The 57,671-nt window shown below is 48.6% G+C and carries 45 protein-coding genes (2 of these 45 cut by a window edge); 27 read left to right on the top strand and 18 right to left on the bottom strand.

The window, feature by feature from the left end:
• The 3 genes from ACO08I_RS03860 to ACO08I_RS03850 form a co-directional block, all read left to right on the top strand.
• On the top strand, positions 1–1,413 hold the end of the coding sequence (locus tag ACO08I_RS03860) for a translocation/assembly module TamB domain-containing protein (RefSeq protein WP_282784022.1). It extends 3,474 nt beyond the left edge of the window; 1,413 of the gene's 4,887 nt are visible here — the last part of the coding sequence; its start codon lies beyond the left edge, outside the window; the stop codon is at positions 1,411–1,413.
• A gap of 71 nt (positions 1,414–1,484) precedes the next feature.
• Positions 1,485–1,724, top strand: a complete 240-nt coding sequence (locus ACO08I_RS03855; RefSeq protein WP_282784024.1) for a DUF7218 family protein — start codon at positions 1,485–1,487, stop codon at positions 1,722–1,724.
• Between the two features lie 6 nt (positions 1,725–1,730).
• The gene (locus tag ACO08I_RS03850; protein WP_282784026.1) at positions 1,731–3,092 is read left to right on the top strand and encodes a deoxyribodipyrimidine photo-lyase; all 1,362 of its coding nucleotides are present in this window, start codon (positions 1,731–1,733) and stop codon (positions 3,090–3,092) included.
• Position 3,093: 1 nt separating this feature from the next.
• Here ACO08I_RS03850 and ACO08I_RS03845 read toward each other — a convergent pair whose 3' ends face one another.
• Complete coding sequence (locus ACO08I_RS03845) at positions 3,094–3,846, bottom strand: GNAT family N-acetyltransferase (RefSeq protein WP_421948544.1); 753 nt, start codon at positions 3,844–3,846, stop codon at positions 3,094–3,096.
• Positions 3,847–4,000: 154 nt separating this feature from the next.
• The gene (locus ACO08I_RS03840) at positions 4,001–5,176 is read right to left on the bottom strand and encodes a hypothetical protein (RefSeq protein ID WP_421948543.1); all 1,176 of its coding nucleotides are present in this window, start codon (positions 5,174–5,176) and stop codon (positions 4,001–4,003) included.
• A 160-nt stretch (positions 5,177–5,336) separates the two neighbouring features.
• On the opposite strand from ACO08I_RS03840, the gene ACO08I_RS03835 reads away from it, so the two are divergent.
• The 3 genes from ACO08I_RS03835 (at position 5,337) to ACO08I_RS03825 (ending at position 10,086) form a co-directional block, all read left to right on the top strand.
• A complete protein-coding gene (locus ACO08I_RS03835) occupies positions 5,337–6,815 on the top strand; it encodes a magnesium chelatase (RefSeq protein ID WP_044227591.1) in 1,479 nt (492 codons plus the stop codon).
• 163 nt (positions 6,816–6,978) lie between these two features.
• The gene (locus ACO08I_RS03830) at positions 6,979–7,593 is read left to right on the top strand and encodes an L-threonylcarbamoyladenylate synthase (protein ID WP_421948542.1); all 615 of its coding nucleotides are present in this window, start codon (positions 6,979–6,981) and stop codon (positions 7,591–7,593) included.
• Positions 7,594–7,752: 159 nt separating this feature from the next.
• A complete protein-coding gene (locus tag ACO08I_RS03825; protein WP_282784032.1) occupies positions 7,753–10,086 on the top strand; it encodes a TonB-dependent receptor in 2,334 nt (777 codons plus the stop codon).
• A 64-nt stretch (positions 10,087–10,150) separates the two neighbouring features.
• On the opposite strand, the gene ACO08I_RS03820 is transcribed toward ACO08I_RS03825, so the two are convergent.
• Complete coding sequence (locus ACO08I_RS03820; RefSeq protein ID WP_282784034.1) at positions 10,151–12,088, bottom strand: hypothetical protein; 1,938 nt, start codon at positions 12,086–12,088, stop codon at positions 10,151–10,153.
• A gap of 157 nt (positions 12,089–12,245) precedes the next feature.
• Here ACO08I_RS03820 and ACO08I_RS03815 point away from each other — a divergent pair, with 157 nt between their 5' ends.
• The gene (locus ACO08I_RS03815) at positions 12,246–12,746 is read left to right on the top strand and encodes a hypothetical protein (RefSeq protein WP_044227581.1); all 501 of its coding nucleotides are present in this window, start codon (positions 12,246–12,248) and stop codon (positions 12,744–12,746) included.
• Between the two features lie 23 nt (positions 12,747–12,769).
• Here the strand turns inward: ACO08I_RS03815 and msrB are convergent, their stop codons facing one another.
• From msrB to ACO08I_RS03775, 8 genes are all read right to left on the bottom strand, one after another.
• A complete protein-coding gene (msrB, locus tag ACO08I_RS03810; RefSeq protein ID WP_421948541.1) occupies positions 12,770–13,327 on the bottom strand; it encodes a peptide-methionine (R)-S-oxide reductase MsrB in 558 nt (185 codons plus the stop codon).
• A 164-nt stretch (positions 13,328–13,491) separates the two neighbouring features.
• Entirely contained in the window at positions 13,492–13,746 is a 255-nt protein-coding gene (locus ACO08I_RS03805) for a DUF4235 domain-containing protein (protein ID WP_282784036.1), read from the bottom strand.
• A 12-nt stretch (positions 13,747–13,758) separates the two neighbouring features.
• A complete protein-coding gene (locus ACO08I_RS03800; RefSeq protein WP_421948540.1) occupies positions 13,759–14,562 on the bottom strand; it encodes a DUF1206 domain-containing protein in 804 nt (267 codons plus the stop codon).
• A 105-nt stretch (positions 14,563–14,667) separates the two neighbouring features.
• Positions 14,668–15,291, bottom strand: coding sequence for a hypothetical protein (locus ACO08I_RS03795; RefSeq protein WP_421948539.1), 624 nt, complete (start codon positions 15,289–15,291; stop codon positions 14,668–14,670).
• An 85-nt stretch (positions 15,292–15,376) separates the two neighbouring features.
• Complete coding sequence (locus tag ACO08I_RS03790) at positions 15,377–16,474, bottom strand: hypothetical protein (protein WP_421948538.1); 1,098 nt, start codon at positions 16,472–16,474, stop codon at positions 15,377–15,379.
• A complete protein-coding gene (locus ACO08I_RS03785) occupies positions 16,474–18,054 on the bottom strand; it encodes an ATP-binding protein (protein ID WP_421948537.1) in 1,581 nt (526 codons plus the stop codon). The genes ACO08I_RS03790 and ACO08I_RS03785 overlap by 1 nt, the downstream gene beginning before the upstream one ends.
• Positions 18,055–18,065: 11 nt before the next feature.
• On the bottom strand, positions 18,066–19,292 hold the full coding sequence (locus ACO08I_RS03780; RefSeq protein ID WP_282784043.1) for a sensor histidine kinase: 1,227 nt from the start codon (positions 19,290–19,292) through the stop codon (positions 18,066–18,068).
• A gap of 5 nt (positions 19,293–19,297) precedes the next feature.
• Entirely contained in the window at positions 19,298–19,654 is a 357-nt protein-coding gene (locus ACO08I_RS03775) for a PAS domain-containing protein (protein ID WP_282784045.1), read from the bottom strand.
• Positions 19,655–19,799: 145 nt separating this feature from the next.
• Between ACO08I_RS03775 and ACO08I_RS03770 the strand changes: the two genes are divergently transcribed.
• A complete protein-coding gene (locus ACO08I_RS03770) occupies positions 19,800–20,648 on the top strand; it encodes a sulfurtransferase (protein ID WP_282784047.1) in 849 nt (282 codons plus the stop codon).
• Here the strand turns inward: ACO08I_RS03770 and ACO08I_RS03765 are convergent.
• Positions 20,645–21,343 (bottom strand): hypothetical protein, encoded by a 699-nt coding sequence (locus ACO08I_RS03765; protein ID WP_044227564.1) that lies wholly within the window; start codon positions 21,341–21,343, stop codon positions 20,645–20,647. The two genes, ACO08I_RS03770 and ACO08I_RS03765, sit on opposite strands and share 4 nt — an antisense overlap.
• A 282-nt stretch (positions 21,344–21,625) precedes the next feature.
• Here ACO08I_RS03765 and ACO08I_RS03760 point away from each other — a divergent pair, with 282 nt between their 5' ends.
• On the top strand, positions 21,626–23,971 hold the full coding sequence (locus tag ACO08I_RS03760) for a TonB-dependent receptor (RefSeq protein WP_421948536.1): 2,346 nt from the start codon (positions 21,626–21,628) through the stop codon (positions 23,969–23,971).
• A gap of 435 nt (positions 23,972–24,406) precedes the next feature.
• Here ACO08I_RS03760 and ACO08I_RS03755 read toward each other — a convergent pair whose 3' ends face one another.
• Positions 24,407–25,003, bottom strand: a complete 597-nt coding sequence (locus ACO08I_RS03755; RefSeq protein WP_421948535.1) for a porin family protein — start codon at positions 25,001–25,003, stop codon at positions 24,407–24,409.
• A 186-nt stretch (positions 25,004–25,189) separates the two neighbouring features.
• On the opposite strand from ACO08I_RS03755, the gene ACO08I_RS03750 reads away from it, so the two are divergent.
• From ACO08I_RS03750 to smc, 15 genes are all read left to right on the top strand, one after another.
• Positions 25,190–25,372, top strand: a complete 183-nt coding sequence (locus tag ACO08I_RS03750; protein ID WP_421948534.1) for a hypothetical protein — start codon at positions 25,190–25,192, stop codon at positions 25,370–25,372.
• Between the two features lie 260 nt (positions 25,373–25,632).
• A complete protein-coding gene (locus ACO08I_RS03745; protein WP_421948533.1) occupies positions 25,633–27,387 on the top strand; it encodes a PKD domain-containing protein in 1,755 nt (584 codons plus the stop codon).
• Between the two features lie 33 nt (positions 27,388–27,420).
• The gene (locus ACO08I_RS03740; protein ID WP_421948532.1) at positions 27,421–28,422 is read left to right on the top strand and encodes a T9SS type A sorting domain-containing protein; all 1,002 of its coding nucleotides are present in this window, start codon (positions 27,421–27,423) and stop codon (positions 28,420–28,422) included.
• 171 nt (positions 28,423–28,593) lie between these two features.
• Complete coding sequence (locus tag ACO08I_RS03735) at positions 28,594–28,851, top strand: hypothetical protein (RefSeq protein ID WP_421948531.1); 258 nt, start codon at positions 28,594–28,596, stop codon at positions 28,849–28,851.
• A complete protein-coding gene (locus tag ACO08I_RS03730; RefSeq protein WP_421948530.1) occupies positions 28,845–29,174 on the top strand; it encodes a type II toxin-antitoxin system RelE/ParE family toxin in 330 nt (109 codons plus the stop codon). Before ACO08I_RS03735 ends, ACO08I_RS03730 begins: the two co-directional genes overlap by 7 nt.
• A gap of 398 nt (positions 29,175–29,572) precedes the next feature.
• A complete protein-coding gene (locus ACO08I_RS03725; protein ID WP_421948529.1) occupies positions 29,573–31,378 on the top strand; it encodes an RHS repeat-associated core domain-containing protein in 1,806 nt (601 codons plus the stop codon).
• A gap of 93 nt (positions 31,379–31,471) precedes the next feature.
• Positions 31,472–32,308, top strand: coding sequence for a hypothetical protein (locus ACO08I_RS03720; protein ID WP_282773997.1), 837 nt, complete (start codon positions 31,472–31,474; stop codon positions 32,306–32,308).
• A 669-nt stretch (positions 32,309–32,977) separates the two neighbouring features.
• Entirely contained in the window at positions 32,978–33,133 is a 156-nt protein-coding gene (locus ACO08I_RS03715) for a hypothetical protein (protein WP_282773995.1), read from the top strand.
• A gap of 397 nt (positions 33,134–33,530) precedes the next feature.
• Positions 33,531–38,528, top strand: a complete 4,998-nt coding sequence (locus ACO08I_RS03710) for a PKD domain-containing protein (protein ID WP_421948528.1) — start codon at positions 33,531–33,533, stop codon at positions 38,526–38,528.
• Positions 38,529–38,684: 156 nt separating this feature from the next.
• Positions 38,685–39,824 (top strand): transposase, encoded by a 1,140-nt coding sequence (locus ACO08I_RS03705; RefSeq protein WP_421947288.1) that lies wholly within the window; start codon positions 38,685–38,687, stop codon positions 39,822–39,824.
• Between the two features lie 14 nt (positions 39,825–39,838).
• Entirely contained in the window at positions 39,839–40,336 is a 498-nt protein-coding gene (locus ACO08I_RS03700) for a T9SS type A sorting domain-containing protein (RefSeq protein ID WP_421948527.1), read from the top strand.
• A 60-nt stretch (positions 40,337–40,396) separates the two neighbouring features.
• The gene (locus ACO08I_RS03695; protein WP_421948526.1) at positions 40,397–42,163 is read left to right on the top strand and encodes a PKD domain-containing protein; all 1,767 of its coding nucleotides are present in this window, start codon (positions 40,397–40,399) and stop codon (positions 42,161–42,163) included.
• A gap of 33 nt (positions 42,164–42,196) precedes the next feature.
• Positions 42,197–43,198, top strand: a complete 1,002-nt coding sequence (locus ACO08I_RS03690) for a T9SS type A sorting domain-containing protein (RefSeq protein WP_421948525.1) — start codon at positions 42,197–42,199, stop codon at positions 43,196–43,198.
• A 169-nt stretch (positions 43,199–43,367) separates the two neighbouring features.
• Positions 43,368–43,658, top strand: a complete 291-nt coding sequence (locus tag ACO08I_RS03685; RefSeq protein ID WP_421948524.1) for a hypothetical protein — start codon at positions 43,368–43,370, stop codon at positions 43,656–43,658.
• Positions 43,659–44,061: 403 nt separating this feature from the next.
• Complete coding sequence (gene smc / locus ACO08I_RS03680) at positions 44,062–47,625, top strand: chromosome segregation protein SMC (protein WP_421948523.1); 3,564 nt, start codon at positions 44,062–44,064, stop codon at positions 47,623–47,625.
• Positions 47,626–49,127: 1,502 nt separating this feature from the next.
• Here the strand turns inward: smc and ACO08I_RS03675 are convergent.
• The 3 genes from ACO08I_RS03675 to ACO08I_RS03665 are packed head-to-tail and all read right to left on the bottom strand — an operon-like array spanning position 49,128 to position 51,933.
• Positions 49,128–49,895 carry a hypothetical protein gene (locus ACO08I_RS03675; RefSeq protein ID WP_421948522.1) on the bottom strand — a complete coding sequence of 256 codons (768 nt, stop codon included), beginning with the start codon at positions 49,893–49,895 and terminating at the stop codon, positions 49,128–49,130.
• 56 nt (positions 49,896–49,951) lie between these two features.
• Entirely contained in the window at positions 49,952–50,533 is a 582-nt protein-coding gene (locus tag ACO08I_RS03670; protein ID WP_282777866.1) for a hypothetical protein, read from the bottom strand.
• A 2-nt stretch (positions 50,534–50,535) separates the two neighbouring features.
• A complete protein-coding gene (locus ACO08I_RS03665) occupies positions 50,536–51,933 on the bottom strand; it encodes a hypothetical protein (RefSeq protein ID WP_421948521.1) in 1,398 nt (465 codons plus the stop codon).
• Between the two features lie 306 nt (positions 51,934–52,239).
• Here ACO08I_RS03665 and folP point away from each other — a divergent pair, with 306 nt between their 5' ends.
• The 3 genes from folP to ACO08I_RS03650 are packed head-to-tail and all read left to right on the top strand — an operon-like array spanning position 52,240 to position 55,415.
• On the top strand, positions 52,240–53,016 hold the full coding sequence (gene folP / locus ACO08I_RS03660; protein ID WP_282777870.1) for a dihydropteroate synthase: 777 nt from the start codon (positions 52,240–52,242) through the stop codon (positions 53,014–53,016).
• Positions 53,017–53,020: 4 nt separating this feature from the next.
• Entirely contained in the window at positions 53,021–54,433 is a 1,413-nt protein-coding gene (locus ACO08I_RS03655; RefSeq protein WP_421948520.1) for a hypothetical protein, read from the top strand.
• 13 nt (positions 54,434–54,446) lie between these two features.
• Positions 54,447–55,415, top strand: a complete 969-nt coding sequence (locus ACO08I_RS03650; RefSeq protein WP_282777874.1) for a YheT family hydrolase — start codon at positions 54,447–54,449, stop codon at positions 55,413–55,415.
• 47 nt (positions 55,416–55,462) lie between these two features.
• Here the strand turns inward: ACO08I_RS03650 and ACO08I_RS03645 are convergent, their stop codons facing one another.
• Together ACO08I_RS03645 and ACO08I_RS03640 are read right to left on the bottom strand one after the other, a co-directional pair.
• The gene (locus ACO08I_RS03645; RefSeq protein ID WP_421948519.1) at positions 55,463–56,797 is read right to left on the bottom strand and encodes a Gfo/Idh/MocA family protein; all 1,335 of its coding nucleotides are present in this window, start codon (positions 56,795–56,797) and stop codon (positions 55,463–55,465) included.
• Between the two features lie 3 nt (positions 56,798–56,800).
• Positions 56,801–57,671, bottom strand: the 3' portion of a protein-coding gene (locus ACO08I_RS03640) for an arylsulfatase (RefSeq protein WP_282777878.1). It continues 755 nt past the right edge of the window; 871 of the gene's 1,626 nt are visible here — the last part of the coding sequence; its start codon lies off the right edge, out of view; its stop codon occupies positions 56,801–56,803.

Genomic DNA, 57,671 nt, shown 5'->3' with positions numbered 1-57,671 from the left:
AACACGGCTACCATTACCGGAGGCATTACCCATAGTTATCTAAAGGACCTGGGCATTAACGCTGAAATCAATACTGATCGTTTTCTGGCGCTCGATACAGACAAAGAGGACAATGACTTATTCTACGGGCATGCCCTGGGAGATGGAGAAGTCACCTTCAATGGACCGCTACGGAAAATAGACATTTACGTCAACGCCACGGTAGGAAAAGATACCCGCCTTGTGATCCCGGTGAGCTACGGTAGCAACGCTTCCGAGCTAAACTTTATCAACTTTAAGAAGCAGGAAGCAGAGGTGCCTTTGGACCAGCAAAGCAACACTGAGCTGAATGGCGTAAGCCTGGAGATGGATCTTAATATAACAGAAGAAGCGCAGGGCGAAATCATTTTTGATGAACAGGCCGGCGACATCATCAAGGGGACAGGGAGGGGCAATATCCGTATTTTGGTACCCCGAAACGGGGAGTTTGAAATGTTTGGAGATTACAATATCGAACAAGGAGAGTACCTCTTTACCCTGTACAACGTTGTTAACAAAGACTTTGACATCAATCGGGGCGGGGTGATCTCCTGGTCCGGTGATCCCTTCGAAGCCCAAATTCGGCTGGAGGCAGAATACGCTGGTTTGTCTACGCCGGTTGCCAATTTTATACAGGAATACCTTATTGATGCGCCCGATGACTTAAAGCAGGGCGCCAGTCAGCCCACAGAGGTGGAACTGACCATGGAGCTCCGGGGAGATTTGCTGCGCCCGATTATCAATTTCGATATTGATTTTCCAGAGCTGATCGGCGGGCTTAAGACGCTTACCGACAGTAAGCTCCGGATACTGAGGCAAGATCCCAATGAGTTGAACCGTCAGGTGTTCGGGCTGATTGTGGTGGGGCAGTTTTTACCTTCGGATATTGCTATACAGGGGGCTGATATCTTCTACAATACGGTGAGCGAATTCGTGTCCAATCAGTTGTCGCTCTTGCTTACAGAGTTGTTTTCTGAGTTTTTTGGAGAGCAAAGTGCGCTGTCCGGCATTGATTTCGACATCGCCTACAATCAGTATCAGGCCAACTTTGGCGAGAGCCAGGATTTCCGGCGGGGCGATGAGTTTCAGCTGAGGATGCGGCAGGAGTTTTTCAATGACCGGCTCTCTGTTCTGGTCGGTGGCAATGTTGATATTGGCAACAGTGCCCGTGTGCCGGATGCAAGTGGTACCTTTGTAGGCAATGACCTGGTCATTGAGTACGTCCTCAACCGGGACCGCACACTTAAGCTCCGCATTTATCAGCGCCTGGAACCCGATATTGGGGGGGGGAGCCGGCTAGAGGTAGGCACGGGACTGAGCTATCGGAAAGAATTTGACTCCTTTGGGGAATTCCTGCGCAGCTTCAAGCGGGCTGCCGGGAAAATCCGGGATTGATCCATTCAGGAGACCTTAGGCTGACTTTCTTTCGAACATGGGGTTCGGTTTTGCGCTTACAAAGAAAAAAGATGCCGAATCCTTCCATTAAGAATGAAGAACAGTATCAGGCCCTGAGAGACAAAGGCTACAGCAAGGAAAAAGCTGCTCGTATTGCCAACGCCAGCAACACGGGTAAAAAAGGCGGGCAGGCACCTCCCTACGAAGAACGGACGAAAGAAGAACTTTACCAAAAAGCTAAGGAGATCGGCATTGATGGCCGGTCTGATATGAATAAATCAGAGCTGATCAAAGCCCTGAGAAACCATTAGTAAGCTATGAAAAATATTCACCCCGACCGGGTTCACCTGCTGGGTGAGTCCTCCTGCCGTGATCAGGGGCAATACGTCCTCTACTGGATGAGCCTGAGTTTTCGCGCGCACTGGAATTATGCATTGGAATATGCTGTAGGCTTAGCTGAAGCAAGGGACAGCAAATTGATCGTCCTGATCAGCCTGGAGCCCCGGCAGGAACACTTCAATGCCCGCCACCTTACTTTCCTTCTGGAAAGCTTACCGGAAACAAAACAAGCCCTGGCTGACCGGGGAATAAAGTGCATCACGCAGGTAGCACCAATCGGGAAAAGCATAAAAGACCTGACTGCAGAGGCTTTCGCTATGGTGACAGACTGCCCTTATCTCAATGAGGACCGTGACCGGTTAGAGCGCGCTTTGAATGTCGCCCAGTGCCCGGTTACGCAAATTGAGGGGAACCTTATTGTACCGGTTGAAGCAGCTTCTGGCCACAGGGAGTACGCCGCCAGAACGCTTCGGCCTAAAGTGACGGATATCTACAACAACTACCTGGACAAACCTACCTCCAGCAAGCTACCCAAGTCGAGCCTGAATATGTCCCTCAAGGGAGAAAACATAAGCGAGCCTGAAAAACTGCTGCACCAAATAGAATTCGAGCAATCGGTCGCCCCGGTTGCTAAATATCATACAGGAGGGTTTTCGGCTGCAAAATCCCGGCTTGACCGTTTCCTGCACAATGACCTGGAAGCCTACGAGGATCAGCGGCAGTCCCCAACCCAGCCAGCAGTGACCCAGCTCAGTATGTACCTTTCGATGGGAATGATTGCACCAGCCTATGTTTTAAAGCGTATTGAAGCCTATCTTCCTTCAGAAAATGCGGAAGCCCTCAGAGAAGAACTGTTGGTCCGGCGGGAGCTGGCCCATAACTTTGTGCACTACACCGCCCGGTATGACCAGCTGAGTGCGCTGCCCGAATGGGCGCAGCAAACCCTGGATGAGCACGAAAGAGATCAGCGCCCTCATCGCTACACCCGCAGTGAGATGGAAGCCGGAGCCACCCATGACGACGCCTGGAATGCCTGTATGAACCGGATGAAAAAGTACGGCTACCTGCACAACCATATGCGCATGTACTGGGGCAAGCAGATTCTGGCTTGGTGCAATACTCCTGATTATGCCCATCAAACGCTTTTGTACTTCAACAACAAGTATTTTCTGGACGGGAACGACCCTAATAGTTATGCCAACGTGCTGTGGGTGTTTGGGCTGCACGACCGGGCATGGAAAGAACGCAAAGTATTTGGTAAGGTCCGGCCGATGAACCACAATGGCCTGCAGCGCAAAATAGATTTGAAAAGCTGGTTGAAGATGGACCCGGCCCGATAATTTACCGGGCAATTGGGCCCCAGAGCGTTTTACCGCAAATTTTCATTCCTGCCTTTAGCAAAGTTTCCCGGGATGCCGAATTGTCCGTTTGACACCGGGCAACGGGTAAATACCCCAAAAGATAGCAGGCTCTTTTTAATTCCTGGACAAAGTAGGTGCCAATGCCCCGGCCCTGATAGGAAGGAGCCACACTCATGTGGATATCTGCATAGGGGGGATTGTAGTGCATCAACAAGCCTCCTTCTGCTACTATTTTTTCATCCATCAATAGCAGGTAATCGCCTGGCGACTCCTTTAGCCAGGGGACGCGTTCAGTAGCCCGCCGCTTGCGGAAGAGGGCACCGGGCAGAAGGTGGTGCGTAACATGGTCATCGGACAAGAGCCAGAGTTCTCCTTCCAGCGTTTCAGCAAAAGCATGGGCTACTGCTGTCAGCAACGGTTCATTTGTCTGGCACTCTACAAACCGCGCATTGGTCTTTTCCATTAGTTTCCTGAAAAAATGAGCCGCGTGCTGCCGGTAGCCGGGGAGAAGGTAATACTCAAAGATAGTGTCCCGGTGCCCCAGCTCTTCCATGCCTTTCACTGCGGCGTAGCCTACCGGTTGATTTTCAATAATGAGGTGATAATAATCTGCCCAGCCCTGGTCATGACAAGCCTCATAGCATACCTGTGCATGCAGGCTTTCCAGAAATAGCCGTCGAAGGGGCAGAATAGCCTGGTATCGGGCAGCTTCAGCTTTAATGGTGAATGGCATATAGGGCGCTTCGGGTTATTGGGGCCAAATTAGTCGATTTTTTCGGATTTCAAAGGTATCACGCACTGAGCAAATAGTATCTGGCCATTGGAGATGATGAGCAAGAGGTAGCTAAAGAAGCGGGAATATGCTCAGATCATCCGTATTGACCGGGCTATAGATTTAAGATGGAGGCGAAATAAAACAGAGTCGCTGTGCCTGCACTTACAACAATTGTAAACCAGGAAACACCTTGCTTTTGCTGTATCAGAAGCAGCATAGCGGCATATTGTAGCGGTAGCATGTTCCGGGCAAAAGAGAAGGGGTCTTCATATATGGCTTTGGATAACAGCAATACAAATACCAGGTTGAAGAGAAAAATGAGCGTAACAGGCTGAAACAAGCTGCGTAGCCGGGTTTTCCAAAGCTCCAGGAGCCCTTCCAGCGAGATCAGCGCAATGGGCACAAATGTCCCCAACCAGAATAAGGGAAGCGGCAGAGCTTTGATATACCCTTGGGCTATTCCGGCAAAGGGCCAGTCAAAGTGTTTGAGCAGCGTGCCATCAGAAGGGGTGTGCCAGCCCAGAAAGGTGCTCCATCCTAAATAAGCCAAGAAGGGAAAGCTTAGAAGCATGATCCTCTCGTATTGTTTTTGCCGAAGGGCGCTCAACCCTATAGAAAAAGCACCCCCCAGTAAAATGAAAATAACCGTTTCCTTCGTGAGCATAGCGGCAGTGCCCATCAAGGCAAAAGCCCAAAATCTTTTTTTTACTACAAAGTAGAGGCTCAGTAACCCAAAGGCAACACCAAGGTGGTCGGAGAGGTCTCTGAAAAGGCATATCCATGTCCCAATAAAAGCAAGGGGCATCAGGCAATAGTAGGAGGGAGCCTTGAATAGCATGGTGAGCAGAAAACAGATGCCGATGGCTAGGCCAATACCAAGAATGTTGATGAGCACCAGCGCAAATGGCAGATACCCCCCCTGCCCAAATCCGTTTGCTGCCCAGGCAAGTAAGGGGTAGCCAATGCGCTTGGTACGCAGGACCGGATTATCTATTCTAATCCCGGAAGCAAAAGGCCGGTCCAATGAGTTTTCAGAAGGCGGATTGAAAGTAGCTGTAATCCTTTCAAAAGGGTGGAGTGCCAATGCATAGAAAAACTGGCCGTCGTAGCCGTCATGCGGATAGACCTTTACCTCTTCATTGAAGGCCACCTGCTCGATATTGTTATCGCTCAGAAGGATAAACGCGCTGAAGTCCCGGCCCGCAAAGTGCCAGTACACGGCAGTAAGCAGAATGGTGACCCATAAGCCGGCAAAAACCCAGCAGGAGCTTTTTTCCCGGTTGTGCATATTTTGGGTAAAAATAGGTTCAGTGGGTAAGATATTAAGAAATGTACATAAATAGCATCAGTTCCTATTGCTTTTGCAGGCCGTTGAAAAAATTGCTAAACCATACTTTCACTCAGGCGTTACACTCACTCATACACTTCTCACGTGAAATCCGGAATACATGAACCAAATCAAAACGCTGGGCGAACTTAAGCAAAGCGGTTACGAGTCCCGCTCCATCAAGGAGGAGCTGCGGCAAAATCTGATTCAAAAACTTCAGGCTAAGGAAAAAGTATTCGAAGGTATCCTGGGGTTCGATGATACCGTACTTCCCGATATTGAACGGGCTATTTTGTCCCGCCATAATATCCTGTTGCTTGGGTTGCGCGGACAAGCGAAAACGCGGATCGCCCGCCTGCTGGTCAATCTGCTGGATGAGTGGATGCCTGTCGTGGGCGGAAGCGATCTGCACGACGACCCCTTAAATCCGATCTCCCGGCAGGCCAAAGCGATTATTGCTGAGCACGGCGACGATACGCCTGTTGAATGGGTGCACCGTGAGGAGCGCTATGTGGAAAAACTGGCGACTCCGGATGTGAGTGTAGCAGATCTTATTGGTGATGTAGATCCCATCAAAGCGGCTAGTTTGAAATTGTCTTACTCTGATGAGCGGGTCATCCACTTCGGGTTGGTGCCCCGTTCTCACCGCAGCATTTTCGTGATTAATGAGCTGCCTGACCTGCAGCCCCGTATTCAGGTTTCGCTTTTCAACATTCTGCAGGAAGGCGATATACAAATCCGGGGTTTCAAATTGCGCCTCCCGCTTGACATTCAGTTTGTATTTACGGCAAACCCTGAGGACTATACCAATCGGGGCAGTATCATCACACCGCTCAAAGACCGTATTGAAAGCCAAATTCTGACCCACTATCCCAAGACAATCGAGATCGCCCGGCAGATTACCAGGCAGGAGGCCGAGCTTACGGATGCACAGCGGGAAGCTACAGAAGTGCCGGATTTACTTGAAATCCTTCTGGAGCAAGTAGCCTTCGAAGCCCGTGACAGCGAATATATAGATGAGAAAAGCGGCGTTTCTGCCCGCCTTACGATCTCAGGCTACGAAAACCTCGTTTCCACAGTGGAACGCCGGATGCTGATAAACGGAGAAAGCACAGCCAAAGCCCGGATTACCGACTTTTGGGGCGTGGTCCCTGCCATTACCGGAAAGGTGGAACTGGTCTACGAGGGCGAGCAGGAAGGCCCCTATGGCGTGGCGGTCAACCTGATCGGCAAAGCCATAAAGAAATCCTTCCTTGCCCATTTTCCGAACCCTGATAAGCTCAAGAAAGGTCGTGAAAGCGATCCCTATGGCACTATCCGGGCCTGGTTTTCGGGTGGTAATGAAGTCGAGCTGCTCAATGATTGCAGTGAGAAGGATTTCCGGAAAGCACTGGATGGCGTAGCCGGGCTGCGGAAGCTCGTGGAAAGCCACCTGAAAGTATCCGGGGAAGACGCCTACCCATTCATGGAGCTGGTGCTGCACGGGCTGGCAGAGTTCAATATCGTCAATAAGGATGTAATGGAATCGGCGTTTTCCTTCCGGGATATTCTGGCAAACATGCTGGATGACGATCTTTTTGATGATGAATACGATAATTAATTTGACCTTTTGTTAACCCTGTGTTAACTTAACGGGAGGTTGGAGCTGGCAAGCTGCAGCCTCCCGTTTTTACTTGAGCGGGTTGCAGCAGGAGGCGGTATTTATTTTACCGGTTCCACTCCAAAAGCTCTGCCCGGATTAAGCAACCAAAAAATTAAACCATATGCTATTAAAAATCAATCCTGACAACCCGGAAGGCCGCAAAATCGATCAGGCGGTTGACGTGCTCCGGGAAGGTGGTGTCATTATTTACCCTACAGACACGGTCTACGGGCTGGGCTGCGATATTTTCAATTCAAAGGCCGTAGACCGGATTTGTAAACTCAGGGGGCTAGACCCGGTCAAAGCCCGCCTCTCCTTTATATGTAAAGACATCAGTCAGGTAGCCGATTATGCACAGCAAATTGACAATACCGTCTTCCGGTTGATGAAGAAGCATCTGCCGGGCGCTTTTACCTTCGTTTTGAACTCGAATAATAAAGTGCCCAAGATGTTCAAAAACCGCAAACGGACAATTGGAGTGCGTATACCCGACAGCAATATCTGTCAGGCCCTGGTGGAAGGGCTGGACCGGCCTATTCTGACAGCTTCCCTCAAAAGTGATGACGAAATACTGGAGTATTTTACTGATCCGATCGACATTTACGAAGACTTTGGGAAGCAGGTCGACCTGGTTGTTGACGGAGGTATTGGCAAAAATCAGCCTTCCACCGTTGTGGATTGCACGGGTGCTGAGCCCGTTGTGCTGCGCTTAGGCACCGGGGTACTGGAGCTCTAGCAGCCTTATCTGTTATAATTTAAGCCGGCACAGTCACAGGTACGTGGCTGTGCCGGTTTGCGTTTGCAATAAGACTTTGTGTTTAAAACGACAAAATAAAGGCTTGTTTGAGTGGTTGAGGTCTTTATCTTTGTGCTTGTTTTAAAACAAACCTGCTGCATGAAATTTAAGCAATTACTGATCCTGCCCTTTGTACTCCTTGGTTTTATCCTCTCTGCTCAACAGAATGGGGGTATCGTCCGTGGGAATATCTATGATGAAGAATCCGGAGAACCGATTATTTACGCCAATGTGTTGCTTCAAGGCACTGACCTGGGTGCGAATACCGACCTTGATGGTTTCTTTGCCATTTCCAATGTGCCGGCCGGTGAATACAAGCTGGTCGTTACCTATCTTGGCTATGACAGTCTTGCCGTTGAGGTGAAAGTCAAGGCAGGCGGAATCGTTTACGAAAGCCTGGTTATGTCACCAAGTGGGGTGGAGCTGGAAACGGTGAATGTATCCAGCAGCCGGGAGCAGGCCCGCTCTGATGTCAAGGTTTCAGAATTGCGCGTCACGGCTAAGCAGATTCAGTCTCTGCCATCTACCGGTGGTGAAGCGGATATTGCGCAGTACCTGCCTGTACTCCCGGGCATCATCGTTTCCGGTGATCAGGGGGGGCAACTGTATATTCGCGGAGGGTCACCCGTACAGAATAAGATCCTGCTCGATGGCATGACTATTTATAACCCTTTCCACTCGATAGGCCTGTTCTCCGTTTTTGAAACAGAAGCTGTGCGGAGCGTCGATGTCCTTACCGGAGGCTTTAATGCCGAACACGGTGGGCGAATTTCGGCGGTTGTAGACATTAAGACCAGAGAAGGGAACAAAAAACGCATGAGCGGACTGGTGTCCGGCAGTCCTTTTTTAACTAAAGCCCTTATTGAGGGGCCCATAAAAAAGTTGAAAGATGATGGCGGGGGCAGTACTTCCTTTATTCTGACCGGTAAGCACTCTTATCTGGACCAGTCCTCAAAGATATTCTATAACTATGCAGTAGATACCACCTTCTTCTCTTTTGCATCTCAGGACACTTCACTGGCGGATGTCGGGGAAATTGGCCTGCCCTATACCTTTACAGACCTGTATGGGAAATTATCATTTGTGGGGGACAACGGAAGCAAGCTCAATGTTTTTGGCTTTAACTTCACCGACCGGTTCGACTTTGTAGGGCTGGCAAAACTTGACTGGACCAACGTTGGCGGCGGTGCTAACTTTACGCTTATTCCGCCCAATTCTAATGTTATCCTGAATGGCACAGTCGCTGTTACTGACTATGACATTTCACTGGAGGAGGCCGATGGCAATCCGCGGCAGAGCGGTGTTAGCAGCTTTAATGCCCTGTTAAACTTCACCTACTTTGGTAATAAAAGCCGCTTTGATTACGGCTTTGACTTCACCGGATTTAATACAGACTTTACCTTCCGTAACTTTATTGGGTCTACCATTCAGCAAAAAAGCTTTACTACGGAAGTTGCGGGCTACTTCAAATACAAGCAACGCCTGGGTAATTTGATCATCGAGCCGGGCATGCGCCTGCACTACTACGCTTCCCAGTCTGAGATGTCTATAGAGCCCCGCTTCGGGCTGAAGTATAACATTACGGACTTCCTGCGGATCAAGTTTGGAGCAGGGGTGTACTCTCAAAACGTGATCAGTACGGTTAACGACCTGGATGTGGTCAACTTCTTTATCGGCTTCCTTGCTGGTCCGGAAGAAACGCTTTTCAAGCCAGCCTCTAACGAGCCGGTGGACCAGCCCCTTCAAAAGGCTATTCATGCTATTGGTGGTGTGGAGGTGGATGTGGGCGATCAGCTTACGATCAATATTGAGCCCTACCTCAAGCGTTTTACCCAGCTTATTAATATTAACCGGAACAAATTGTCCGACTTCGATCCGGACTTTATTACGGAAACTGGCGAAGCCTATGGTATTGACCTGTCCGCCCGCTACCAGGCACAAAATGGGTATCTATGGGCGACGTACTCACTAGGCCGTGTAACCCGGGATGATGGCAATCAGGTGTACCCAACAATTTTTGACCGCCGCCACAATATCAACCTGCTGGGCGTTTACACCTTCGGTAAAAATAAACTCTGGGAGGCAAGCCTGCGCTGGAATATGGGCTCCGGGTTCCCTTTCACTCAGACACAGGGCTTCTACGAGCAGAACGACTTCACCAACCTGCTCTTCACAAATATCCTGACCGGTAACTTTGGCTTGGGCACTATTCTTACGGATGAGATCAACGGTGGCCGCCTGCCTTTCTACCATCGCCTTGACGCTTCTGTGAAGCGCACCATTGAGTTCGGTAAGCATACCTCCATGGATATCAACCTGAGTATCACCAATGTTTACAACCGGGAAAATATTTTCTATGTAGACCGGGTGACCAACAGCCGCGTCAATCAACTACCTATTTTGCCGGCTCTTGGAGTGCAGTTTAATTTCTAGACTACGCCACAGAGCGGAGCCAAAACAGGGCTGCAACCTTCAGTGGTCGCAGCCCTGTTTTTAATTACTCAGTTATCACTTGCTGAAACGTCTTTATTCCTCTTTGGCTTTGTACTTTTAAAAGGTACAGGCCAAAGGGCAGATCAGGCCAGGTGCCTTGATATTGGTTGTCTTCAGGCTGCCAGTTGGCAATCAGCTGGCCGGTTAGGTTAAACAGGCTAATGTCTTCCAGGATAGTACCGCTTTTAATCAGAAAAGGGGCGCCGGGATGTGCCGGATTAGCAGTCAGGATCCGGATATCTGTTTGGCGTGTGGCCGTCTGGGAGGCAATGGGGAACTCTGATTCCAGGAAAAGGACCAGCCCATCGTGGTCAGATGCGCTGAGCGGATTGGCTAAAGAAAGCTCATAGGCTTCCGGAAAGTCCGCATTTCCACGGGCGTACTGCATGCCATTGACGGTGAGGCCATTGAAGCTGCTGGTCAGGCAATGATCAAGGGCCTGTGCATTGCCATCAAAAACATAGGAATACCGTTCGGGCGGAGGAATGCTTTGGAGCTGGTCGGAGAGTGGTGGGTCCACTATGTTCAGCAAAGGGAACTGGGCGCCCAGGCCAGGCAGGCCGGCGATTTGATTGAAGACATCCACATAACCATCGGTAAACTGGAAGGCGTTGAAGTCTCCGAGCACCACAAGATTCCCGGCAGTTTGCAAATCCTGAATCATATTGGCAATGGAGATAGCTTGCTGATGGCGCTTGTTTCGTACAAAACCCGCAGTACTGCCCTCTATCCCGATGAGCGAGCGCAGATGGAGGTTTAATACCTGTAAAGTCACTGGCGGGCCCGTTGGCAGCTCCACCTGCAGGAGCAATGGAGGCCGATCGTGCAGGAGGCCACCACTAAAAGTAAAGGTTTCTTCAGTCCCCAACTGGCTAATCTGAAGATTCGTGAAATGCTCCTTAACCAGGTACCCCAGCTTCAGATCGAGATTGGTGGGCAGCAGGTAGGCATCGTACTGTGCCTGCGGGTTTTGCTGTTCCAGATAGAAAGCCAGGTTGTTGAGCTCGGTGAAAGACCCGACTTCCTGCATAGCCAGGATATCCGGTAGCCCCATTTGTTCGTCTATATAACGGGCAATCTTTTGGTACTTCACTTCAATGTTCTCCTCTTCTTCCAATAGGAAAAGCGCATTGAGAGAGCCTACCGTAAACTCGTTGGCAGCTTTGGGCCGTACCGGCGCTGCATCTGGTCCTGGAGTAAAAGTGTAGGTTTCTGCCAGGACCTTCCAGAACCGGGGCGCTGCTTCAATCATGATACCGGTTGCGCTAACCAGGCTGCCCGTATTGAAAAAACGCTGATTTGGAGCATTAAGCCCATTGGGGTCCATCCAAAAGATTTCAGGATTGCCATCCCACTCCGGTAGTCCCACTATTCCGGGGGCTTCAATCCCTGGTTCACGGAAGACCCGGTTAGGCCCAATTCGAAGGGGGACGTCTTCAAATGAGCTGCTGGGGCCATTGGCAATCGCTTCAAAGCTTACGCGCATACCCTCCAGGCGTTCAAGGCTGTGTACTGGGGTATAATTTGCAGACGGAAGGTTCTCCGTAAGTACGATTGGAGAAGGAAGGGGAAGGTCTGCGCCGGTATTGGTGATGCTTAGGCCCGGGCTTGCGATTATCGTAAGCCCGTCTTCTTCGCGGACAGTGCCTGTGACCTCCACCACATCGCCCGGACTGCCGAAGTAAGACCCGGCGATAACGACCGCCTCCGACGTAAGAGCATTGTTGTCATAATCGCTTTCCGGCGCCTGGATGACAAAAAAATTATCACCCCGGGCAGTGACGATATTGCCCTGCAGGGTTATCAGCTGTCCCTGCAGGGGGCTTTCGTTTTCCGTACTCTGCACTTCGTGGATGGCAAAAGCCGGCTGGGCGCGCAGTTTATCTGGAATCATTCCAAATAAGCAAAGCGCCACTAAAAAGGGCGGAAGAAATCTTACCATTTAGACTTAGCTTTGTTCTTACATTTTTACATAGTGCAGCAAGATGCGGGAATGCCATTAGATATTGAATTCAGAGGCTTCCGGTTTACTTCTTGCCAATTCAAAACAGTTGGTTGGTATAGTATTCCGCTGCACCTGCACCTCCAAGTGACTTTTGATGAATACCACCGACCAGAAGACATCTGTATTTGACCGGGCCTATGACCCCGTGATCCAAGCCGCTATAACCTTTGGGGCAGTCATAATTTTTGTGCTGTCTGCAAAGTTAATCAATTTAACAGGGCTGATGGATATTCCTCAGCGTTTCCCCTGGATGACTGCAGCCTCGTTTATGCTGTTATTCGCTATGGGCAACAGTGTGTTTTCTCTGGCTTCTGAAAATATGCTCAAATACTGGGGGCGCAGTATTTACAGCTATCTGGGGCTGGCTGTGCTTTCCGGTGTGGTAGCCTACTTCTCTTCCTCCATGTCTATAGATGAGGCGGGGTCTTACCGATGGATTTATCTGGTCCTTACGGTAGGCTACCTGGTTTTTCTGGGAATGATGGCTTTTATGCGGCAAATTGTGGAATTTGCTCAAAAGGAGGAATGGAACCATCCCCGCATCCGGCGCAACCAGAAGAAACGGGGGCGGGGCAAAGATAATGGGAAGCGCTGATCTGCTACTTCCCGGCCTTTAATCTATGGTTTAGCTTTGAATTTCGCTCCTGGCTTAAATTCCAGTGATACGGAATTGATACAGTAACGCAGCCCCGTAGGTTTGGGGCCGTCTTCAAATACATGGCCCTGATGCCCGCCGCACCGGGCACACTCCACTTCTATTCGGGTCATACCCAACTTGCGGTCTTCTACGAGGTTGACGTTGGATTCCAGTACAAGTTCCCAGAAACTCGGCCAACCTGTGCCGGACTTGAATTTCGTTTCGGAAGAAAACAAGGGTAGCCCGCAACCGGCGCAGAGGTAAACGCCTTTTTCCTTATTATCCCAGTATTTTCCCGTGAAGGCATACTCTGTCCCTTCTTCCCGCAGCACATGAAAGGCTTCTTTGCTAAGGGCAGACTGCCATTCTGATTCGGTTTTTTGCACCGCGTCGAGGGTGTCGCCGTTTAGTCCGATAAGGGGGCCTGCAGCTTCAGTTGAAGTTGTGGAAGCAGTCCGATTTTCTGTGGATTGCGCCTGCCCGCATGCTGTGAGTAGGAGCATTGCAGCCATTATAGTGTAGCAGGATAGTCGTGTCATGGTTTATATGTTATCATTTTTCGTAGAATGGAAACGCAAAATCCGCCCGTGTGTTGAGAAATGGATGTCGCCGGGAGGATATTTGGTACAGTTTTGGGCAAAAAAGTTGGGTGGCCGGGCACTTTGCCGACCACCCAAATAGTGGTGTATCGTCTTGTTACGCTTTACAGGTGGTGCTGTTCGGTTTTGATCCCTTTTCTGCGTATCGCATTTTTGACGGCCGAGGTGACAATACCCGTCACTATCGTCCACGAGATCAATTCCAGCCATGCGGGTTCCTCCGCTTCAATTTTATCAGGTGGATCTTTTCGGTAGACTTTCTGGTAGCCTTTTTCCATCGTTTTCTTGACTATAAACCCGGCAGCAAGTGCTGCGGCTGAAATGCCAAGATGCCTGATATCTTCTTTGGTGATATTCATAAGTTTGTTTTTTTATCCTAATGTTGCGTATTTGGTGTAACGGGCAACCATCATATTAAAGATGCCATAGCCAATCAGCCCGATGGCCACTGCTGCCAGCAGAATGTGGCCGTATTCGAATTTCAACAGGTATTGCATCGCTCCTTTCGTACCTTCGAATGCCTCGGCAGAATGCATGTTGATTACTTTGTACAGGAAAAAGGCAATAAGCGCAAAAACGATGCCCCGGGAGGTGTACCCGATTTTGCCTGCTCTTTTAATATTCTTGTAATGTTGCCCGGGATGCTCATCCAGTTTTTTCATAAATTTCCCGCTGTAGGCCCGGTAGAATTGATAGATCGCCTGGCCGATAACCAGGAGCGCAATTACCCCGATCACGTAAACGCCCCATGACTGTTGAAGCAGCATGCCCAGCGCATCCTGTTTGGAGTCCCCGCCTGATCCGGAACTGCCGCCGAAAAGGGGTTTGGCAAAGGTGTAAGCCAGCAGGCCGTATACGACTGCGGAATAGAAGTACCGAAGGCGTTTGCCGGTCTTCTTTTCATCTTCCTGAAAGATTGCGTCTGAATTAGAGAAGGTTTCATAAAGCCTCCAAAGGGCATAGGCGGCCAGGCCAAGCGCTGTCAGGCCCAGCAAGACAAACCCACCGGGTTGTTTGCGGAAGAACTCGGCAATGCCGGAAACACCCTTAATGTCCCCACCCATGCCAATGGCGAACATAGCGGTAAGAATACCTACCAGTCCATATACCACACCTTTGGTGAATAATCCGGCAGCTCGCAGCCGTTCAATAGTAGAATTTTGGGAGTTTTCCATTTTCATTTGGTTTACCTATAAAAGGGAAACCAACGGCATATGTTTGCTCCCAGCCGGGCCTGACTTGCCCGGACCAGTGAATTTCAGCATGGAGGGAGCGGGTTATTACTCGCCCAAGTATACTGGGTGGCGGAAGTTGTACTCCTTGATAAAGGCTTTGATTTTCTCTTTGCGTTTCCCCTTAGCCGACTTGTAGTTTTGGTACAGCTCTGCGTCTTGTTTGAAGATTTTTTCCACCTTGCCGGGACGGCAGCGGAAAAATTCACCGCTTTCAAAATCCAGTACATAGAGCTTGCCGGTCCCTTCCTTTCGGGCGGCCTTATACTCGTCACCGGGATTGATAAATGAGGAATAGCGGTCTACCTGGTCAACTTCCTGTAGGAGGCAGATGGCGCCAATGATGTCGAAGCGGTAATTGGTGCTGTAGTACATGGACTGCCCATCGGGGCTGTAGCCAAAAATATCCTCCGGTTTCAGGTAAATGATTTCATTATTCCGGGGGTAGCGGAACTGGTCCTTAGCAAAGAGATACTGGAAGAACTTTCGGTTTTGCGGGTCGATGTCCACGATGATTTCTTCCGGTTTTACCGGGATTTGGGCTTTCCAGTCGGCAAGGGTAGGGTAGATGCCCCGCTCAAAGATAAAGTCAGCCGTATATCGTTCTCCCTTCTGGGCGGTAGCAGTAAAAACAAAGCAGCACATACTGAAAAGAATCGCGGTCCGTAGCATAGGTATTTCAATTTTTTCGGTCATCTGCAAAAGTAACGGTTTAGGCAGGACCAAATTGAGCAAAGGGTGGTGGATTAAGGAAAAATTAAGAACAAAAGTGAATTTCAGCCGGGCGTTCAGCGGGTAAAAGTTGTGCCCGCAAAGCTCTTCGGAATTGGGCCCTGCCCTCTGTGCTGTCCTGCGTCAATTCCACCTCTGCAGCCAGTAGGAGACGGTCAGACTGCCGCTTGGCAGAAAGCCTGCACTGCTTTATATTATCCAGTTGCAGGATTTTGTTCCGGAGTTGCTCCAAATCCAGCAGCTTTCCGGCAATTTTCAATTTTTGGTCTTTGCGGTGCAGTATGGTGAAGTGGCGGTCGTCAACGGTTGAGATCTTGTCCATAAGAGAAAAGGCATGGCCGGTATCGGAATCGATAAGGGTAGCTGCGTCCTGAAAGGTCCAGTAAGGGAAGAGTTCAAACGCGGTATTTGGAGCTTTCCTCAACCCAACGCCTCCGGTTTCGGTAGCGCCGTAGACCTCCGTGAGGGAAAGCCCCCGGCTAAGCAGGGATGCGTACAGCGGGTTCGGTAGTGGAGCGGTGGAACAGACGCCTTTGGACCGGATATTCAGGCCGGGCATAGAGCGCATCAGGTGTGACCAGGTAAAGGGCGTGCCAACGATCAGTGCATTTTCGGAAAGCTGATTCCATTGGACTTCTGAGGGGAAGCAGACCGGGGCTCCCGCAGCCTGTGGAAGTGCTATGGTGTAGAGGTACCCGTAGATACTGGCAGCAGGCACGAGAGGGATGATGCAGGAAAGATTGCCAAAGTGTTCGCGCAGAAAGTTGACCTCCCGGTCTGCAAAAGCCTGCTGATGCGTCACCGTTCGGGCTTCGTCAGTGGTGCCAGAGGTAAAGAAGGTGATCTGGCCTGATTGCTGGCTGCGTGCTTTAACGCATTTCTGTGCCCAGTCATCTACCGCATCAGAAGAAAGCAGGTAGTTCTCAGGGCTGGTCTCCATGATGTGAAAATAAGCATTGACCCTTGCCGCTAAATCCATCACCTGCACGGACTCCAACTGAAGGTCATTTTTCAGGCATTGCCCGGCACGGTAGTCCTGACTGTTTCCGGTGTAAGATAGGCCGGTTATTGGCCTGGCCAGGTCCAGAATAACACGGCGGGCCTGCTCAACGGTCCATTGCATTAGCAGCGTGGGATTTGCAGTGTGAAAACAGCTCCCTCGTCGTTATGCACAGTGACTGATCCGTTATGCCCTTCAATAAATTGCCGAACGATGGCCAGCCCAAGCCCGGTACCGGTGGATTTGTTTTTAGTCACAAAAGGTTCGAAGAGGGTGGCGCGTATTTCATCAGGTATACCGGGGCCATTATCAGAAACAACGATCTGAACGAACTTTGCTGATTCCGACAGGCGCACTTTTATGACAGGCGAATCCACCTTATTGCTATTAAGGGCATCAATGCTATTCCCGATCAGGTTGCTTAAACTTCGCTTTAATTTACTGCCATCTCCCATTATTTCCACGCTTTCAGGAGACTGAACATCAATGGTGACACCATGGCCGGGGGTACGGTCCTCGCAGAGTTTGATGGCCTGTTGCACGGCAAGGTTGAGGTCTACAGGTTGCTTTTCCAGCGGTGTTTCCCGAAGGTAATCCAGGAAGTCATCAAAAATTTCGGAAGCCTGCCTGCCGGCTTCTCTCAACAGGCTGGTCGTCTCCTGGTCTGCGCCCTGCATGTCCAGCATATCGGCAATCAGAGCTATACTTTTGATGGGGGTTCGAAGATCGTGCATAAGCATACCCACCGCATTTCCGGCAGCAGTGAGCTTTTCTTTGCGCATCAATGCTTCCTGCAATTCCGCATTTAGTATAGCCTGAGCTGCATTGTTCAAAAAGAGCTGGAGCAGATATAATTTCTCTGTTCTTAGTTTTGACTCATCAGGCAAGATAGCGAAGACGTCGTAGGGTTCCATATGAGCGGTGAGCAGGTTGCCAATTTGCACAAACGGGCGGTCCTGATTCTTCATAGACAATATTTGCTGCTGGATCAGGTCAATGCCCAGAAGTTCTTCTGTTTTGCCAACTGAAGCCAGAGGCATATATTCGCCCTCTTCGTTGAATTTGCCCAGTAATACTGATTCCGCGTTAATGTAGGCGGCGAGTTGGTCGACAATATTCTGCAATAGCCGGTCCAGCTGCTTTTGCGACAGTTGAATATTGCCAATGACCGAAATGAGAGACTCCAGATTGATTATGCGGTTATACTCGTACACTGCTTTGGTGGCCAGCTGCAATATTTCTTCCGAAGCGTAGGGTTTGACATGGTAGCCTACGTTGTGCCCTGCTTTTGAAATAATGTCTTCGATGGAATGATCGGAGTAGGCTGTGACAATAATGATTTCTGCTTTCTGGTCAATTTTCCGGATATGGATAGCTGTTTCCAGCCCATCCCAACCGGGCATCCTCATGTCCAGAAAAATAACGGCGTAGGGATTGCCGGCTTCCAAGGCCGCTTTGATCATTTCATACCCCTGCTTCCCGTTTACAGCCAGGTCAACGGTAAAATCAGGGAAAACACTTAGCGCGCTATGACTAGTGAGGGCCGGCTCCGTTACCGGCTCGTCGAAAAGCAGGTCGGCAGCAGCGGCGATCGCTTCCGATTCCGGCGCTGTTTCCGGTTGCAGGATTTGTTTGATGCTGTCCCGGACCATCTCTTCATCATCAATCACGAGGACTCGGGTATTTAGTTCTTGTGCAGGCATAGGTCTTTTATTTATTGTTCTGACAGGGGATAGGTTATGGTGACGGTGGCTCCTTTTCCAGGGCCGGGGCTGTCTATATCAATAGTGGCATTATGGGTTTGCAGGATGGATTGGCTACCGTTTAGGCCCAGCCCGGAACCCATGGGCTTGGTGGTGAAGCCGCGTTGGAACAGCTGCAGTTTTTGCAGCTCGTCAAAGCCTGTGCCGGTATCGGATACGCTGGCGATCAGGTGGTCTTGTTTTCTTGAAAGTTTAAGGGTCAGGATATGTCCGTCACCGCCTTTCTGATCCATGGCTTCCACGCTGTTTTTGATCAGGTTGAGGAAAACCTGCATGAGCTTCGTATGGTCGCCTTTTACAGGAGGCAGCTGATCGGACATAAAGGTCTGGACTTCGATATTTCGCTTTTCCAGGGTAGCCAGTTGCATGGCCAGGGCATCGTTGATGATACCCCTGAGGCTGACGAGGGAGCGTTCTCCGGATTCTGAACCGATGTACTGCCGCTGAATATTGAGCACATCTTTTACGTGGGTGACAATATTCATTTGATCCGTAATGGCCTTTTCCATCTTGACCATATGGTCTTCCTGTTTGGCCTTGAGCCCATCGATCAGCTGTACCATAGCCTGTGCCTTAGGTACCCCAATAGCCTGACCGATTGCAGCCTCGTTGGCTTTTAAGAACTGGGCAAGCTTGCTCAGCATAGTAGCGTCATTGCCCTTGGACAGTTGTTTGACTTTGGTCAGGTAGGAACCAAATCCTACGACTGCATTCCCAATATCGTGCAGCACACCAGAGATGACTTCAAACTTGCCACGTTCCACGGCCTGCTCTTGTTGAATGGCAAATAACTCCTGCTCTTTTTTGTAGAGCTCCGTCAGGTCATCGAGGATGAACAGGAAGGATTTTTCGGCTAAGCGGTTGATGGTTAGGATGAGATGCTGTTCTGTGGCGGGATTTTGGCTGCCTTGAGTGACACTGAAACGTTCCTGCTGCAGGATATTACCAGAGGACTTAGGGTAATTGCTCAATGCTTCAAGTGCATGGGGGAAGACGATTGCTAGCAGGTCAAACAAGTTCTCTCCGGTCAGTTGGTTGGCGATAAAGTGAGGCATGAGGTACTGTATGGCCATCGCGTTCATTTCCTGCACGGTGCCTTGGTCATCCGTTTGCACTATACCTACCGGAATCTGGTAGATGATGGAAAGCATTTGCTGGGTTTGGGCCTGGATATCCATGATGACTAACGTTTTTGAACCACGAGGTACATGTTTGGGCTTTCTCCTTTAAGCATTCTGAGCCTTACGGGCGTGGGCTTTAGAACGTATGTGAAAATGTAGTCGATGATTTCATCAAGTGCCGCCTCATTATACTTTCCTGCAACCAGAAAATTATTGGTACAGGGGGCGATTTCTGTAAAGAAATGTTTGCCAATCGCTTGCTGAGGGTCGACACCAGTATAGGAAGATTCGGTGGCGTTATAGGCCAGGACGGTACCGGAATGATCCATTTGGACGACACCGTAGGGGAGGTGATCAAAATTAGCAGTACGCTGCCCGTCCAGCCATTGATGAAGGTCTGGGGCTTCGAAATTGTGCATATTCCAGGAATTGTTTTTTCAGGGATTCAATATAGGAACATATACAGAAAAAAGCTACAGGTGCCAACAGAACTTTAAAATAATTCAATTGGGTTCACAAACCGGGTTCTAAGGATTATATTCGCCATCAGAAAACCTGAAAATCATGTTCCGCACCATCATTAGTCCACAAGAATTACACGAAAAGCTGGGCCGCCAAACCTGGGTAATTATTGACTGCCGTTACAGCCTTGGCCATCCGGATGCCGGGGAGGAAGCGTATAAAAAGAGCCACATCCCCGGTGCGAGTTATGCACATCTCGACAGGGACTTGTCTGGCAAGGTTGTACCTGGAAAAACGGGGCGTCACCCCCTGCCTTCAATCGTAAAAATGACACAGCGCTTTTCCAGCTGGGGCATCAGCGATGGCATTCAGGTCGTATTGTACGATGACCGGTCCGGGGCTATTGCCGCAAGGCTGTGGTGGATGCTCCGGTACCTGGGGCACGATCGCGTGGCCGTGCTCGATGGCGGATGGCGGGCATGGGAAGCAGAAGGCTATCCGGTAGAAACGGCTATCGTGGGTGCTGGACCACGGGTGTTTAAGCCCCGCGTGAGAGAGAGCTGGGTGGTGGATGCTGACCACGTACAGCGGAGACTGGGCGCTGAGAACTTCCTACTGGTGGACTCCAGAATGCCTGAGCGCTACCGGGGCGAAGATGAGCCGATTGACCCTGTGGCCGGGCACATTCCGGGCGCTACCAACTTCCCTCATACGGATTTAGTGGATTCAGAGGGGATGTGGCTCACGCCTGATGAACTGGAGGAACGGTTCCAGACCCTCGTAGGCAACGATGTGGCCGATGAGATGGTGTTTTACTGTGGCTCGGGCGTAACGGCCTGCCGCAATCTGCTGGCCCACCATCATGCGGGCTTCGGAGATGCCAAGCTGTATCCGGGGTCCTGGAGCGACTGGATTACCGATCCTGAACGGCCGATTGAGCGGAGTGTCTAAGCATTTTCCTGTTTCGCCTTACGGGCTTTTTTCTGCTCGTTGTTGCTTTCGTAAATGCAGTAGTTCTCGTACCGCACCGGGTCCTTTTCTGCCCAGATGTCCTTGCCGATGTTGCAAAGGGTAATCAGCTCTTCGTACAGCTTGTTGCCCTTTTCCACCCGGCGCTCCACGGAAATGTCCCGGTCGGCTACCTTGTCCTGCTGAATATTGACAGACTTCTCAAACTGCCGGGTCGCCTCTGCCACGCGGCGGATGACGTTCTCATTCACACCGGTCTCTGCCAGGAAGTCCAGCTGTTGCCGGGCTACGCGTACCACACGCCGGCCGCAGAAGATCAGCTGCGCATCGGTCATGTCTCCCATTTTGGCTGTACCAAATTTGCGGTAACGCCCGCTCCGGTTGTTGTACTTGATCGCTACCCGCGTCATTAGGCTGCGAATGGCAGACTTGAGATTTTCCGCAGCAGCGTACTTCTTCTCGGTAGTGACCATCTGATCGCCCAGTAATTCCTCATCATCGGGCAAATCCCCGAATTTATCGCACATGGCTTTGAATTGCTTTAGCCGCTGCAGCGTGTAGCCATACTGCTCGAACTGCTCCCGGTCCCGGTTGGCATATTTGATGCGCTCCAGGCACTGCAGGTACAGGTCTGCATCCGGAAAGTTGTACTGACGGTTGGTGGATTGCTTCTTCATTTGTCCATCATTTGATGCTAAAGCAAATTTATGTCCTCTTTTTGATAAAAACAAGTTTTTGTTCAAATGAAATGTCTTGGTTTTATTCGAAATTAGCCTTTACTCATCTAGAATTTTCCTGGAATTTAAAATCAAAAAATAAATTTTTTAAATGCTACCTTAGTGAGGATGAATCCCAGACAATGGTATTGGTGTCCTCTCCGTGGTGCCTGAGTTCTGAGAATTGTCATCGAATAAATGAAAAAACACTATCACCTTACCCTTAAATCAAAACGAAGCACCATGAAACGAATCCTTTACCTTGGGTTTTTTCTAGCGCTAATCGGTTCTCTTTCTGCCCAAACGACTACACAAACCATCCGCGGGACAATTGTCGACAAAGACACCCGGCAGCCATTGATTGGCGCTGCGGTACAGGTTACAGATGTTGAGCCTGCTATGGGCACCGTTACGGATATTGATGGTAATTTTCTGTTGGCCAAGGTACCTACCGGCCGGCACCGCATTGAAGCCACTTACCTGGGGTACGAGCCCTACATCGCTGAGGATGCGATTCTCAATTCTGCCCGCGAACTGGTGCTGGAGATTGCCCTGTCAGAGTCGGCGGTCATGGCAGAAGAAGTGGTTGTGACCGCCCGCAGCCATGGCAACGAACCCCTCAATGAGCTTTCCATCGTCAGCACCCGCTCCTTCTCCGTGGAAGAGACACAGCGGTATGCCGCAAGTGCCAACGACCCCATGCGCATGGCCCTGGGCTTCTCCGGCGTGCAGGGCAGCCGCGATGCCCGCAACGACCTTATTATCCGTGGTAATCCGGGCTTCGGCTTGCTTTGGCGGGTGGAAGGCATCGACGTGCCCAACCCAAACCACTTTGCGCGGCGGGGTGCCTCCGGTGGCGGGATTTCAATATTTAGCGTAAGCGTGCTGAGCAATTCGGATTTCTCCACCGGCGCTTTCCCGGCCATGTATGGCAATGCCTTTTCCGGGGTGTTCGACATTCAATTCCGGTCGGGCAACAAGGAACAGCAGGAATATTCCATCCGTGCCGGTATGCTGGGGCTTGAATTCTCGACAGAAGGGCCCATTAAGAAGGGGAGGAGTTCCTACTTGTTCAACTACCGGTACTCCACCCTTGGCATCCTCAATGCGCTGGGCATTCGGCTGGTGAGCCTGCGGGACAGCAATACCTTTCAGGATTTCTCCTTCAAAACCGACCACAGAAGCAAAAATGGCAAGCATATGTTTTCCTTCTGGGGCATGGGCGGGCTGAGCGATGAGCGCCGCGACCCGGCAGAGGGTGGACCGCAGGAATGGCAAATTTACACCGACTACCTCACCCGCGACTTTGATACGGATATGGGGATTGTCGGTTTTTCCCACAGCTATCTGATTGATGACAAATCCTATCTGAAGACCAGCCTGGCGGTACAGGGGCAGCGTATCCTTTACCAGAATGACACCCTCGATCAGAATGAGGTGCCCAGTCTGATCAACGACGAACTGTACTACAACAATCGCCTGACCCTGACCTCCTATTACAACCGGAAGCTTTCTTCCAGCGCCACCATGCGGCTCGGCGCCATTGCGACCCGGATGGGCTACGATTACGATTTCCGTTATCTGGTTGAGGATGCTTTCACCACTTATGTAGATGAGGAAGGCAGTACCCTGCTGCTACAGCCATATGGGTATGTGCGCTGGCAGTTGCATCCCCGGTGGACGGTCAATGCCGGGCTTCACGCTATGTTTTTCACCCTGAATGACACCTGGAGTGCTGAGCCACGGTTAGGGTTGCAGTATCAGGCCGGGCCGGGCGCTACCCTCAGCCTGGCTTACGGGCTGCACAGCCGGATTGTCCCCATGGCGTCCTACTTTACGCAAGTGAACGGAGAACAGCCCAATCTGGACCTGGACCTGGTGAAATCGCACCATTTTGTACTGGGGTACGATCAATTGGTCGGGACCAATAAACGGCTGCGGGTGGAAGCCTACTACCAACGCCTGTTTGATGTGCCGGTGGCGGCAGATGTCAACAGCACCTTCTCCCTGCTTAACCACATTGACGGTTTTGCCACCCGCAATCTTGTCAGCGAAGGCACGGGCACTAACTACGGGCTAGATGTGACCTTTGAGCAGTTTTTCAGCAACCGCACCTTTTATATATTGTCGGGTTCGCTTTTCAGTTCCACCTATGAGGCGCTCAACGGAGAAACCTACAGTACCCGCTTCGACAACACCTTTGCCACCAGCTTTATGGGCGGTAGAGAATGGCCTACCGGGCAGCGGGGCACCATACAGGGCAGTGTGCGGCTCATGTACAACGGCGGTCAGCGCATATCACCGGTGCTGAGCCCGGTGCGCGATCCCAACGACCCTCTGAACCCAATACTGGACGAAGCCAACCCCTACAGCATAAGGGTAGACAACTTCTTCCGCCCCGACCTGCGTTTTGCTTACCGCCACGATAATGAGAAGAATGCCTGGTACATTTCGCTTGATGTGCAGAATTTCATCTCCCGTCAAAACCAGGATGTGCTCAACTACAACTTTGACCCCATACTCGGGGACTGGGTATTTGGCACGCTGGGGAGCATTGTGCCTGTCCTGACCTTTCAGCTCGACTGGTAGCCTGACCGCTTCCTAAGACGTGGGGTACTGTGACGAATTAAAGCGGCCCGGAATCTAGATTGGGGCCGGGCGCGGGCACCATTTTTCTTTTCTTTGTAGTGGCAGAAGTGCCATTTGAGCGACAACTTTGCAATAAAGGGAATACAGGTTGTCCACCCACTATAAAACGTTGCCGGAAATTATTACCTTTAGTACGTATTAATCCCATTTTACAAATTTTTTAAAGGTAAAATTCCATGAACATGAAACAAAAAAACGGCAACAGCGCGTGGACGGAAACGACGGTTTTAACCGCCCAACCCGAGCCACCGTAAGGGTACACCACCTGCAAATGGTGCGATGTACGGTATCCGCCAAAGGCTGAGCAACTTCCGGGTTGTTCAGCCTTTCGTCTTTGGGCTTGCGCCTGACCTGCCCTTTTTTGCCCCCCTCTGCCTAAAAGATCCGGTAAGCAATACCGACGTAGAAAACGCTTCCCTTGATATCCAGGCCTTCGATAAGGTTCGTTACAGCCTGTGAATACCGAAGGCCGATCGTCCAGTCTTCAAAAACCTCGTATCCTATCCCCGCATTGACTGCCAATTCAAAGGTCTCGAAATTATCCAGGGCCAGCGATTCCGGCACAGATTCCGTTGAAGATATGGTTATGATGCCCAGCTGCGGGCCCAGTTCACTGTAAAAGTTGCCTTCCACCCATTTCAGCATCACCGGAATGTTGATATACGACAATTTAAAACGGCCATTGCTTTTGGAGTCCTCCCCCTGCAATGACCAAATGACTTCCGGCTGCAATTTCAAAGATTTGGACAGCTTGAAATTCATATACCCCCCGATGGAGTACCCTTCTTTCCGGTCGCTTTCGGGGATCGCATCATCGCCAATGAGTTCGGCAAAGTTGATGCCGGCTTTGATGCCATACTGAGTCTTGTCCGAGTCCTGAGCGAAGCCCTGGAAAGTGAGGCTTAAGAACAGCACAGCGGTGAGGAGCGGTCGTGTTTGCCGCTGGAAAGAGGCGGGGGTGTGTTTTTGCATGTGTTGGCGTTTTTTGTGAGTAAATATACGGCACCTTCGGTTTTCTTTGCCAGACTTTTTGATGCCAACTGAACGATACGCCCTACTTTAGCGACCAGGAGAAGCTTTGCATAGGCTGGAAACGGTACGAGATATCCAACCACTCTCCGCTCGCCATAGCCTCTGCGAAGGCGGGTGGGCAACGTCATGGCCGTGCTCAATGACCGCAAGTACTACAAAGACACGGATGCTGATGATGCGTACTTCGACTCCGTATTTATGGCCGCTACTGATTATTACCCCTTTGGTTATGAAATGTTGAGCGCCATAGCAAGAGCAATCAATGCCGCGAAATCCCGTCTATTTGGCGGGGCCGTGCAGAAAGTATAACTTTGGAGACTACCGCTACGGTTTCTCCATTCCAGTTTGGGGTGAAGGGGCCCTAAACTGGAATCCGGAGAATGATTCCGACGGCGAGTTGCTCCGTCCGCCATAGCAAGGCGCAGGCGGAAGTTCTTTTTTAAGCGTTTGTCCTCAATTCATTGTCCCTTTTCGCTGTGTGACAAAGTCATTGTATATGCTTTTCAGGAATCTAAGGCAAAATAAAAAGGAAGAACAAATTTATGGCTAATATGAAATAAATTTCCAGAATGAAGATTATCACTCTTCTGCTATTTACGATAAGTTGTGTATGCTCACAGTTATATGCCCAGGAAACCTTTGCCCGTGAGCCGCGTGACCATATCTGGCTTTTCGGTTATGATGGTATTGGAGGGCCGCCCTTTGCAAGCACCGTAATGGATTTTAATACAAATCCTGTTTCTGTTTTTACAGATACCAGGCAGATGAATTTTGAGATGACGAATGCTAGTATTTGTGATGCTTTAGGGGAACTTGAAGTCTATACCAATGGGCTTTATATTGCTGATGCTGCACATGATACCATTGAAAACGGTAGCGGATTAAACCCTGGGCCATTCACAGATTTTTGGATTGCAAGAGGAGCTTATTCACTTCAACAATCTACCATATTCTTTGACTCCTCAAAAGGGTTTCATCTTTTGCATACTGAATTAAGAGAAGTAATTGATACAAATTTACATATGGGTACGAACCTGTACCTAACTTCAATAGAAGTCAATAATGAAGATTTTTTTGTGACAAATAAAAATCAACTGATTATCGAAGATACTCTTACATATGGGCAGCTAACTGCATGTCGGCATGCTAATGGGCAAGACTGGTGGATGGTAGGACCAGAGTATTTTGGGGAAGGGTATTATTCCGTTCTAGTTACTCCTGATACGGTAGAACTAGTGGGCAAATATGATTCAGATACCCTTTTCGTTGCGGGAGTTGGACAGGCTCAGTTCACTCCTGATGGAACTAAATATGTACGTATAAACTCTCATAATATTAATACCGGGCAGTTTATTGAAATTTACGACTTTGACCGGTGTGATGGCTATTTGTACAATCCAAGGGTAATAAACTACAACGACACCGCCTACTTTGCCGGGGCAGCGATCTCAGAGAACAGCCGCTTTCTTTACATTTCTTCTTATCGCTATATTTATCAGTATGACTTAGAAGCGGAAGATATAGAAGGGTCAAAAGTTTTTGTTGCAGAATACGATGGGTTTGAATCTCCTGCTAATTTTGGCACCCGTTTTTTTTTAGCACAGCTTGCACCAGATGGCAAAATTTACATTTCGACGCCGGGTGCTACGGACCGGCTCCATGTCATTCATCAGCCTAATAATAAAGGTGCCGGGTGCCAAATAGAACAGCATGGCATCCAACTGCCTGGCTTGAACTTCAGGACCATGCCCAACCACCCATATTATGGCCTTGGCCCTGAGGATGGCGGTGCTTGTGATACATTGGGCATAGACCTTCCGCTTCCGGAAGCCGAATTCAGCTATGTCGTTACGGACAGCAGCTTGCAGGCTATCGACTTTTATGATGGCTCTAAATTTCAGCCCTATGCCTGGCATTGGGACTTTGGTGACGGAGCGGTCAGTAATAGCCGCCATCCACAGCACAGCTATATTTTTCCAGCTTTATATGAAGCCTGCTTAACGGCTACAAACGCTCAAGGAAGCCATACGTCTTGCCAGGAAATTGACCTTAGGGCAACGAGCACTACTACCCTGAACAACGACGGTATTTATTGCCGGGCATTCCCTAACCCTGCCAGTACAATCTTGCGAGTTGAATGTCAAATACAACATACCGGGTTACTTCAGGTATTCAATATGCGGGGGCAGGAAGTTTATCGGAAATCTATAGCACATAACCCAGAGCCGCTTCAGTTGGATGTCCGGCAATGGCCCGCAGGGGTTTACAGTATTAGATTGTCTGATGGGTATAACAGCCAGCTTTTGCAGGTGATGGTAGAGTAGTTTTTAGAACAAGCAATTTCAAAGAGGCCCATTATGAACCGGCTATTTCTATTGATCTTTTTGGCTGCGCCATTGCATGCAGGTGCTCAAGGTATTTTAGGCGGAGACCTCGATGTCATTGCGCAATTTTCGCCTGCTTTTGCACATGCCTATGTTGTGATATATAAAGAGGGGAATGGCAACCCAGAAGGGCGTATTATTGATTGGGGCGATGGGACCCTCGATACCTTGAGTGGTATACTAGCTTCAACTCCCTTTGAAGGTGTGGTCACAGAAATTTACCATGCCTTTCATTATTATCCTTTAGTGGAAAAAACATATACGGTCACTGTCCGTGATAGCTTCCTCGTAGAGGGCATAAAAAATATAGATAATTCAGGAAATGAGGAGTTTGTAATTACGAATACGATAAAGATTAATCCATCGAGTATGGCTATCCCAATGCAGTACATGGGCCTAGCTCTCGATTTAGAATATACTGGAGATGGTGCAGTAACGCATCATGCAAACGGAGGGTTCGTTGCCGCTACGGCATTTGATAGTGTAAGGACTTACCTTCTGCCCTTCACAGAGGAAGGGTATACCTTCCCGGAAGCAACAGACACCATCACATGCTGCCCACCATTTGTTTGGGACGGTCCGGTTGAGCCTGGGCGTTATGCCTTTGCTATTGGTGCAGAGACGTGGTACAATGGGGAGGTCCTTGGAGAAGATGTCAGAAAAATGGTAATCGAAGTAGACTCTTCCTTTTTTCTGACAAGCACTAATTTTATTAGCGGTTTAAATGCCAGTTTCCAGCTTTTCCCTAACCCAGTCCGCTCAACACTTCACCTTAAGCTACCACAGCTTCATACTACAGAGGGGAAGCTAATTATTGAAAACCTATCCGGTCAAATGCTTTACACAGAAGACCTGAACTTGAGCCTGGCACTCCGTAGCTGGCAATTAGATGTGGGAGGCTGGCCGAGGGGAGTATATGTGGTTCGCTTGCAAGTAGGAGCGGAGCAAATGGTGCGGAAGTTTGTAAAGGAATGAATCATCAAAACAAAATCAACCAGGTAATAACCAGAAAACCTGCCCTATGTAGAGGATAAGTGGTAGACAGAAAAGGAGGTGGAAACGAAGTTAACCTGCAAACTCCCGCTGCTCCAAGAACGGATTCACCGGTAAAACCGTTATCTTTAGGAATCTACAAAATCAATACTTATGAGCGCTGTAGAAATCAAAGCCGAAATCCAGTCTTACCTGGAGCAAGTGAAAGACGAGAGCTTTTTGAAAGTAGTCCATTCCATGTTGGATACCTATGTTAAAGAGCAAGAAGACCCGATTATTGGTTACGAAATCGATGGCACACCAGTCAGGGCAAGTACAGCGCGGGAAGAGCTGCTGGCAGATGTGGAAGCTGCAAAAAACGGGGAATATATTACTTTGGAAGACTTCCTAAAAGAAGCAGACACATGGTAAAGAAGTATAAGGTCCGGATCACCCCAAAAGCCCGCCAGGATCTTAGCCAAATTGTTCAGTACCTAAGAAGGTCGGAGTCTAACACAGTAGCCACAAATGTAAAGCGAGGCATTATGGAGGCTATTGGCCGGCTTGAAACTTACCCTGAATCACACGAAGCGTTCAAGGAAATCAGTACGGAACAAGTCGTGTTCCGCAGAATGCTGAAGTGGGAATACAAAATAGTATACACAGTAGATAAAGAGGAGTTGGTGGTATTGGTGGTCAAAATATATCACAGCCACCAAAGGCAGGAAGAAATTATTGACGAGCTGAAATCCTAAACGCTTTACCGCTAAACCCACCACGTATACAGTAAAGCGGTGTTCGTTGCAGCTCCTTCGTGAATCTACTATACAAGCCTTTATTTATGGCCGCTACTGATTATTACCCTTTGGTTATGAAATGTTGAGCGCCGTGGTAACCGGAAAACGATTTACGAAATCCCGGTCTGTTGCCGGGGCCGGGTTAAGCGTTCTTCCGTCAAGCGCAATTATTTTCATAGGATTCGCTGTTTTGTTGTGTCAGGGTGGAAGTTACAAAAAAGCAAAACAGCAATTGTCCTGTGCTATCTTTTCAATTGTACCTCCAGCCAGGGGGCTTCAAAGGCGTGTCCTTCCGCCAATTGGGAGAACCGTGGGGGTAAGCCTACCGCTATGACCAGTTACACCGGATCAAGAGGATGGAAAGCTGGGATAATATTACTATAGGCACCTATGCATGGCAAAGTGGGGGCAGCCCGATGGGTACTTACCGAGTAGACACCATCAACTACGATGCCAACGGGAACATACTCCGGCTTTACAGGAAGTCTACGTTCAGCACATTGATGGACAACTTGGAGTATAATTATGTTGCGGACAAAAACCTTCTCGATTACGTTTATGACAATATAGGGAGCGGTGCTTTTTCAGGGGATTTTGACAGTCAATCATCTGGAAATTACGCTTATGATGATTCAGGGAACCTGGTCAATGATGCTCAGGCCGGTTCCAAAGTCTTTTGGAACGCTTATGGCAAAGTCAGGGGGCTGAACTTCCAAAGTGAAGACAGAAGAGTGTATTTTGATTATGGACCTGACCAGAACAGGGTCAAAAAGGAGAATTATGATACAAATACAGGCTTATCGACATACACTTGGTACGTAAGAGATGCACAGGGCAATGTCCTGGCAGTATACCACCAAGACAGCGATACGGTGACCTGGTCGGAGCAGTATCTATACGGCAGTAGCCGCTTGGGGTCAGTAGAGCCCGATGTGACTTGGCATAACGGCAACGACCTCAACGACACGCCCTACTTCAGCGACCAGGAAAAGCTCTGTATAGGCTGGAAACGGTACGAGATATCCAACCACCTGGGCAACGTCATGGCTGTGCTCAATGACCGCAAATACTACAAAGACACGGATGCCGATGACGAAGCAGAGTACTTCGACCCCGTATTCATGGCCGCCACTGATTATTACCCATTTGGTTATGAAATGCCGGGCCGAAAGTATAACTTTGGAGATTACCGCTACGGTTTCAACGGCAAAGAGAATGATTCCGACGGCGAGTTCAGTTCTTTGACGCACTACGATTATGGTTTCCGGATTTATAACCCGGCGATAGGGCGGTTTTTGAGTGTCGACCCGCTGACTAGAAGCTATCCTTGGTATACGCCTTACCAGTTTGCTGGGAATAGTCCTATTCTTTTTCTTGATTTAGACGGTAGGGAACCAGTGTCTGCTTTTAAAGAATATTGGCAACCACAAATAAGAGGGCATGTTATTATAGTAACTGAAACAGCAGATGATGTGATATTAAATACTCTATTGGAACAGAGAGGAATTTCCAGAAATGGTCAATATGTAGTCAATGAAGTTCCACCAAATAGTGATTTAGTCAAGATCGAGTATCAATCTTTTGCGCTTCAGAGCAACGGTGGTTTGAGAGAAAAAGCTTGGTTGGGATCAATTGAAAAAAAGAAATCCTATATGGACACTCCTATTGCTATAAACACTTTAACCCCAAAACTACTTGATATTCCTGGAAGGGAGGAGCCTGAACTACCTGATCTTATTTTTCCACCACCTCCACCTCCACCTGGTCCGCTACCTGGTTTAGCAATAGGTGCTCCTAACCCTTTTAACGGACAAATTTCATTTTCGCCGAGTGGAGGTTTACCGTCGCATCATGCAGTATTTGATCCAACTAGTCCTCTGAATAGCGGACGTTTAAATATTAATGATATTGCAACCCAAATGATTATAACGGAGAGAGTAGCAACAGTTACCAGTTTCAATATCAACATTGTTTTTGAAACTAAATCAACCCAACCAGCGGCTGCTAGGGCAGATTTATTAAGAGACATTAGAGATGTAGTAATACCTGGGTTAAGAGGTTTTTTAACTGGTTCAGGAGTTACTAGCCCCATCAATATCAATGTGTTAGAGAGTCTAAATGGCGTTAATGGAAATAGTAGGATTGACATAACTCCAAGATAATCAATTACAAAACTTAAGATTCCATGACACTTTACCAGTCCCTAATTTGAGTGACTGTTTATCATTATTTTTTAAAGGCAAAATCATTGTGTAATGCTGATTGATATGAATATAAGACAAGATTACCTTAGATTTAGCTCTTGGCAAGAAAGTATGTTTTTAGCGTTGTTCTTTTTTGTTAAGATAGGGTGGTTTGGAAGTATTCTGGTTTGGAGCTATGAATCAATAAGAGATTCGAGTGGATTTGGGAAAACATATGTATTTAACAGTCAGAAAAATCATTTAACCCAGAACAAAGAAGTTTTTTCTAAGGATACCTGTAGGGCTTTTATTGTTAAAAAGAGCGTGTATTTCAATGGAGCTTTTTATAATTTTAACCTACTGATCGACAGTGTTGCCATCAAAAAGCAAAACAAGGAAGTTGCATCTATTCTGACAAAAGATACTCTTTCCTATTTTGGCGTTTCCCAGAGCTTAGAAAAAAGCCTAATTGGGTTAGACTCGATATTAAAAGATTTTGATTTATTGGATAAAGTAAATTTTCTTCTTAGCATGTGCCAACAAGAAAAATATATTGATGATCGAGATGCTTATGGGGAGGAGGTATGGCTTTCACCTGAAGCTACACTTGCTGCTAAGGGGAGTGACTGCGATGACAAGTCGATTTTATTTGCGTTTTTAGTAAAGAGAATGCTTAATTTGGATGTGTATGCAATAGTTTATCCAAAAAGTGAACATATGAATATCGCTATATACTTTCCTGAAGAACTAAAGGACGGTGAAATGATAATAATTGATGAGCAAAAATATTTAATAGCAGATCCTAGTTATCTTTGGGCGGAACTAGGTGAGCAAATGGAAGGAGTAGATATACAAGAGGAAGGTGTTAGGGTTATAAAAATTAATCATCCTAATGTGAGTAAACACTAAACTGAGTCTAGCAAATTCACAAAATTAATTCAGTGTGTTTGTCGACATGAGCAGCTACGGTACGCTTCCCCTAATGGGTACGTACAGGTAAGCAAGACATTCATCCCCCTACAACACGTAGCTTAAACCAAGTGCCGCTGAGCAGAGGATAACAGTCCAAGCCTGTACGCAGTGTAAAGACCAACGCTGCAATACGACCGTGCCGTCCAGCCATCCCTTCGTTATGTAGCAGGTTGAGTTCGCAGTTAAAGCACCTGAGGTAGGTTAAAAGAAAGAGCCCTGCCGTGTAGTGGGGAAAATATTGTAGCATCCACTTGGCCGTAGTTCAGTTTCTATGAATACTGCCCTACATACGAATCAGGCCAGCCATTAGCATGACCGTTAGGCAACGGGAAGAAGCCTGCGCGCATACATGAGAACTAGCCCAAATATTTAACACCGGTAAACCAAACTATTCAATGGAACCTGTTATACTGACGATTAAGTGGTCTCCGATAAAGATCGGAGCAGCAAACCTACTGAATGCCTGCCTGCGTGTCGGTACTTCGGCAGGCAGGTCAGCATTTACGCTGAGAATTGGCTTGCGCCTGCCCTGACAAGCTACGCTTCGTCAGTGGCCGATGTCGCAAACCAATTCGTATTGCGTATAAATAACCAAATGCTTTAATTATGAACACCCTGAGATCAATACTAAGAGACTATGTAGATGGTGCCTGCGACGAAGAAGAAGCCGTCATCGAAATCGAAAAATACGGAAGGGCAAAGCGATTCATCTATTTTATTGTGGGATTAGCTGTTGCAGTAGTCGTTTTGGTGTTAACCTAAATGGTAACGGTTGACGCAATGTATAGCCTGTAAGGTTTCGGTGGTTTATAAACCCAAAACAAAATATATGGGCTTGAGCCCCCCATTACTTTATCCTTTTTCGTTTGTGTGGTAAAGTCGTTGCATGCGCTTTTCAGGAATTGATGTTGATCATGGCTGTAGCATTGTGCCTATTGGGTATTTAGGCTCTTTTTGTTTGTAATAAGGAAGATTTAGTAATGTTGGTTGGCTCAGACGTTTCTGGTTTTGATTGGTGTTTCGCTATTTTAAATGTATTTTTCGGAAAAATGTGATTCTCGTTGAAGCTATTTCAATTGCGCTCAAAGAACTGGGTTTCTAGTTAGCTCATCTTGCATCATGTTCTTACAGTAATTTTTTTAACTAAGACAAAATAAAAATGAGAACACATTTCAACTTCGTGCTGGTATGCACTAGTCGCACCAATTTACAATTCAAAACTGTCTTAAGAAGCATAAGGCTACTAAAGCGACTCTTATTAAGGGCAGGCCTTCTCCTTTTGGTATGGGCATTTACCCTCCCATTTGTAAGCAGTGAAATATATGCACAAGAAATACCATATTGTGGATGGTACGAAAAACATGGTTCAGGTATTTTTAATTTTGAAGGTAATTCAGATGGTTTTTATGACCGATTTGGGAATCATTATTCTACTTGGGAGCTACAGGTACCAAGTACTGGTTTATGGCAGGGTCTTCTCCCTCAGTCTAACCACTGTGACTGCCAAACTGAATTTAACCTTAATATTTCGCCTTTTGCGCTCCGGTTTGAGGATTTATTGAACGGTGGCACAGGCGTAGGGTTTGACGATGGAGCTAACGGTGTAATAGCAAGAAGAACCATGTGCGAGGTATTTGTTGAGCTGTCAGGATTAATTGAACCTACTAGCAATCCTTGCGGAGAGGAAGATCCTGTGGTAAGGATAAAAATAGGAAGGTCTGATGAAGATTTAAGTGAAGGGGGAGGTGCTTTAGGGCTCAGTTCGCCGTTTATTTACAGCAGGTATTTTGAAGGAGAAATGGCAGATGGAATGCCTTGGTTATTGATTAATGGAGGTAATGACGCCACTTCTGCAATTGGATCAGGCCTTTTTCATGGGCAAATTTGGATCAACTTTTTTGGAAATGCACCTGGTTTTGATGGTTGGAATTTTAGCCATCAATCCCTTCCCAATGGAAATAAGCATGACCTATTCACCGTCTGTCGGCATGAAGCTCTTCATGTTTTAGGGTTTGCCTCTTTCATAAATACCTTAAATCCCGTAACTGGAGCTCCTGTATTCAATAATTACCATCGATATGATACTCATTTAGAATTGACTACGGGCAATAGTTTGATTCAAAATGGACCATATGATTTAGACTTTAACCAAAACATAAGTAGCGCAGCTTTTGATCAAGACTGTCAAGCAGCAGGTGCAAGTGTTCAGTTTGTGACTGCAAATAATTCTTTAGATATTTTCACCGTGCCTTCATCAAATATTAACAGGGCTAGTATGTTTAGCCATTTTTGCGGCGGCGGGGCAACAAACCTTTTAATGTCTCCAACTCTAGAAGCGAACGAACGTCGTTCAATAAACAGCTCCTATGAAGAGGCGGTGCTTAGGGCTTTAGGTTATAAAATAAACATAGGTGATTGTAATGTAGCCGGTGTTGATGATATTGGTCCAGCTTGCACTAATAATGTATTTTCAGGAGATTTATGTTTAAGTGACAACGACCCTTCAAATGACCAAGTTGATATTACATTTAGTGTTGAGGATTTAATCGGTAATGATGGTGAAGGCGTAGATGGGATTGCATTCTTAGAATTAAATGTGGGGTCAGGTCAACTGACTAATAATGGTGATGGTACTTATACTTTTTCCTCTGCCCTGCCAGGGATAAGTGTATTAAGATATATACCTACATCTAGCTCTTGCAATAAGGCAGGAAATGTGACTAGAGTCACTATTTCAATAGATGTATGTGAGGGGGAATGTGCATTTGTAGAAAACGGAGGTTTGACAACTATTGATGATGGTTTCAACAGAAATCCATGCAACCTGATTTGCAACCCTGAGTTTTCATACATGTTTAATAACCCTAATACTAATAATGATGAAAAGTTACCAATAGGATGCGGTGGCTTGCCAGGTGCTCAGGCTCCTGGAGTCGAAAAAGCAACAGAATCACCCGATGTGTATTTTAATTCATTTATCCCATATGTTGATTTAGTAAATGGAGCAAGGAAGCATGTAGCTTATATGCAAATTGATTTTGATAATGGTGAAGTTGTTGTTGAGGAATCTATTCATATCCCGGTTACAATTGAGCCCGAATCAAACTATCTAATATCCGGTTTCCATTCCTGTTTTGGCAACACTGCTGAAATGGAGATGCACTTTGCATCCATAAATGATTTGATTTCAGATCAATTCTGCCCTTTTGAAAAAACATTAGTCTCAGATGTAGAAGCCTATCCATCTGGATATAAAGAGGTATTCAAATCTGATTATGAAAACATTGCAAACAACCCAAATGATATAAATTGGACTAAGTTTGCAACCTGTTTTGAATTCAATGGCGAATTTGAAGGAACTTCTCTTTGGATTTACCCGCAATTTGTACCAGGAAGTTCTACAACACAAGAAGGGGGCGTTATCTCTTTTTTAGACCAGTTAGAATTAATCGAAGACAATTTTGATGCAGGGCAACCAATTTCAATCTCTTGCAATCAAACAATTACTATAGGTGGAGATGAGTTTTGTATGCTATCGGATATGGCGGTCGAATATAGCTGGTACGAAGCTTCAGATGTAACCTTTTCCAATCCTCTGCTTTCCTATACTTTAGAACGGGAATACGACGGGACTTTACTTATTGATGGCCAACCTGGCTCTACAATACCTACAGTACAAGTCAGCCCTACTGTTAACACGTCTTATATTTTAAGAAGAATATATATACCTGACCCAAACACAGAATATCCAACACCAGATTTTGTTTTCTGTAAAGATACTGATGATTTACATGTTGAAGTTATAGGTAGCTATGACCCTGGTTTTGTCATCTATGCATGCGATTATGATATTATTGCTACTGCTGTAGAAACTGACCAGTCTCTTGACTATAATTGGACTATCAGCGATGGTACAACGTTAACCGGGCAATCAATTTCTCATACCGTATCAGGGGATGGAAGTTATTCAATAACATTGAGTGTAGGGATCGAGGGTGTTTGTCAAAGTACATCGTTTTTTCCCAGTATTACATTGCCTGCAAATTGTACATCATTTTGCTGCCCAGTTGGAGCAACCAGTATTAGTGATACCTATGTGTCTTTCGGAGGACTTTCTTCCAATATAGATTATTGTTTATCAGGCACTTTAATAGTAGACGATGATTTTGTATACTCTGGATCTATGTCTATAGAACCTAATGCCAAAATAATTGTAAAAAGTGGGAATACCTTGGAACTAACAGGTGCTAAATTAGATGGGTGTACTGCTCTTTGGGAGGGTATATCGGTAGAAGGAGGAGCCAGGCTGATTATGTCAAATTCAGAAATAAGAGATGCTAAAACAGCAATATTTGCCATGAGGCATTCTTACTTAGATATTACTAAATCAAATTTCCTCCAAAACCATATTGGAATTCAACTACAGCCTCGTGTTGAGGTTGCCCCATTTTTCGATAATCTTTTTGATGGCAGCACTCCTTTGCTACCTGCGTTAGGAAATGACCCGGAAATTGGTCAATCCGCTTACTCAGGGATTATTTCTGAAACAGAAAAGTTATTTATTGGTGTCGAAGGTGAAGGGGTTAACGAATTCTCTTTCCTTAGGAACGGTATACTATCTAGTTCACAGATACTTTCTGTGGTAAACTCTAATTTTTCTGATATCCGATTTGATTCTAGTGAACCTTACTCCATAATGGGATATGGTATATTCGACCGTCATAACCTTTATTGCGGATCCAACACTTCCAATGTGACGTTTGATGATTGTGATTTTGGAATTTATTCTTATGGTTCTCCGGGAGATGAGATAAGGGTTACGAATAATACAATGTCAAATGTTAGTACAGGTGTAAGTGTCAATAAATTCAGATATGGAAATATTTACCTTATACAAAATGAGATTAGGGCAACGCATACAGGCATTGCCTTATTAGATAACAACCAATTAAACCAATTAGCTGTTAATTCTAATTTAATCCACCTCACTTCTACCGGAATCTTTGGTATCGAAGTGGAAGAACTTGGCATAGGACAACAGAATGCTAAAATAATTGGCAATGAAGTAAACCTGAGTGGGATTAGTAACGGGATTTTTATAAGGGGCGCACAAGGTTATGAATTATGGAATAATCACGTGAAATTTATAAACGGTGACCCAGGACTAGGTATTGCTTTGAGGGCTGCTCATCATACTCTACTAAATGATAATTTAGTAGAGGGCACTTCTAGTAATACTGATGCTATTGGTATTGATGTTTATAGTAGCGCCTCTGTTATGTTTGATTGTAATACAATCAGAAATATGGGCGTTGGAGTTAGCTTCAAGGGGGCTTGTGCTGGCATATTTGAGCCTACGCTTTTGAGTACTACCAACTTTGTTGCACCTATTGTTACCGGACTTAGGTATCGTGACAACCTTGATGTTGACCAGCAAATACACCGGGGGAACAAATGGGACACCAACAATGGTTTGTTTGGTTTTGCTGCTATGAACGAGGTTTCTGAGCCCGATTTTCAGATTTCTTTGACTAGTCAACTTTTTGAAGTGCATCAAACAGCTTTGCCTTTTTACCCTTCAAGCATTGCTTTTCCAAATGCTACTGGAATTGTTGGTACGGATTGGTTTCAACCTGCATTAGGTATTCCTGCACAATGCGCAGGTTTTATAAATGACCAATTGGGTACGGTCAAGGCTGAAATGGTAGCTAGAGGAGACGGGTACGCTAGCCAATATGGTACAACTTTACTTTGGGAAGCTCGAAGAAAGTTATTTAATACCATTTATTCTACCCCTGACTCTACGTACAGCACTCCCGTGGATAGCTTTTATAATGCCAGTTATACGGGTCTAATCAAAGCATTTCAAGATTATGAAGATTCGAGATTAGATTTTTTGCAATACGAGAGAGAACGTTTTTCAGGAATAGTAGGCAAGCTCAATGGCTTTAGGGATAGTGTGCTTTTATTTAATCAATCATTAGCAAAAGGTGACACTTTAGTAACTGCCATTAGAGGTGCTTATTTAGCTTCCATTGATAATTTGTTATCCGACCTTGCCCGTGAAGAAAGTATTTATAATTACCGTGCAATGAATCACTTTAGCAGCTTAGAAGGTGCCATTCACGAATTGCACACTAGTACTTCTTATCAATAGTCCGTGGGGAAAATGACGCATAGGCATAAAAAAGGGAAAGTTGTAATTTGGGAGTTCCTACACACTCAAACCAACTTTGCCCCTATGAGCGTCAAAGCACTCACGGAACAAATATTACGAAAAATTTCTACAAATAACCGTTGGCAATACCGATTTATGCTGCACTTGTTTCCATTATGGCTAGCTGTGCGAGGCCGGTACAACTTCACCAACCTTTCGCGCTGGGGCGAATACGGGGAAGATACCTACCGTCAGAACTTCGCCCGCCCCTTCGGTTGGCTGGAGTTCAATGCTGAGCTGGCTTCGCAGCAGCTTGGGCAGCACTTGGCTATTGCTTTTGACCCTTGCTTTGTACCAAAGAGCGGCAAGCATACAGCGGGTATAGGCTACTTCTACTCTGGCTGCGCCGGCCGCGAGCTGCGCGGCCTGGAGTTTTCGGGTATAGCTGCTGTGGACCTGGCGGACAAAGCAGCCCTCCATCTCGAAGCCGTCCAGACAGTAGGCCTGAAAGAGGGGGAATCGCAGCTTGCTTTCTATGCCCGTATCCTTTGTGAGCGCAAAGAAGCCCTGTTGAGGCTTTCCAAGTATGTCACTGCGGATGCCTATTTCGCCAGGGAGCCTTTCGTGGATACGCTGCTTGGCGAAGGTTTCCAACTGATCACCCGCCTGCGCAAGGATGCAAGGCTGCGCTACCTTTATAATGGGCCAAGGCTGAAAAGAAGAAGGGGGCGCCCTAAAACATATGACGGCCGGATCAATCCTTATGCCCTTCGCGAAGACCATTTCACGCCATGCGCACAAGCAGAAGACGGTTCGTGGGTTGCTTACCAGGCCACTGTAAATGTACAGTCTTGGAAGCGCAACGCTAAAGTTGTCATCGTACATCACTTGGACGATCAGGGGCAAGTAAAATCCGCGAAGATTTATGCCTGCACCGATACGGGCATGGATGGCGCAGAGGTACTGCACGCTTATCAGTGCCGCTTTCAGATTGAGTTCCTGTACAGGGATGGCAAGCAACATGCAGGGCTGGCCCACTGCCAGGCACGCAGTCCGCAAAAGCTGCACTTCCATCTCAACACGGCCCTCACAGCCGTATCGCTTGCTAAAGCAGCATACTACCTCAGCGCCCCGCCGCAGGAACGCAAAGCGTTTTCTATGGCAGACGTTAAAACCCAGTATGCCAACGATTTATTGCTGGACCGATTTATTGCCACGTTCGGCATCGGCGCACAGCTTTCAAAAATTAATTCCATCCGCGAGCGCTTCAGGGCTATAGGCAAAATTGCAGCCTGATTTGCCACGGACTATTGTCTTATGAAACTGCTTTAAAGCAAATATGGCGTGGGCATGCGAGGCTTCAACAGACTGGCCGTGACAGCTTTCCTACTAATTGGTTAAGTACATTAGAAAATCTTGCAGAATCCTGTCCATTGGAAGGTGGTAATGCTATTTTTCTGGCAAGGAGCCTTTATAAGATTTTGGAAGGGGGGCATATTACAGGAGGTTGCTTGGGCAATAATGCGTTTGCAATCCCTGATCCAGGAACTGGTGTAATTGCAAATACGATAAGCATAAAGGCATTCCCCAATCCTGCTAAGAGTAGTTTGACTATAGAGTTTGAAATACCCGAGCAAGGGCTGCTTAGACTATTTGATGTCAATGGGAAGTTGGTCCGGTCGGAATCCTTATTACGAGGACAAGGGCAGCGATTTTGGGATATAAGTGCTCTTCCTTCTGGCGTTCTCTGGCTCCAAATACAGAGTCAGCGTAAATCAGAGATAATCAAAGTCGTGGTTCTTAAATAATTAATTAAGTACTCGTTCGTAGCTGCCTATTTGACGGCAGCTACGAATTAAATTTTCAGTATGAAAGCTATATTTTTTTTGCTTTTTGTCTTGGGGGGAGTATTCTCGCAGTTATATGCCCAGGAAACCTTTGCCCGTGAGCCGCGTGACCATATCTGGCTTTTCGGTTATGATGGTATTGGAGGGCCGCCCTTTGCAAGCACCGTAATGGATTTTAATACAAATCCTGTTTCTGTTTTTACAGATACCAGGCAGATGAATTTTGAGATGACGAATGCTAGTATTTGTGATACTTTAGGGGAGCTTGAAGTCTATACCAATGGGCTTTATATTGCTGATGCTGCACATGATACCATTACAAATGGCAGCGGTCTTAACCCAGACCCTTATACTGATTTTTGGATAGAAATCGGGGCTTATTCACTTCAGCAATCAGCTCTGTTTTTTAAAGCTGTAGATGGCTTCCATCTCCTGCATACAGAAATGACAAAATATGAAGAAGAAGATGAATTTGGAAGCCCATATGCAGGTAATAACTTATACTTAACTGAGGTAAAAAGTGGAGAGACAGGCTATGAAGTTGGTAATAAGAACCAAGTATTGGTTAATGACACTCTAGTCTTTGGGCAGCTTACGGGTTGTCGGCACGCTAATGGACAAGATTGGTGGCTTATAGTCCCTGAGTATATGGATAATCAGTATTACTCTGTGCTTATCACTCCTGATTCAGTAGCTTTTGTAAATAAATATGATTCAGATACTATTTTTATTGCTGGTGTTGGTCAAGCAAATTTCACTCCTGATGGATCAAAATACGTACGTTTTAGCTCCTACGGGATAGAGGAAGGGCAGTTTATTGAAATTTACGACTTTGACCGGTGTGATGGCTATTTGTACAATCCAAGGGTAATAAACTATAACGACACCGCCTACTTTGCCGGGGCAGCGATCTCAGAGAACAGCCGTTTTCTTTACATTTCTTCCCATCGATATATTTATCAGTATGACTTAGAAGCGGAAGATATAGAAGCGTCAAAAGTTCTCGCTGCAGAATATGATGGGTTTGAATCTCCTGCTAATTTTGGTACCCGATTTTTTTTAGCACAGCTTGCACCAGATGGCAAAATTTACATTTCGACGCCGGGTGCTACGGACCGGCTCCATGTCATTCATCAGCCTAATAATAAAGGTGCCGGGTGCCAAATAGAACAGCATGGCATCCAACTGCCTGGCTTGAACTTCAGGACCATGCCCAACCACCCATATTATGGCCTTGGCCCTGAGGATGGCGGTGCTTGTGATACATTGGGCATAGACCTTCCGCTTCCGGAAGCCGAATTCAGCTATGTCGTTACGGACAGCAGCTTGCAGGCTATCGACTTTTATGATGGCTCTAAATTTCAGCCCTATGCCTGGCATTGGGACTTTGGTGACGGAGCGGTCAGTAATAGCCGCCATCCACAGCACAGCTATATTTTTCCAGCTTTATATGAAGCCTGCTTAACGGCTACAAACGCTCAAGGAAGCCATACGTCTTGCCAGGAAATTGACCTTAGGGCAACGAGCACTACTACCCTGAACAACGACGGTATTTATTGCCGGGCATTCCCTAACCCTGCCAGTACAATCTTGCGAGTTGAATGTCAAATACAACATACCGGGTTACTTCAGGTATTCAATATGCGGGGGCAGGAAGTTTATCGGAAATCTATAGCACATAACCCAGAGCCGCTTCAGTTGGATGTCCGGCAATGGCCCGCAGGGGTTTACAGTATTAGATTGTCTGATGGGTATAACAGCCAGCTTTTGCAGGTGATGGTAGAGTAGTTTTTAGAACAAGTAATTTCAAAAAGGCCCATTATGAACCGGCTATTTCTATTGATCTTTTTGGCTGCGCCATTGCATGCAGGTGCGCAAGGTATTTTAGGCGGTGACCTTGATGTCATTGCGCAATTCTCACCTGCTTTAGCACATGCATATTTTTTAATTTATAAAGAAGGGAATGGAAGTCCTGAAGGGCGTATCATTGATTGGGGCGATGGGACCTTGGATACCCTGAGTGGTACATTATCCTCTACTCCAATTGAAGGAGTGGTTGCAGAAGTTTATCACTCCTTTCATAATTATCCTATGATAGAGAAAACCTACACAATTACTGTTTGTGATAGTTTCTTAGTAGAAGGCATTAAAAATATTGAAGATTCAGGAAGTAAGAATTTTATGATTACGAATAGGATAAAGATTAGCCCGTCAGGTATGTCTATCCCGGGACAATATATTGGGTACGCCATTGACTTAGAATACCCGGGAGATGGTACTATAACCCATCATGCAAATGGAGGCTTTGCAGCATTTACGGCATACGATAGTGTCCGGACTTACCTTCTGCCCTTTACAGAGGGAGGGTATACCTTCCCGGAAGCAACAGACACCATCACATGCTGCCCACCATTTGTTTGGGACGGTCCGGTTGAGCCTGGGCGTTATGCCTTTGCTATTGGTGCAGAGACGTGGTACAATGGGGAGGTCCTTGGAGAAGATGTCAGAAAAATGGTAATCGAAGTAGACTCTTCCTTTTTTCTGACAAGCACTAATTTTATTAGCGGTTTAAATGCCAGTTTCCAGCTTTTCCCTAACCCAGTCCGCTCAACACTTCACCTTCAGCTACCACAGCTTCATACTACAGAGGGGAAGCTAATTATTGAAAACCTATCCGGTCAAATGCTTTACACAGAAGACCTGAACTTGAGCCCGGCACCCCGTAGCTGGCAATTAGATGTGGGAGGCTGGCCAAGTGGGGTATATGTGGTTCGCTTGCAAGTAGGAGCGGAGCAAATGGTGCGGAAGTTTGTAAAGGAATGAATCATCAAAACAAAATCAACCAGGTAATAACAAGAAAACCTGCCCTATGTAGAGGACAAGTGGTAGACAGGAAAGGAGGTGGAAACGGAGTTAACCAGCAAACTCCCGCTGCTCCGAGAACGGATTCACCGGTAAAACCGTTATCTTTAGGAATCTACAAACAATGCTTATGGTGAGTTCAAACACATCAGAATTGCGTGCCGACCTGCATCGGTACATTGATTTATTGGATGACAAGTTTATAGCGGTAGCCCACCCCATGTTTGGGGCCTATATCGAGCAGCAGGAAAATGATCCAATCATTGGTTATAGTGTGGAGGGTGTTCCTATGCATGCCAGTGTGGCCAGAAGAGAGTTCAAAGCTCGTGTGGAAGCAGCAGACAGAGGTGAATATATTACACTTGATGAGCTTAAAAAGGAATCAGAAAAATGGCTGAAGGGCAAGGAAGGTAAAGAATAGTCATTGTGCCTGAGGCTAGAGATGGCTTTCAGCAAATAGTACAATATCTGGAAGAAAATGTATCCTACCATACCGCTGACTATGTCAGGCAGGCTATCTTTTATGGATTAGACAAGTTGTTGACCATGCCACATCAACATGGCTTAGTAAAAGAGTTGAGCGATGAAGAAATTACTTATCGTTGAGTGCTCGTGTTAAAGGGTACGTACCGTATCATTTTCATTATAATTGAGGCGAAACATGAGGTTCGAATTATACATATAAGCAGAGGCGATAGAAGTCCTGATTACTTAGAAGAAGTGAAAACCCGCTAAGTCTTTATTACACATTCTCACCCAATTGTGGATAAAATATACCACCCCTCCGGTTTTCAATGTCCCGGAATGTTTTATTTTTGTGGGCTATGAGATTGAAGCAGCTGGAAATAAAGGGGTTCAAGAGTTTTGCCAACGAAACGGTCATCAACTTCGAGGAGGATGTCATTGGCATAGTGGGCCCCAATGGTTCCGGTAAGTCGAATATTGTGGATGCCATCCGCTGGGTGCTCGGAGAACAGAAAAGCCGGGAACTCCGCCTGGACTCCATGTCGAGCGTGATCTTCAACGGCACCAAACGGCGCAAAGCGGGCGGCGTGGCTTCGGTCTCCCTGACCTTTGAGAATACCAAAAACCTCCTGCCTACCGAGTATCATACGCTTACCATCACGCGCATGCTTTACCGCAGCGGGGACAGCGAGTACCGGCTCAATGGGGTCACCTGCCGCCTCAAGGACATTACTTCTCTTTTTCTAGATACGGGCATTGGCTCCAATTCCTACGCCATCATCGCCTTGGGGATGGTGGACGACATCCTGGCCGATAAGGACAACTCCCGGCGTAAGATGTTTGAGCAGGCCGCCGGTATTTCCAAGTACAAAGTCCGCAAGCGCGAGACCCTCAATAAGCTGAAGCATACTTCGGAAGACCTCGACCGGGTGGAGGACCTGCTCTTTGAGATCAACAACAACCTGAAATCGCTGGAAAAGCAGGCCAAACGTGCCCGCAAGTACTTCGAACTCAAGGAAAAGTACAAAAGCTACAGCACCGAACTGGCCATTCTCAAAATCGGCAGCCTCAAACAGCAGCAGGAAGAACTACGCAGGAAGCTGACGCAGGAGGAGGACAACTACCGGCAGTACGATGTGGAAATCAATACCCGGGAAGCCGCCCTGGAACAGGAGCGTAAAGCCAATCTGGACAAAGAACAAGCATTGTCCGAACGCCAACGCGAGCTGAACAACCTGGTGGGGAACATCCGCGGTATGGAGAACGACAAGCGGATGCAACAGCAGAAGCAGCAGTTCCTGGAAGACAACCTGCAAAAGCTCAATCAGGAAACCGCAAACGCGAAAGTCCGCATCCGGCAGCTGGAAGAAGACATCGAGCAGTACCGCTCCGAGCTGAATGGCGAAAAGCGGATCGAAGCCCGCCTGGAAGAAGAGCTGAATCAGGCAGAAGAACAGCTCGCGGCCATCAAAAAAGACCATGGGCAATTGAAAGCCGGATTGGACGAGGTGGTCAGCCAACAGCAAGCCCTGGAGCGGGAAACCTTCGAGCTGGAGAAGCAGAAAGCCATCAATACCAATCAGATTGAAAGCAGTCAGCGCGAACTCAAGCGCGGACTGGAGGAAATCGACCGCCGGAAAACGGAGATTGTCGGACTACAGGACAAGATGAAAACCCTGGAGGCACAGCAGGCCGAACGGCAGGCCGCTGTGGAAAGCCTCGAAAAAGCCGAGGAGGAACGCCAACAGCAGCTCGAAAAAACCGATCAGGAACTTGACGACCTAAATAAACAACGCACTAAAGTCAACCGTACCCTCGATGCCCGCCGCAATGAGTATCAGCTGACCAAAAGCATGGTCGAAAGCCTGGAGGGCTTTCCGGAGTCAATTAAGTTCCTGAGCACCGCCAAATCCAAAGAGTGGAATTCGGAAACGCCCCTGCTGTCGGACCTCATCTACGTTAAGGAAGACTACAGGGTCGCCATCGAGAACTACCTCGAGCCCTACCTGAACTACTACGTGGTGCCGGACCTGGAAGCGGCTTATAAAGCCATCCGCCTGCTCAACAGCACCCAAAAAGGCAAGGCCAATTTCTTCCTGCTCGACGCCTTCGAGCGCTACGTGCCGCCGATGGCAATGCTGCCCGATACCCAACAGGCTTTCGATTTGGTGGAAACCGACCCGGCTTACCGCAAACTGGTGGCCCACCTGCTGGAAAATGTGCTGGTAACTGATCAGGAAGAAATTAAGGGCGCCATAGAGGACAGTGATTATGTGCTGCTCTCCAAAAGCGGGCGGTTCATTCAGCGGCGCTACAGTGTGTCGGGCGGGTCTATCGGCCTGTTTGAAGGCAAAAAAATCGGCCGCAAGAAAAACCTGGAAGTCCTCGAAAAGGAAATCCGGAAGCTGGAACGGGAGGAAGACAAGCTATCGTCTGCCTATTACAGCCTCAAGGACCGCATGGATCAGCTCAAGGCCCGGCGTACCGAGCGGGAAATTCAGGAAGCCCGCCGTCAGCTCAATCAGCTGATGCAGGAGAAAACAGCACATGCCACCCGCCTCGAAAACTTCGAGTCCTTCATCAAAGAAGCGGAGGATAAGCTGCAGGGGCACACCGACCGGGTCACATCCCTGGACCGCGAAAACGAGGAGATGGATGGCTTGCTCCGGGTGAAAAAACGGGAAGTCAGCCTGCTGAAGGAGCGCATTGCCGACACCGATATCACCTACCGGGATGTAGCGGAGAAAATGAGTGCCGCTTCCACGGCCTTCAATGAAAAGAACATTGAGTTCATCCGGCAGCAGAACAAAGTATCGGCCTTACAGCGGGAACTGAGCTTCCGTGAAAAGCAACTGCAGGAAGCCACCACGACCGTTTCCGGCAACGCCCAAAAGCTGGAGCAATCGCAGCTCGAAATCCGGGAATTGCAGGATGCCACCGATGCCCTCCAAAAGCAGCTGCTGGAATCTTACGACCTGCGCAAGCAGCGGGAAGCCAAACTCACCGAGGCGGAACAGACCTACTACAAAGCCCGGGGTGGCATTAACGAACTGGAAGATCAACTCCGCAAGCTCAATAAGCAGCGGCAGGACGCACAAATCCTGGTGAACACGCTCAAGGATAAGGTCAATGATGTCAAGTACAAGGTAGGTTCCGTGGCTCAGCGCCTGCGCATCGAATTCAATATTGAGATCAACGACATCATTAATGAAGAGCCGACCCTGGGCATGCCGGAGGAGGAAATCGCCCTGAAAGTAGACCGCCTGCGTGGCCGCCTGGAGAACTACGGAGAGATCAACCCCATGGCCGTGGAAGCCTTTGATGAGATGAAGGAGCGGGCGGAGAATATCACCAAACAGCGGGACGATATCCTTCAGGCCAAATCAGACCTGGAAACCACCATAAAGGAAATCGAGGAAACGGCCACCCTGCAGTTTCTGGAGTCCTTCGAGAAGGCCCGCTTGTACTTTATCGATGTTTTCCGCAGCCTGTTTACCATAGAAGACACCTGCGACCTGATCTTGATGGATCCTGAGGACCCGCTGGAATCGAAAATTGAAATCGTCGCTAAGCCCAAAGGCAAGCGACCGCAGACCATCAGTCAGCTATCGGGTGGCGAAAAGACGCTCACGGCCACCGCACTGCTCTTTGCGCTGTACCTGCTCAAGCCCGCCCCATTCTGTATTTTCGATGAAGTGGACGCCCCACTGGATGATGCCAACATCGAGAAATTCAACAAGATCATCAAGAAATTCTCCAAAGACTCTCAGTTCATCATCGTTACCCACAACAAGCTGACGATGGCAGCCGTGGATACCATCTACGGTGTCTACATGGCCGAGCAAGGCGTATCCGGTGTCAGCGCGGTCGACTTCCGGGACTTCGAGCACTCCACCACCTTCGAGGTAAAGGAACAAGCTTAGTAGATTCCATTTTTAAACTTAGGGGCATGAATAGCTTGGAAAGAATGCCAAAGACTTCGTAGAACCTGTCTGCCTGGCATAGCCAGGTAGAGTCACACCTTAGTATTCCCCTGCAACACTATGGAAGAAAGACTTCGTAGAAGTCGCACGTTCGTAACCCTTGCAATACCATAGGAGATCGACTTCGTAGAAGTCGCATGTTACCCCCCAATCTCTGCAGTTTTTAAGCATGCTAAAACCAGCAGTTTGTATAAAACTCCGGAAGACTTCGTAGAACCTGTCTGCCCGGCACAACCAGTAGAGTCACACCTTAGTATCCCCCTGCAACACTATGGAAGAACGACTTCGTAGAAGTCGTACGTTCGTAACCCTGGCAATACCATAGGAGATCGACTTCGTAGAAGTCGCACGTTACCCCCCAATCTCTGCAGTTTTTAAGCATGCTAAAACCAGCAGTTTGTATAAAACTCCGGAAGACTTCGTAGAACCTGTCTGCCTGGCATAGCCAAGTAGAGTCACACCTTAGTATCCCCCTGCAAAACTATGGAAGAACGACTTCGTAGAAGTCGCACGTTCGTAACCCTGGCAATACCATAGGAGATCGACTTCGTAGAAGTCGCACGTTACCCCCCAATCTCTGCAGTTTTTAAGCATGCTAAAACCAGCAGTTTGTATAAAACTCCGGAAGACTTCGTAGAACCTGTCTGCCTGGCATAGCCGGGTAGAGTCACACCTTAGTATCCCCCTGCAACACTATGGAAGAACGACTTCGTAGAAGTCGCATGTTCGTAACCCTGGCAATACCAAAGAAGAACGACTTCGTAGAAGTCGCATGTTACCCCCCAATCTCTGCAGTTTTTAAGCATGCTAAAACCAGCAGTTTGTATAAAACTCCGGAAGACTTCGTAGAACCTGTCTGCCTGGCATAGCCAAGTAGAGTCACACCTTAGTATCCCCCTGCAACACTATGGAAGAACGACTTCGTAGAAGTCGCACGTTCGTAACCCTGGCAATACCATAGGAGATCGACTTCGTAGAAGTCGCACGTTACCCCCCAATCTCTGCAGTTTTTAAGCATGCTAAAACCAGCAGTTTGTATAAAACTCCGGAAGACTTCGTAGAACCTGTCTGCCTGGCATAGCCAAGTAGAGTCACACCTTAGTATCCCCCTGCAACACTATGGAAGAACGACTTCGTAGAAGTCGCACGTTCGTAACCCTTGCAATACCATAGGAGATCGACTTCGTAGAAGTCGCACGTTACCCCCCAATCTCTGCAGTTTTTAAGCATGCTAAAACCAGCAGTTTGTATAAAACTCCGGAAGACTTCGTAGAACCTGTCTGCCTGGCATAGCCGGGTAGAGTCACACCTTAGTATCCCCCTGCAACACTATGGAAGAACGACTTCGTAGAAGTCGCATGTTCGTAACCCTTGCAATACCATAGGAGATCGACTTCGTAGAAGTCGCACGTTATCCCCGATCTCTGCAATTTGTAAAAACGCTAATCAATCTTATCAATCACCTGCCGCTCAAACTCCGCCTTAGCCAGGGGGCGCCGCTGCTGATCATCCGTACAATAGTACAGCCCGATGACCTGCAGGTTGGTAAGGCTATCGTTGCGGGGGATAAGAACAATATCCGCCCATTGATAGCCCCCACAGTGAGCCGCGTAGTAGCTGATGTTTACCGTATCCGCTTCCAATCCTTCGGAAAGCGGCAATCCATGCTCAATGAACAAGCTGTCGGCAGCATCCACCCGTGGCACGAATTCATTTTTCCCATAGGGGAGCTCGTAGGTCTCGTCAAGGACCAGGAAACGGTCATATTCATCAGGTTCGCTCGTGGCCAGGAAGGCAAAAACGGCCACAGAAAACGGAATCGCGTAGGGAACCCGGACCTTCCAATCAGGTGCGTACGCCAGGCTATAGCGGTAGGCCAAAATCAGGACTGGTAGCGCCAGATAATCCGTGTAGTCCACCACCCGGGCATAATGCAGCCCGGTCAGGCTATTCCAGCCTTCAATCAGCGGTTGGCTGAATGGTGTTTTCCAATACACGAAAAACAAGGCGATGCCCCAGCAAATGGATTTGCGGTAAGCAGGGAAAAGCCCGATCCAAAACAGCGCAAAGGCAAACAGCCCGGCAAAATCGGATAATTTACCGGTAAGCAGGCCCGGAAAAGCGCCTTTCAGGTAAAAATCGTTAAGGAGTAACAAGCCCAGGCTCAGGAGGAATGCCGGGGACTGCAGGAGAGAAAGCTGCCGCGTCATAGGTGTAAGGTTTTGATTACTATCACTATAACGCGGCAACAGCTTAATTCGATGCTTTACTCCCCTGCAAAATGAGCCCTCACCTCCGCAGGAATGAGCTTTTGGGTCATTGGGTTTTGCGCATCATTTTCGATGAAGTGCCAGTTCTTAGTCCCCTCGTCGGCAATGGCGTACATGACCTTATCTACCAGGACCGTAAAGGTATTGGTGGCGCCATCGTAGGACACGGCGTCCGTGCCATGCGTGCCTTCGAGGTTGCCTTTGATCATGCCTACCGTTTCCGGAGTTTTGTAAGCCTCGGAGGTGAATTGTATGGTCATCGTGCCCATGTAGCTGACGGGGGCGTATCGCTCCGATTCAAAGGCGAACGGAGCACTGATGCGCTTGATGCGATATCCCGACATATCCACTTCCATACCGTTGCCACTCATGTCGGCAAACATTTGCACCATCTCTTCTTTGGAAACTTGCTCAAAAAGCGGCGGATAAAGAAAATCGACCACCGTCTCCCAGTCTTTGTCTTCGGTAGCGGTGAAGTATTGATTTATCCGGGATTTGATATCCTGTACATCCTGGGCTTGTGCCTGAACGCCCGTGCAGGCAGCCAGCAAAGCGATCCCAAGCAATAGCATTCGCATGTTTATAATGTTTTAAGGTATTCAATAACAGCGGTGCGTTCACCCGCTGATAATTTATCGCCAAAATCGTGCCCTTTATTGCTGTAGCCGGGGCGGTTGGTGTCAAATGCCCAGTCGCCTTTGGCTTTGTCCAGCTCTGTGTAGGCCCAGCCAAGCGCCTTGTGGTCGTAATCCCGGCTGTCCCCTGACCGCGCCCAGACATCGGGCCGGTTTTTGCTGTCAAGCAGGGCGGCTACTGTGGGGACCGAGCCATTATGGAGGTAGGGCGCGGTAGCCCAAATGCCATCCAAAGGTGGTGCCACATACCCCAGCTCGGGCGCAAAGTACGACTTCGGCTCTGATTGCGCAAACCAGCTGCTGTTGTACCATTCCACGATGCCGCTGTTTTTCGCGTAATTGGCGTACATGGGGTCTGTTTTGACGAGTGCCAGTGAAACCAGCTTATTGGGATAGGTCTCTTCCTCGCCGTAGGTACCGTGGCATTTGCTGCAATTTTCTTCAAAAATGACCTGCCCTTCCGCCGCCAGTGCCTGATCAACCGGGCCGGGATAAGCCGGGGGCTCCAGTGTTTGCAGCCACGCCAGGACATCTTTGAACCCAATGATGGCTTCCCGGGCAGCCGTACTGTCGGGTATGCCCAGCACAGAAGCCTGGAAAAGCAGCTTGGTGAAGTCGCCCCGCCCAATGCCGTTGTAGTACAGGGCGTTCTTTTTCTTAACATGCCAAAGAGGCGGGACATCGGTGGCGATGGTGTAGTCCATCATGTCGTAGTTGGGTGCCTCCCGGTAGGTCAGGTCAACCGGGTCGCGGTGGCGCATGCAGGCTTCTGCCAGGCGGAAAGCCGGATTGGCACCGGGCTGATTGGTCTGAATGTAAGGCGCCATAGCGTTGAAGTAGCGGGAGAAGTCCTCATAGGCCTCCCACTCGGGCTCGTCCTTTTTGTACTTGAAGTCTACACCCACCCGGATCACCTTGCCCATCGGCTTGAAGCTCTTTTGGTAGTCTGAGAAGCTGTTGCCCAGCCCCGGTACAATCTGCCCGTTGACTTCCCCGGCGTGGCAGGTGAAGCAGTTGCCGTTCATCACGAGTGTTCCGCCTTTAGCTGCTTCGAAGGCACTAACAGGGTAGGGCAGGTTGGCATTGACACCACCTCGCCTCAGCACGGTATCGGTGGTGCCGGAGAGGCGCTTTTTCATCATCTCAAAGGGCACTCCGGAGCCGATGTAGGAGCCCCCTCCGATGAAGGCATAGCCCGCTTCCGGGTCGCCATCCATTTGTTGCGGGGAAGCTGGCAGGGGCTTTACTTTCCAGTTGTTGCCGGTGGCTGTGCCGGGCAGCGTACTGTAACGCTGACAGGCAGCAAGGGCGGCAAGCCCCAGGATAAACCAAAAAAATCTCATAGCACTTTATCGGTTTGAATTGCGTTGAATGGAGGCAGAAACAACCTATGGTTCCCGGTGTTTCCATCAAACTATACATGACGCGTTCTTGTTTGGGCGAAGCCCAGACCAAAACGGTCAGTATATACTGCACTCGATGTCGGTTTGGATTCCCAAACCTCATCGATGACAGTATACCCAACGGTAAAGATGCGGCCTTGGTTGTGGAATTATTACCTTTGTCTTTTTATTGACCTACTTATGTTGAACCCTCGCCTCACTTTAAACTGCCGCGGTACACTGCTGAGCCTCCAATCGCCTCAGGTGATGGGGATATTGAACGTAACGCCGGACTCCTTCTTTGACGGTGGGCGGTATACCCGTCAGGATGCCTTGCTGCGGCAGGCAGAACAGATGTTAAAGGAAGGGGCTTCGATTCTGGATATCGGTGGGATGTCCTCCCGTCCGGGCGCTGAGATTATCTCAGTGGAGGAGGAGCTGCAGCGGGTATTGCCATCGATTGAAGCCCTGCATCAGGCTTTTCCGGAGGCTATTCTCAGTATTGATACCATCCGCGGACGGGTAGCGGAGGAAGCGGTGGGAGCGGGTGCTGCCATCGTCAATGATATTTCCGCCGGTGCTTTCGACGAATCGATGTACCCAACAGTGGCCCGCTTGCAGGTGCCTTACATCCTTATGCACATGAAGGGCAGCCCGAAGACCATGCAGGACAACCCGGATTATGAGGATGTGGTGCAGACGGTGCTGGACTTTTTTATTGCGGAGGTAGGCAAGCTGCGGGCCCTCGATGTGCACGATATTGTATTGGATCCCGGATTTGGGTTTGGAAAAACTGTGGAGCACAACTATCAGCTGCTCAAACAAATGCACCTGTTCAAAATTTTAGACTTGCCGTTACTGGCCGGGCTGAGCCGGAAGTCAATGATCAATAAAGTACTGAAAACCAAGCCGGAACATGCGTTGAACGGAACCACTGCTTTAAACATGGTCGCCCTGCAACAGGGCGCTAAAATACTTCGGGTGCACGATGTCCGCCCGGCCATGGAAGCCGTTAAGCTTTGGCAGCAACTCGAAATGGTATAGGCACATGGAATGGCAATCTCAAACGCTTACCGAAGCAGATATTAAGTCTGCAACCCTGCGCTACCTGAAGCACCACTACCGCTTCCGGCAAAGGCAGGGCGGCTGGGAGCTGTCCTCTGATCTCCGGGGCAAGGGCGGGATTGTGGCGGATGGTTTCCTGTCCTTTGTGCAGCCTTCCGGCGAAGTGTTTCGGGCGACTTTCGAGGCGACTTCCTACGATACCAAAGCCGAGGTGCGCTACCGCAAGCAAAAAATCCTGCTTTATTGGGATGCTGCAGCTGTGGCGGCTTGTTTCGCCTGTGGTTTGCTGCTGCTTGGTTTGTTCCGGGCCTGGTTTACGGTGGAAGCCCTGACGCTGACCGGGGCGATTGCTTTGTTCATTGCCTTTTTTACGTTTGGCTTTTTCGCGTTTTTGTTGCTGTTCCGTGGCTGGAGGCGGTACCGGTACATCTACGCCATTGAGCAATTTAAACGCTACCATGCTGATGAGCAGTGGGTGGCGCTGGGGGAGGATGTATTCGCCAATCTCACAAGCGATCCCTACTATCTGGAGCTGAAAAAGCAGTGCATCTATAACGGCATGGGACTGCTGATCGTGCGCCTGGATAAATCCATCCTGATGCAGCTGTCGCCTGCCCGGAAAGATGTTTTTGGAAAGAAACGCAGCAACATTGACTTTCTCAGGCAGGACGACCTCCAACGCATGCTAGACGAAGGGCGTTACCCGGAATGGATGGCTACGCTTAAGCCGGAAAACCTGCTGCGGTTCCAGCGGCGCTACAAATATCAAATGCTGATTGTAGGGATATGCCTCGCGATTACATCGGGCGTACTCTATCAGGAAATGCAGGAGCTTAAAACTATTGAAGAAGAATCCCCGGAAGCCTACCTCAGACGAATGGCTGATGTGCGGAAGCGCAACGAAAGCTACACTCAGCCTATCACGTTTGTATTGGATACCCTGATTACCTGGCCCTATCCCATTCGGAAAGATATGGAGCCCTACCTGTCGCTGCAGCCTGCACAGCCGGAATCGGTGCCAGTGCCTCCGGTCTCGCGTTCCGGGGCTTCCAGCGAGGGTTTTGTCGGGCATCTGGACGGTGCTGCGCCTTACACCTACGATTGTTCCCGCCTGCGCCCCCTGACTTCTACCGGCTACATCATTCAGGAAGGGGTATACCAAAGCTACAGCGCCGTGAGGGCCCGCATCCGGGAGCTGGAAGGCTTCGGTTTTACGGCAAGTGCCGTTTGGCTGGGCTGCTTTGACGAGCTGGAAATTGGGTACGCTTTGTACTTTGGGCTGGTTTTTGATGACCCCGGTGCTGCACGGTCCAGCCTGGAAAATTACCAGCAGCGTTTGGGCGATAACGTCTTAAACCTAAATTTGCAGTTGCGATCGCTCACTCCATTGGAATAACTTATAAATTGAAATGCCTTTGATCACTACATCTTCTTATCGTCCAAGACCCTGGTTTCGCAACCATCATGTTAATACTATTTACCCGGCCTTTTTCCGTAAGGTCCCGGAAGTGGCCTACGAGCGCGAGCGCCTGGAGCTCCCCGATGGCGACTTTCTGGATGTTGACTGGTCCTGCACGGGCAGCGACAAGCTCATTATCGGGCTGCACGGTTTGGAAGGCTCCGCTGACCGCCCTTACATCAGGGGCATGGCTCGCTACTTCAATGAACGGGGCTGGGATGCGCTGGGCTTGAATTTTCGGGGTTGCAGTGGTGAGCCCAACCGCCTGCTGCGTTCTTATCACATTGGCGAAACTGGAGACCTTCGTCAGGTGATTGATCATGCGCTGAGCCTTGGCCGTTACCGGCATATCGGTTTGGTAGGGTTTAGCCTGGGTGGCAATGTGATCCTGAAATACCTGGGCGAAGGTGGTTTCCACCCGGATGAGTTGGTGGGAGGCGTGGCCTTTTCGGTACCCTGTGATGTGAAGTCAGCCAATACCGAGATTGACAAATGGCACAACTGGCATTACCGGCAGCGTTTTATGCAAACCCTCAACGCCAAAATGGTGGAGAAAGCCAACCGGTTTCCCGGGCAGTTAGAGATTCCGGAGCGCATGCCCCGGGATTTCCGCGAATTTGATGACCAGTTTACCGGGCCCATCCACGGTTTTAGAGATGCGGAAGATTACTGGACCAGTTGCAGCAGTATCTACTTCATTCCGACCATTGAGCACCCGGCTTTGCTCGTTAGTGCGCAGGACGATACTTTTCTGAGTGAAAGTTGTTACCCCTTTGATTTGGCCCGGGACCACAAATACTTCCATTTTGAAGCGCCAAAACGGGGTGGCCATGTTGGTTTTGTCACTGTCAACCGGGATGGGTACTACTGGACAGAAAAACGGACATTTGATTTTCTGAACCAGCATCTGGAAAATTAAAAAACCAGTCGGCCGGAGGCAAGAAGTAATCCGGCCGACTGTTATCATCAGGCCTGTTCCGGAGCCCAGCCTTTTTCGTAATCCCGGCCCCAGTACTTTTTCATTATTTTCTTGTTTTTGTACTTGCCGGTCTGCGGGTCGATGGCAAGGGCCGCGTCGCCCTCTCTTGAGGAGGTATTGGCATAGTGGCAGAGATTGGTGCTGATGGCGCCCTCATCGATCGGGCAGGCGAGCTTGGCTTTACCGCGAATGGCTTCAAAAAAGTTGCGCACGTGTCGGTCGGTCAGGCTGCCGCCGCCGCCCAGCGCTGTACCCGCTTCATCTCCGCCAGAGACTTTCTCCGTAACCAGTTTGCCATCTCTGTCATAATGCTTGTAATGGCCCCGGTCTACAAATACAGAGCCTTCCGTGCCATAAATGACGGTTCCCCGCCCACCGCCGTAGGTCGGATTAGCGTTTCGGCTCTTGCCATCCCAGTTGATGACCTTACCCCCCGGGAATTTAAGGGTGGCGTACATGGTATCATACATAGTCCAGGGGTCGTCCCTGAAATGATTCTTGGCAGAGTTGACCCGTACTTCTTCCGGGAATTTCACTTGCAGCGCCCAACGGGCGATATCGAATTCGTGGGTCGCATTATTGCCGGTTTCTGCTGTGCCCCAGCGCCAGTACCAGTGCCAGTTGTAATCGCCAACGATATCAATAAAATCGGTGCGTGGTGCAGGGCCCTGGAACAGTTCCCAGTCCAGATAGTCCGGTACAGGGATCTTATTAGCATCAGGCACCCGCCCCCGGTTGTTGGAGTAGAAAGCGGTGGCATGGTAGGCTTCCCCAATCAGCCCCTCGTGGATAGCCTGTATGATCTCCTGGCTTTCCAGTGATGACCGCTGCTGAGCACCCATCTGGACTTGCAGCCCGGTCTTCTTTTGCCAGGCGATTAGCATCTCACCTTCAGCCGGATTGTGGCTGCAGGGCTTCTCAACGTAAACGTGCTTGCCGCCCTGCATGCTTAGAATGGAGCCGGGAGCATGCCAGTGGTCAGGCGTGGCGTGGAATGTGGCATCCACCTCCTTGTTTTCCATGATCTTGCGCATGTCCTTTTCACCCTGCGGCTTTTGCCCCATCACCTTCGCCACTTTTTCAATGGCCTTATTCTGTCGTTGCTGATTGACATCTGAAACAAAAACGACCTGCGTATTTGGGGTTTTCGAAATGCTATCCAGCAACCCACCGTATCGACGCTGGCAACCAATAATGGCAACATTAATACGCTCATTGGCGCCAATAATCCGGTTGTAGCTCTGAGCCGTAGCCGTAAGCCCGCCCAGGGACAGCGCCGCTGCACTGGCGGAGGCTTGCTTGATAAAAGTTCTTCTCTGCATGATTTATCTGTTTTTTCTAATCTTGTTCACTTCCGGCCATGGCATCACCCCAACGCTGTCTGCCCAGGACTCAAAAGCCAGGCGCATTTCCTCTGCTTTTTCCGGGTGCTGGCCGGACAAATCCTTCAGCTCAGACCGGTCTTCTTTCAGGTTGTACAGCGCCCAGTCTTCCGGCCCGCCCCAGGATGGCAGCACCAGCTTCCAGTCGCCTTTGCGGATCGCCTTGCTGTCGTTGTGTTCCCAATATATTAATTCTCTGTGGGTTTGGCGCTGTTCGCGGAAGACGGGGACCAGGCTTTTGCCCGGAGTCGGGGTGATGATGTTGCCCTGAAACTCCTCCGGGTAGGTGGCATTAGCAAGGTCGAGGCAGGTCGGCATGAGGTCGGTAATATGGCCGAGTGCATTACTCTTCTGTCCGCCCTTGATCATGGCTGGGAAGTGGGCAATGAGCGGGGTGGAAATGCCCCCTTCCATCGTCAGGGATTTGAAGAGGCGGAAAGGGGTGTTGCTGACATTCGCCCAAGCAAAACCGTAAGCGTCGAAGGATTTGGGCCCGCCGGTCTTCCCGCTTTGGTCGTAGGCAATATTCCAGTTGTAGACTTCCTCGTGGCACCCGCCGTTATCGGATAAAAATACGATTAGGGTGTTGTCGAGTTCGCCCTGTGCTTCAAGTTGTGCCACCACTTTGCCAATCCCCTGATCCATGCGGTCAACCATCGCCGCGTAAGTGGCCATGCGCAGGTCCCAGAGGTCTTGTTCTTCCTCAGAGAGCGTATCCCAGTCCGGTACCTTTTTGAGGTCCGGGAAAGCCGGGGATAAAGCCCATGCCGAATCTATAATGCCCAGTTCAAGCATGCGCTCGTAGCGCTGCTGC

Source organism: Phaeodactylibacter xiamenensis, from assembly GCF_965229835.1.
In the GTDB taxonomy this organism is placed as follows: Bacteria; Bacteroidota; Bacteroidia; order Chitinophagales; family Saprospiraceae; genus Phaeodactylibacter; species Phaeodactylibacter xiamenensis.
This window is presented reverse-complemented; position numbering and strand designations above follow the sequence as displayed.

Coding starts and splice junctions, on each gene's coding strand:
- ACO08I_RS03795 (WP_421948539.1), bottom strand. CDS start 15,291: ATGCTACGGACCGCGATTCTTTTCAGTATGTGCTGCTTTGTTTTTACT.
- ACO08I_RS03740 (WP_421948532.1), top strand. CDS start 27,421: ATGAACCGGCTATTTCTATTGATCTTTTTGGCTGCGCCATTGCATGCA.
- ACO08I_RS03750 (WP_421948534.1), top strand. CDS start 25,190: ATGGCCGTGCTCAATGACCGCAAGTACTACAAAGACACGGATGCTGAT.
- ACO08I_RS03665 (WP_421948521.1), bottom strand. CDS start 51,933: ATGAGATTTTTTTGGTTTATCCTGGGGCTTGCCGCCCTTGCTGCCTGT.
- ACO08I_RS03745 (WP_421948533.1), top strand. CDS start 25,633: ATGAAGATTATCACTCTTCTGCTATTTACGATAAGTTGTGTATGCTCA.
- ACO08I_RS03735 (WP_421948531.1), top strand. CDS start 28,594: ATGAGCGCTGTAGAAATCAAAGCCGAAATCCAGTCTTACCTGGAGCAA.
- ACO08I_RS03650 (WP_282777874.1), top strand. CDS start 54,447: ATGCCTTTGATCACTACATCTTCTTATCGTCCAAGACCCTGGTTTCGC.
- ACO08I_RS03765 (WP_044227564.1), bottom strand. CDS start 21,343: ATGAAGAAGCAATCCACCAACCGTCAGTACAACTTTCCGGATGCAGAC.
- msrB (WP_421948541.1), bottom strand. CDS start 13,327: ATGACACGACTATCCTGCTACACTATAATGGCTGCAATGCTCCTACTC.
- ACO08I_RS03755 (WP_421948535.1), bottom strand. CDS start 25,003: ATGCAAAAACACACCCCCGCCTCTTTCCAGCGGCAAACACGACCGCTC.
- ACO08I_RS03705 (WP_421947288.1), top strand. CDS start 38,685: ATGCTGCACTTGTTTCCATTATGGCTAGCTGTGCGAGGCCGGTACAAC.
- ACO08I_RS03715 (WP_282773995.1), top strand. CDS start 32,978: ATGAACACCCTGAGATCAATACTAAGAGACTATGTAGATGGTGCCTGC.
- ACO08I_RS03835 (WP_044227591.1), top strand. CDS start 5,337: ATGAACCAAATCAAAACGCTGGGCGAACTTAAGCAAAGCGGTTACGAG.
- ACO08I_RS03780 (WP_282784043.1), bottom strand. CDS start 19,292: ATGGATATCCAGGCCCAAACCCAGCAAATGCTTTCCATCATCTACCAG.
- ACO08I_RS03670 (WP_282777866.1), bottom strand. CDS start 50,533: ATGCGAATGCTATTGCTTGGGATCGCTTTGCTGGCTGCCTGCACGGGC.
- ACO08I_RS03825 (WP_282784032.1), top strand. CDS start 7,753: ATGAAATTTAAGCAATTACTGATCCTGCCCTTTGTACTCCTTGGTTTT.
- ACO08I_RS03785 (WP_421948537.1), bottom strand. CDS start 18,054: ATGCCTGCACAAGAACTAAATACCCGAGTCCTCGTGATTGATGATGAA.
- folP (WP_282777870.1), top strand. CDS start 52,240: ATGGGGATATTGAACGTAACGCCGGACTCCTTCTTTGACGGTGGGCGG.
- ACO08I_RS03655 (WP_421948520.1), top strand. CDS start 53,021: ATGGAATGGCAATCTCAAACGCTTACCGAAGCAGATATTAAGTCTGCA.
- ACO08I_RS03645 (WP_421948519.1), bottom strand. CDS start 56,797: ATGCAGAGAAGAACTTTTATCAAGCAAGCCTCCGCCAGTGCAGCGGCG.
- ACO08I_RS03730 (WP_421948530.1), top strand. CDS start 28,845: ATGGTAAAGAAGTATAAGGTCCGGATCACCCCAAAAGCCCGCCAGGAT.
- ACO08I_RS03840 (WP_421948543.1), bottom strand. CDS start 5,176: ATGCACAACCGGGAAAAAAGCTCCTGCTGGGTTTTTGCCGGCTTATGG.
- ACO08I_RS03720 (WP_282773997.1), top strand. CDS start 31,472: ATGCTGATTGATATGAATATAAGACAAGATTACCTTAGATTTAGCTCT.
- ACO08I_RS03805 (WP_282784036.1), bottom strand. CDS start 13,746: ATGAATATCACCAAAGAAGATATCAGGCATCTTGGCATTTCAGCCGCA.
- ACO08I_RS03770 (WP_282784047.1), top strand. CDS start 19,800: ATGTTCCGCACCATCATTAGTCCACAAGAATTACACGAAAAGCTGGGC.
- ACO08I_RS03800 (WP_421948540.1), bottom strand. CDS start 14,562: ATGGAAAACTCCCAAAATTCTACTATTGAACGGCTGCGAGCTGCCGGA.
- ACO08I_RS03685 (WP_421948524.1), top strand. CDS start 43,368: ATGGTGAGTTCAAACACATCAGAATTGCGTGCCGACCTGCATCGGTAC.
- smc (WP_421948523.1), top strand. CDS start 44,062: ATGAGATTGAAGCAGCTGGAAATAAAGGGGTTCAAGAGTTTTGCCAAC.
- ACO08I_RS03850 (WP_282784026.1), top strand. CDS start 1,731: ATGAAAAATATTCACCCCGACCGGGTTCACCTGCTGGGTGAGTCCTCC.
- ACO08I_RS03775 (WP_282784045.1), bottom strand. CDS start 19,654: ATGCACAATTTCGAAGCCCCAGACCTTCATCAATGGCTGGACGGGCAG.
- ACO08I_RS03725 (WP_421948529.1), top strand. CDS start 29,573: ATGGAAAGCTGGGATAATATTACTATAGGCACCTATGCATGGCAAAGT.
- ACO08I_RS03820 (WP_282784034.1), bottom strand. CDS start 12,088: ATGGTAAGATTTCTTCCGCCCTTTTTAGTGGCGCTTTGCTTATTTGGA.
- ACO08I_RS03710 (WP_421948528.1), top strand. CDS start 33,531: ATGAGAACACATTTCAACTTCGTGCTGGTATGCACTAGTCGCACCAAT.
- ACO08I_RS03855 (WP_282784024.1), top strand. CDS start 1,485: ATGCCGAATCCTTCCATTAAGAATGAAGAACAGTATCAGGCCCTGAGA.
- ACO08I_RS03830 (WP_421948542.1), top strand. CDS start 6,979: ATGCTATTAAAAATCAATCCTGACAACCCGGAAGGCCGCAAAATCGAT.
- ACO08I_RS03675 (WP_421948522.1), bottom strand. CDS start 49,895: ATGACGCGGCAGCTTTCTCTCCTGCAGTCCCCGGCATTCCTCCTGAGC.
- ACO08I_RS03760 (WP_421948536.1), top strand. CDS start 21,626: ATGAAACGAATCCTTTACCTTGGGTTTTTTCTAGCGCTAATCGGTTCT.
- ACO08I_RS03690 (WP_421948525.1), top strand. CDS start 42,197: ATGAACCGGCTATTTCTATTGATCTTTTTGGCTGCGCCATTGCATGCA.
- ACO08I_RS03790 (WP_421948538.1), bottom strand. CDS start 16,474: ATGCAATGGACCGTTGAGCAGGCCCGCCGTGTTATTCTGGACCTGGCC.
- ACO08I_RS03845 (WP_421948544.1), bottom strand. CDS start 3,846: ATGCCATTCACCATTAAAGCTGAAGCTGCCCGATACCAGGCTATTCTG.
- ACO08I_RS03695 (WP_421948526.1), top strand. CDS start 40,397: ATGAAAGCTATATTTTTTTTGCTTTTTGTCTTGGGGGGAGTATTCTCG.
- ACO08I_RS03815 (WP_044227581.1), top strand. CDS start 12,246: ATGAATACCACCGACCAGAAGACATCTGTATTTGACCGGGCCTATGAC.